This is a genomic window from Streptomyces sp. NPDC001663, assembly GCF_042893105.1.
Lineage (GTDB): Bacteria > Actinomycetota > Actinomycetes > Streptomycetales > Streptomycetaceae > Streptomyces.
The window spans coordinates 396,440-452,022 of the sequence record NZ_JBIAUR010000010.1; the positions used below are offsets into that span (position 1 = coordinate 396,440).

At 71.0% G+C, this 55,583-nt stretch carries 54 protein-coding genes and 1 pseudogene (2 of these 55 running past the window's edge); 28 read left to right on the forward strand and 27 right to left on the reverse strand.

Translation table 11 applies throughout. The features are described 5' to 3' along the window. Positions 1–81 carry the 3' end of a peptidoglycan-binding protein gene (locus ACFY1L_RS31950; RefSeq protein WP_388831755.1) on the forward strand. Its footprint begins 582 nt before the window's first position, so 81 of the gene's 663 nt are visible here — the last part of the coding sequence; its start codon lies off the left edge, out of view; it ends in the stop codon at positions 79–81. A 277-nt stretch (positions 82–358) separates the two neighbouring features. On the opposite strand, the gene ACFY1L_RS31955 is transcribed toward ACFY1L_RS31950, so the two are convergent. From ACFY1L_RS31955 to ACFY1L_RS31985, 7 genes are all read right to left on the reverse strand, one after another. Next, on the reverse strand, positions 359–2,650 hold the full coding sequence (locus ACFY1L_RS31955; RefSeq protein WP_388831898.1) for a SpoIIE family protein phosphatase: 2,292 nt from the start codon (positions 2,648–2,650) through the stop codon (positions 359–361). A gap of 201 nt (positions 2,651–2,851) precedes the next feature. Beyond that, entirely contained in the window at positions 2,852–3,418 is a 567-nt protein-coding gene (locus ACFY1L_RS31960) for an antibiotic biosynthesis monooxygenase (protein ID WP_388831757.1), read from the reverse strand. A gap of 60 nt (positions 3,419–3,478) precedes the next feature. Further along, complete coding sequence (locus ACFY1L_RS31965; protein ID WP_388831759.1) at positions 3,479–3,856, reverse strand: hypothetical protein; 378 nt, start codon at positions 3,854–3,856, stop codon at positions 3,479–3,481. Positions 3,857–4,134: 278 nt separating this feature from the next. Further along, complete coding sequence (locus ACFY1L_RS31970) at positions 4,135–5,058, reverse strand: MurR/RpiR family transcriptional regulator (protein ID WP_388831761.1); 924 nt, start codon at positions 5,056–5,058, stop codon at positions 4,135–4,137. 124 nt (positions 5,059–5,182) lie between these two features. After that, positions 5,183–6,934: an ArnT family glycosyltransferase gene (locus tag ACFY1L_RS31975; RefSeq protein ID WP_388831763.1), complete on the reverse strand. Its 1,752-nt coding sequence runs from the start codon at positions 6,932–6,934 to the stop codon at positions 5,183–5,185. Positions 6,935–6,971: 37 nt separating this feature from the next. Further along, positions 6,972–8,906 (reverse strand): phosphatase PAP2 family protein, encoded by a 1,935-nt coding sequence (locus ACFY1L_RS31980; protein ID WP_388831765.1) that lies wholly within the window; start codon positions 8,904–8,906, stop codon positions 6,972–6,974. 199 nt (positions 8,907–9,105) lie between these two features. Beyond that, positions 9,106–10,005 carry an N-acetylglucosamine kinase gene (locus tag ACFY1L_RS31985; RefSeq protein ID WP_388831767.1) on the reverse strand — a complete coding sequence of 300 codons (900 nt, stop codon included), beginning with the start codon at positions 10,003–10,005 and terminating at the stop codon, positions 9,106–9,108. Positions 10,006–10,311: 306 nt separating this feature from the next. Between ACFY1L_RS31985 and ACFY1L_RS31990 the strand changes: the two genes are divergently transcribed. The 6 genes from ACFY1L_RS31990 (at position 10,312) to ACFY1L_RS32015 (ending at position 18,602) form a co-directional block, all read left to right on the forward strand. Continuing rightward, positions 10,312–11,445, forward strand: a complete 1,134-nt coding sequence (locus tag ACFY1L_RS31990; RefSeq protein ID WP_388831769.1) for an ROK family transcriptional regulator — start codon at positions 10,312–10,314, stop codon at positions 11,443–11,445. A 274-nt stretch (positions 11,446–11,719) separates the two neighbouring features. Further along, positions 11,720–13,042, forward strand: a complete 1,323-nt coding sequence (locus ACFY1L_RS31995) for an ABC transporter substrate-binding protein (RefSeq protein ID WP_388831771.1) — start codon at positions 11,720–11,722, stop codon at positions 13,040–13,042. 124 nt (positions 13,043–13,166) lie between these two features. Continuing rightward, complete coding sequence (locus ACFY1L_RS32000) at positions 13,167–14,078, forward strand: carbohydrate ABC transporter permease (RefSeq protein WP_388831773.1); 912 nt, start codon at positions 13,167–13,169, stop codon at positions 14,076–14,078. Continuing rightward, the gene (locus ACFY1L_RS32005) at positions 14,075–14,977 is read left to right on the forward strand and encodes a carbohydrate ABC transporter permease (protein ID WP_388831775.1); all 903 of its coding nucleotides are present in this window, start codon (positions 14,075–14,077) and stop codon (positions 14,975–14,977) included. Before ACFY1L_RS32000 ends, ACFY1L_RS32005 begins: the two co-directional genes overlap by 4 nt. 2 nt (positions 14,978–14,979) lie before the next feature. Then, on the forward strand, positions 14,980–16,698 hold the full coding sequence (locus tag ACFY1L_RS32010; RefSeq protein WP_388831777.1) for a hypothetical protein: 1,719 nt from the start codon (positions 14,980–14,982) through the stop codon (positions 16,696–16,698). Between the two features lie 71 nt (positions 16,699–16,769). Beyond that, positions 16,770–18,602 (forward strand): hypothetical protein, encoded by a 1,833-nt coding sequence (locus ACFY1L_RS32015; RefSeq protein ID WP_388831900.1) that lies wholly within the window; start codon positions 16,770–16,772, stop codon positions 18,600–18,602. On the opposite strand, the gene ACFY1L_RS32020 is transcribed toward ACFY1L_RS32015, so the two are convergent. Then, positions 18,592–19,263 (reverse strand): nucleoside/nucleotide kinase family protein, encoded by a 672-nt coding sequence (locus tag ACFY1L_RS32020; protein ID WP_388831779.1) that lies wholly within the window; start codon positions 19,261–19,263, stop codon positions 18,592–18,594. The two genes, ACFY1L_RS32015 and ACFY1L_RS32020, sit on opposite strands and share 11 nt — an antisense overlap. Positions 19,264–19,365: 102 nt before the next feature. Between ACFY1L_RS32020 and ACFY1L_RS32025 the strand changes: the two genes are divergently transcribed. The 5 genes from ACFY1L_RS32025 (at position 19,366) to prcB (ending at position 25,401) form a co-directional block, all read left to right on the forward strand. Then, on the forward strand, positions 19,366–19,761 hold the full coding sequence (locus tag ACFY1L_RS32025; RefSeq protein WP_388831781.1) for a YybH family protein: 396 nt from the start codon (positions 19,366–19,368) through the stop codon (positions 19,759–19,761). Positions 19,762–19,828: 67 nt separating this feature from the next. Further along, a complete protein-coding gene (locus ACFY1L_RS32030; protein WP_388831783.1) occupies positions 19,829–20,572 on the forward strand; it encodes an HAD family hydrolase in 744 nt (247 codons plus the stop codon). Next, the gene (locus ACFY1L_RS32035) at positions 20,569–22,905 is read left to right on the forward strand and encodes a glycoside hydrolase family 65 protein (RefSeq protein WP_388831785.1); all 2,337 of its coding nucleotides are present in this window, start codon (positions 20,569–20,571) and stop codon (positions 22,903–22,905) included. Before ACFY1L_RS32030 ends, ACFY1L_RS32035 begins: the two co-directional genes overlap by 4 nt. A gap of 89 nt (positions 22,906–22,994) precedes the next feature. Continuing rightward, on the forward strand, positions 22,995–24,467 hold the full coding sequence (locus ACFY1L_RS32040; RefSeq protein ID WP_388831901.1) for a hypothetical protein: 1,473 nt from the start codon (positions 22,995–22,997) through the stop codon (positions 24,465–24,467). Between the two features lie 79 nt (positions 24,468–24,546). Continuing rightward, positions 24,547–25,401, forward strand: a complete 855-nt coding sequence (gene prcB / locus ACFY1L_RS32045) for a proteasome subunit beta (protein WP_388831787.1) — start codon at positions 24,547–24,549, stop codon at positions 25,399–25,401. Between the two features lie 29 nt (positions 25,402–25,430). Here the strand turns inward: prcB and ACFY1L_RS32050 are convergent, their stop codons facing one another. Continuing rightward, positions 25,431–26,390: a hypothetical protein gene (locus ACFY1L_RS32050; RefSeq protein ID WP_388831789.1), complete on the reverse strand. Its 960-nt coding sequence runs from the start codon at positions 26,388–26,390 to the stop codon at positions 25,431–25,433. 11 nt (positions 26,391–26,401) lie between these two features. After that, complete coding sequence (locus ACFY1L_RS32055; RefSeq protein WP_388831791.1) at positions 26,402–27,874, reverse strand: APC family permease; 1,473 nt, start codon at positions 27,872–27,874, stop codon at positions 26,402–26,404. A 270-nt stretch (positions 27,875–28,144) separates the two neighbouring features. Here ACFY1L_RS32055 and ACFY1L_RS32060 point away from each other — a divergent pair, with 270 nt between their 5' ends. After that, the gene (locus tag ACFY1L_RS32060) at positions 28,145–28,498 is read left to right on the forward strand and encodes a hypothetical protein (protein ID WP_388831793.1); all 354 of its coding nucleotides are present in this window, start codon (positions 28,145–28,147) and stop codon (positions 28,496–28,498) included. Between the two features lie 9 nt (positions 28,499–28,507). On the opposite strand, the gene sthA is transcribed toward ACFY1L_RS32060, so the two are convergent. Then, positions 28,508–29,911, reverse strand: coding sequence for a Si-specific NAD(P)(+) transhydrogenase (sthA, locus tag ACFY1L_RS32065; protein WP_388831795.1), 1,404 nt, complete (start codon positions 29,909–29,911; stop codon positions 28,508–28,510). A 142-nt stretch (positions 29,912–30,053) separates the two neighbouring features. Between sthA and ACFY1L_RS32070 the strand changes: the two genes are divergently transcribed. Further along, entirely contained in the window at positions 30,054–31,184 is a 1,131-nt protein-coding gene (locus ACFY1L_RS32070) for a sulfite oxidase (protein ID WP_388831797.1), read from the forward strand. 35 nt (positions 31,185–31,219) lie between these two features. On the opposite strand, the gene ACFY1L_RS32075 is transcribed toward ACFY1L_RS32070, so the two are convergent. Then, complete coding sequence (locus ACFY1L_RS32075; protein ID WP_388831798.1) at positions 31,220–31,426, reverse strand: hypothetical protein; 207 nt, start codon at positions 31,424–31,426, stop codon at positions 31,220–31,222. Positions 31,427–31,639: 213 nt separating this feature from the next. Between ACFY1L_RS32075 and ACFY1L_RS32080 the strand changes: the two genes are divergently transcribed. Then, positions 31,640–33,901: an MMPL family transporter gene (locus ACFY1L_RS32080; protein WP_388831800.1), complete on the forward strand. Its 2,262-nt coding sequence runs from the start codon at positions 31,640–31,642 to the stop codon at positions 33,899–33,901. Here ACFY1L_RS32080 and ACFY1L_RS32085 read toward each other — a convergent pair. Further along, positions 33,873–34,982, reverse strand: coding sequence for a PP2C family protein-serine/threonine phosphatase (locus ACFY1L_RS32085; protein WP_388831802.1), 1,110 nt, complete (start codon positions 34,980–34,982; stop codon positions 33,873–33,875). The two genes, ACFY1L_RS32080 and ACFY1L_RS32085, sit on opposite strands and share 29 nt — an antisense overlap. Positions 34,983–35,213: 231 nt before the next feature. Here ACFY1L_RS32085 and ACFY1L_RS32090 point away from each other — a divergent pair, with 231 nt between their 5' ends. Together ACFY1L_RS32090 and ACFY1L_RS32095 are read left to right on the forward strand one after the other, a co-directional pair. Next, positions 35,214–36,110, forward strand: a complete 897-nt coding sequence (locus tag ACFY1L_RS32090; protein WP_388831804.1) for a GNAT family N-acetyltransferase — start codon at positions 35,214–35,216, stop codon at positions 36,108–36,110. Between the two features lie 83 nt (positions 36,111–36,193). Further along, positions 36,194–36,523 carry a hypothetical protein gene (locus tag ACFY1L_RS32095; protein ID WP_388831806.1) on the forward strand — a complete coding sequence of 110 codons (330 nt, stop codon included), beginning with the start codon at positions 36,194–36,196 and terminating at the stop codon, positions 36,521–36,523. On the opposite strand, the gene ACFY1L_RS32100 is transcribed toward ACFY1L_RS32095, so the two are convergent. Continuing rightward, a complete protein-coding gene (locus tag ACFY1L_RS32100) occupies positions 36,517–37,437 on the reverse strand; it encodes a Gfo/Idh/MocA family protein (RefSeq protein WP_388831808.1) in 921 nt (306 codons plus the stop codon). The genes ACFY1L_RS32095 and ACFY1L_RS32100 overlap by 7 nt on opposite strands. A 217-nt stretch (positions 37,438–37,654) precedes the next feature. On the opposite strand from ACFY1L_RS32100, the gene ACFY1L_RS32105 reads away from it, so the two are divergent. Further along, a complete protein-coding gene (locus tag ACFY1L_RS32105; protein WP_388831810.1) occupies positions 37,655–38,512 on the forward strand; it encodes an aldo/keto reductase in 858 nt (285 codons plus the stop codon). A gap of 46 nt (positions 38,513–38,558) precedes the next feature. On the opposite strand, the gene ACFY1L_RS32110 is transcribed toward ACFY1L_RS32105, so the two are convergent. Further along, positions 38,559–38,912 (reverse strand): hypothetical protein, encoded by a 354-nt coding sequence (locus ACFY1L_RS32110; protein WP_388831812.1) that lies wholly within the window; start codon positions 38,910–38,912, stop codon positions 38,559–38,561. A gap of 171 nt (positions 38,913–39,083) precedes the next feature. Here ACFY1L_RS32110 and ACFY1L_RS32115 point away from each other — a divergent pair, with 171 nt between their 5' ends. Continuing rightward, the gene (locus tag ACFY1L_RS32115) at positions 39,084–39,323 is read left to right on the forward strand and encodes a DUF5133 domain-containing protein (protein ID WP_388831814.1); all 240 of its coding nucleotides are present in this window, start codon (positions 39,084–39,086) and stop codon (positions 39,321–39,323) included. A gap of 84 nt (positions 39,324–39,407) precedes the next feature. On the opposite strand, the gene ACFY1L_RS32120 is transcribed toward ACFY1L_RS32115, so the two are convergent. Further along, positions 39,408–40,376, reverse strand: coding sequence for a GlxA family transcriptional regulator (locus ACFY1L_RS32120; protein WP_388831816.1), 969 nt, complete (start codon positions 40,374–40,376; stop codon positions 39,408–39,410). A 179-nt stretch (positions 40,377–40,555) separates the two neighbouring features. On the opposite strand from ACFY1L_RS32120, the gene ACFY1L_RS32125 reads away from it, so the two are divergent. Both ACFY1L_RS32125 and ACFY1L_RS32130 read left to right on the forward strand, forming a co-directional pair. Further along, positions 40,556–41,026 (forward strand): hypothetical protein, encoded by a 471-nt coding sequence (locus ACFY1L_RS32125; RefSeq protein ID WP_388831818.1) that lies wholly within the window; start codon positions 40,556–40,558, stop codon positions 41,024–41,026. A gap of 125 nt (positions 41,027–41,151) precedes the next feature. After that, positions 41,152–41,370, forward strand: coding sequence for a hypothetical protein (locus ACFY1L_RS32130; protein ID WP_361261822.1), 219 nt, complete (start codon positions 41,152–41,154; stop codon positions 41,368–41,370). Positions 41,371–41,377: 7 nt separating this feature from the next. On the opposite strand, the gene tgmB is transcribed toward ACFY1L_RS32130, so the two are convergent. The 3 genes from tgmB to ACFY1L_RS32145 all read right to left on the reverse strand — a co-directional run bounded on the left by tgmB (position 41,378) and on the right by ACFY1L_RS32145 (position 43,003). Further along, positions 41,378–42,361, reverse strand: a complete 984-nt coding sequence (tgmB, locus tag ACFY1L_RS32135) for an ATP-grasp ribosomal peptide maturase (protein ID WP_388831820.1) — start codon at positions 42,359–42,361, stop codon at positions 41,378–41,380. 17 nt (positions 42,362–42,378) lie between these two features. Next, positions 42,379–42,570, reverse strand: coding sequence for a putative ATP-grasp-modified RiPP (gene tgmA, locus ACFY1L_RS32140; protein ID WP_388831822.1), 192 nt, complete (start codon positions 42,568–42,570; stop codon positions 42,379–42,381). A gap of 118 nt (positions 42,571–42,688) precedes the next feature. After that, positions 42,689–43,003 carry a YkvA family protein gene (locus ACFY1L_RS32145; RefSeq protein WP_388831824.1) on the reverse strand — a complete coding sequence of 105 codons (315 nt, stop codon included), beginning with the start codon at positions 43,001–43,003 and terminating at the stop codon, positions 42,689–42,691. 240 nt (positions 43,004–43,243) lie between these two features. On the opposite strand from ACFY1L_RS32145, the gene ACFY1L_RS32150 reads away from it, so the two are divergent. Beyond that, positions 43,244–44,308 carry a hypothetical protein gene (locus ACFY1L_RS32150; protein ID WP_388831826.1) on the forward strand — a complete coding sequence of 355 codons (1,065 nt, stop codon included), beginning with the start codon at positions 43,244–43,246 and terminating at the stop codon, positions 44,306–44,308. A gap of 10 nt (positions 44,309–44,318) precedes the next feature. Here ACFY1L_RS32150 and ACFY1L_RS32155 read toward each other — a convergent pair. Next, positions 44,319–44,550 (reverse strand): annotated as a pseudogene (locus ACFY1L_RS32155) (molybdopterin cofactor-binding domain-containing protein); the annotation flags it as partial. A gap of 11 nt (positions 44,551–44,561) precedes the next feature. Continuing rightward, positions 44,562–45,737 carry a hypothetical protein gene (locus ACFY1L_RS32160; RefSeq protein ID WP_388831828.1) on the reverse strand — a complete coding sequence of 392 codons (1,176 nt, stop codon included), beginning with the start codon at positions 45,735–45,737 and terminating at the stop codon, positions 44,562–44,564. 267 nt (positions 45,738–46,004) lie between these two features. Here ACFY1L_RS32160 and ACFY1L_RS32165 point away from each other — a divergent pair, with 267 nt between their 5' ends. The 3 genes from ACFY1L_RS32165 (at position 46,005) to ACFY1L_RS32175 (ending at position 47,986) form a co-directional block, all read left to right on the forward strand. Beyond that, entirely contained in the window at positions 46,005–46,505 is a 501-nt protein-coding gene (locus ACFY1L_RS32165) for a hypothetical protein (protein ID WP_388831830.1), read from the forward strand. 102 nt (positions 46,506–46,607) lie between these two features. Further along, positions 46,608–46,988, forward strand: coding sequence for a PadR family transcriptional regulator (locus ACFY1L_RS32170; RefSeq protein WP_388831903.1), 381 nt, complete (start codon positions 46,608–46,610; stop codon positions 46,986–46,988). Further along, on the forward strand, positions 46,985–47,986 hold the full coding sequence (locus ACFY1L_RS32175) for a hypothetical protein (RefSeq protein WP_388831832.1): 1,002 nt from the start codon (positions 46,985–46,987) through the stop codon (positions 47,984–47,986). The genes ACFY1L_RS32170 and ACFY1L_RS32175 overlap by 4 nt, the downstream gene beginning before the upstream one ends. A gap of 9 nt (positions 47,987–47,995) precedes the next feature. Here the strand turns inward: ACFY1L_RS32175 and ACFY1L_RS32180 are convergent, their stop codons facing one another. Together ACFY1L_RS32180 and ACFY1L_RS32185 are read right to left on the reverse strand one after the other, a co-directional pair. Next, positions 47,996–48,493, reverse strand: coding sequence for a lamin tail domain-containing protein (locus ACFY1L_RS32180; RefSeq protein ID WP_388831834.1), 498 nt, complete (start codon positions 48,491–48,493; stop codon positions 47,996–47,998). Positions 48,494–48,615: 122 nt separating this feature from the next. Then, on the reverse strand, positions 48,616–49,779 hold the full coding sequence (locus ACFY1L_RS32185) for an FAD-dependent oxidoreductase (protein WP_388831836.1): 1,164 nt from the start codon (positions 49,777–49,779) through the stop codon (positions 48,616–48,618). Between the two features lie 134 nt (positions 49,780–49,913). On the opposite strand from ACFY1L_RS32185, the gene ACFY1L_RS32190 reads away from it, so the two are divergent. Beyond that, positions 49,914–50,477, forward strand: a complete 564-nt coding sequence (locus ACFY1L_RS32190; RefSeq protein WP_388831838.1) for a CGNR zinc finger domain-containing protein — start codon at positions 49,914–49,916, stop codon at positions 50,475–50,477. On the opposite strand, the gene ACFY1L_RS32195 is transcribed toward ACFY1L_RS32190, so the two are convergent. Further along, the gene (locus tag ACFY1L_RS32195; RefSeq protein ID WP_388831840.1) at positions 50,471–51,505 is read right to left on the reverse strand and encodes an alpha/beta fold hydrolase; all 1,035 of its coding nucleotides are present in this window, start codon (positions 51,503–51,505) and stop codon (positions 50,471–50,473) included. The two genes, ACFY1L_RS32190 and ACFY1L_RS32195, sit on opposite strands and share 7 nt — an antisense overlap. A gap of 185 nt (positions 51,506–51,690) precedes the next feature. Here ACFY1L_RS32195 and ACFY1L_RS32200 point away from each other — a divergent pair, with 185 nt between their 5' ends. Then, entirely contained in the window at positions 51,691–51,873 is a 183-nt protein-coding gene (locus tag ACFY1L_RS32200; protein ID WP_388831842.1) for a hypothetical protein, read from the forward strand. A gap of 75 nt (positions 51,874–51,948) precedes the next feature. Here the strand turns inward: ACFY1L_RS32200 and ACFY1L_RS32205 are convergent, their stop codons facing one another. After that, positions 51,949–53,313, reverse strand: coding sequence for an FAD-dependent oxidoreductase (locus ACFY1L_RS32205; protein WP_388831844.1), 1,365 nt, complete (start codon positions 53,311–53,313; stop codon positions 51,949–51,951). A 171-nt stretch (positions 53,314–53,484) separates the two neighbouring features. Here ACFY1L_RS32205 and ACFY1L_RS32210 point away from each other — a divergent pair, with 171 nt between their 5' ends. Further along, the gene (locus ACFY1L_RS32210) at positions 53,485–54,186 is read left to right on the forward strand and encodes a hypothetical protein (RefSeq protein WP_388831846.1); all 702 of its coding nucleotides are present in this window, start codon (positions 53,485–53,487) and stop codon (positions 54,184–54,186) included. Positions 54,187–54,247: 61 nt separating this feature from the next. Here ACFY1L_RS32210 and ACFY1L_RS32215 read toward each other — a convergent pair whose 3' ends face one another. Continuing rightward, positions 54,248–55,087: a chitosanase gene (locus ACFY1L_RS32215; RefSeq protein WP_388831848.1), complete on the reverse strand. Its 840-nt coding sequence runs from the start codon at positions 55,085–55,087 to the stop codon at positions 54,248–54,250. Positions 55,088–55,244: 157 nt separating this feature from the next. After that, positions 55,245–55,583, reverse strand: the final stretch of a protein-coding gene (locus tag ACFY1L_RS32220) for a SpoIIE family protein phosphatase (protein ID WP_388831850.1). The gene runs 2,466 nt beyond the window's last position; 339 of the gene's 2,805 nt are visible here — the last part of the coding sequence; its start codon lies off the right edge, out of view; the stop codon is at positions 55,245–55,247.

The window sequence follows — 55,583 nt, forward strand, 5'->3', positions numbered from 1 at the left end:
ATCAGGGGCGACGAGACCGGCGTCTACGGCAACGACACCCGGCAATCGCTGGAGTCCCGGACCGGTTCCGGCACCGGCTGACGCGCGGGCCTGCACGGAGGCTCGAACACCGTGCAACGGGTGGGAAAAGACCTGGTGGAGGGCCTGGACAAGGGACTGTCACGCGTCACCATATGGGCACAGGGCCGACGTACGTGGCGTCCCGCCCGTCCCGACCCGAAAGCCATGACCGATGACCGGCTCCCGCATCCCGGGCCTGGTGCTGCCCGCCGTGTTCCTGCTGGCTCTTGTCGTGGGCGCGTTCTGGTACTGGCGGCATCGCGGCGACGACTGACACACCCCCCGGCCGCGCCGCCGCCTACTCCTGGTCCCGCGGAACCCTGATGTCCAGCACGCAGACGTCGTCGCGCCGCTCACCCTCCAACAACGCGGCGAGCAGCGGCCGCAGGGAGCCGGGCTCGTCGGTGTGGTGGGTCGTGACGGCCTCGGCGAGCCGCTTCAGCCCCCGGTCGAGTCCCTCCCCGGGCCGCTCGACCAGCCCGTCCGTATAGAGGATGACGCGGTCGCCCGGTCGCAGACGGCACTCCGCCTCCTCGAAAGGCGGCGTGGCACTCGCACCGAGCAGCATGCCGACGGGACGGTCGAGATAGCGCGCCTGGCCGTCGCGCAGCAGCAGCGGCGGCGGATGACCGGCCTGCGCCCAGACCAGACGGCGCTCCGTCGAGTCGTAGCGGGCGAGGACCATCGTCGCGGTGCCGTGGGAGTCGCGGGAGTGCAGCAGCAGCGTGTTGAGCCGGGCCAGCGCGCCGGTCAGCGAGGACCCGGTGATGACCATGCCCTTGGCGGTGAAGCGGAGCTGGGCCATCGTGGCGACCGCGTCGATGCCGTGCCCGGCGACGTCGCCGACCACGAACAGGGCCTTGCCGTCGGGCAGTTCGATGGCGCTGAACCAGTCGCCGCCGACGTGGATGCCCGACTGGGCGGGCAGATAGACGACTTCGACGTGCAGCCCGGTCAGCCGCACGGGCCTGGTGGGCAGCGGAAGCAGGGCGTGCTGCAGCCGGCCGGCCAGCGTCCGCTCGGCGCGCAGGACGTCGTGCTGGGTGAGGATGGCCCGCTCGCTCTCGACGAGGGCGAGCTCCGCGCTGCGCTGCGCGGTGAGGTCCTGTACGACGCCGTGCACCTCGACGGGCGTTCCGTGCGCGTCGGGTACGGCCTCGGCAACGGCTCTCAGATGCCGTAGCCCGCCTGCCGTCCTGATCCGGAACGGGACGTCGAACGGCCCACGCCCGCCCAGGAGTTCGCCGATGCCATGGGCCAGCGCGGGCACGTCCTCGGGCAGCGCGAGATCCGGGAGGTCGGTGAGGCCGACCGGGCCGTCGGCGGGGTCGCGGCCGAGGAGCGCGAAGACGTGCGACGACCAGGTGACCTCGTGCGTGACCAGGTTCCAGGTCGCCCAGCCGAGGCTGCCCAGCCGCTGCACGTCCGCAAGGCGCTGCTCCTGCCGGTCCGAGGAGCCCTGCCGCACCCAGGTCACCACCAGCCCGTCGCCGAGCCGTGCCGCACGCACGGTGTACGTGGACAGCTCCGCGACACCGTCCACGACCTCCTGATGCGCGAACGGCTCACTCTCGTACGGCTTCCCGGTCGCGAGCGCGCTGCGCAGGCCCTGCCACAGCGGCTCGCCCGCCAGGGCCGGGCAGGCCTCCCGGAACCGCCGGCCGACCAGCTCGCGCCCGGCGCGGCCGACCACGTCGTCGGCCTGTGCACTGGCCGCGTCGATGCGGTAGTCCTCGATCCCTCCGGACGCGGCGGGCAGCGGCGTGAGCAGCATGGCGGCGCCGGACAGCGCGTCGAAGACGGCCTGCACGGCGTCCGCGGCGGCGTCGGCGGCGGCCTGCGGACCGGTGTCGAAGGCGCGCAGACGGCCGCCGCAGAGCCGGGCGGCGGCCTGCAGATGGGCCCGCTCGCTCGCGGTGAACCGCCCCTGACGGGTGCGCAGGACGCCGATGCACACGTTCGGCGAGGCGCCGGCCGGCACGGGCAGCCAGGCGCGCGACGACCAGCGGTCGGGCGGATCCCCGATCAGCAGATACCGCTTCCGGTCCGCCGCCACGTCCTCCAGCCAGCGCGGCTCGCCCGCCCGCAGGGCGTCGAGGGCGGCGATCCCGCTCAGCGGCGGGACCTGGTGCCACTGGGCGGCGAGCGTGTCGTCTATGCCGATGTGACCGACCAGTTCGAGTCCTCCGGCGGGCAGCCGCGCGTAGATCATGATCGCGTCGACGCCCACCTCGGGCGCGAGCTGCTCCAGCAGACAGTGGGCGAGATCCTGCGGTGTGGCGACATGGACGAGTTCCGTGGCAAGGGCGCCGAGAACCGCGGAACCCTCGACGGCGGCGTCGTCCCACGCGGGCGGCACGGCGGACTCGGGGGAGGCGGCGGGCCGTGGCGCGGGGGCCGCACCGCCCGGCGGCGGCAGGCTGCCGAGGGTGATCCAGCACTCCTCCAGCACCGAGCGGGCGCCGGCCTCGGCACGCTGCTGCAGCTCCTCCTCCGCGGCACCGGGGGAGCAGCCGGTCAGCGCCATGAGCACACCCTTGGCCTGTTCCAGGACGGCCGACATCGCCGCCAGGTGCCGCAGCCGGTCCATCTCGGCGCGCTGCCTGGCGACGACCTTGGCCAGCGAGGCGGTGTCGGGAGCGGTCCGGGACTCCGCCGGCGTGGCGGGTTCGCTCGTCACGCGTCGAGCATCGCACAAGAAGGGGCGTCTGATCGGGGGCTTGTCCCCTTGGGCTTCACTCGAACGAAGAGGCCGCGGATCGTGCGGTGGACGACGGGCGTGCCGCCGCGGTCAACCGTCGGGCGGCGGGTACAGCCACAACCGGAACAACCGGCTCAGCAGCGGCATGACCAGGTACGTCAGCACGGGCAGCAGCACGATGGGGAACACGGCCGCGCGCAGGGGCAGCGGCCAGGCCGTGGTGCGGGGCGTCACCAGCCACTGGATGAGCAGGGTGCACGGATAGGCGCCGAGGAAGGTGGTCAGCACCATCTTCCAGCGGGGCGGGGACTGCGCGGTGGTGCCGGGCAGACTGAACCAGGTCTCCATGCCGGTCGTCGACTGCCGCTCGTCGTCGACCTCCGAGGCGATCCGCCCGATCCGCGCGTGCCACTCGGCCCGCTCGGCGGATTCCAGCCAGTCCGCCAGCCGACCGGGATCGGACCAGCGCAGCACCGCGTGATAGCGGTGGCCGTCCTCGGGGCGCAGCCATGAGACGCCCTCGTTGCCGGGGAACCGTGTGGCGCAGCGGGTGATCCCGCGGGTCCACTCCTCGAACTCCGCTTCCCGGCCGGGACGCACCTGCCAGGTCAGCACCGTGGTGACCGGATCGCGCCTGCGCAACTGGGTGGTGCTCATGGTCACCACGTGTGCCACGCATGGCACGAATCATGCCCCGCGCAACCGGACTCTCCGGGGTCAGCGTCCGGAGTCGATCAGAGCCTGGGAGACCGCCCGGACGCTGCGTGCGATGTGCTGGAGCTGCAGCACCTCCGCCGCGTACAGCTTGATGGTGTGCTCGATGACCGACTCGGGCATGCCGAGCGCGGGCAGATCGGCGCGCGCGGTCTGCAGCGCGGTGCGTGCCACCCGGATCTCGTGCTGGACCTGGATCTGAGCATGACGAGCCAGCAGCACCGGGTGGCGGATCAGGGCCGGGTAGCTGGCGTAGCGCGCCGGCACCAGCTCACGCAGCCACCTCGCCGCCGAGCGCTCCCAGTCGTAGGAGCCGGGCGCCTTGACCTGGCACGGCCAGTCCGAGGTGATGCGCGTGGTCGTCGTCAGTGTCATGGTCATCGCTTCCGGTGTGCGGCGTCGTGAGGGTGGTCCGACGAGGGCGGGCGGCCCCGGTCTAGGGGATGACCGGGGCCGCCACGGGCGCTCGCGCAGGCGAGGCCCGGCCGGACACCCCGGGCGCCGACGCGGGTAGGAGACGGCGGCTTCGGGTGTCCGGGTGACGCGTGAGCAGTATTTATATATGCCGTCCGCTTTGCAAGACGTATGAAAACATTCATGCGTGATTTGTTGCGAATGATCCCGTTGTGATGCCGTATGGCCGGAGTGGGGTGCGGGACTCAGTCCCGGAGGAAGAACTGGTGCTGGTCGGAGATCTGCTCGTACTCCTCGAGCCGGGCCTGGGTGCGCTCGGGATCGGCGTCCGTCATGGCCTGCAGCAGCGCGGCGGCGATCACGCCCGGCGCCGCATAGGAGTCGAAGACCAGGCGGGAGCCGGTGCCGGTGGCGAACACGACGTCCGCCTCGTCGGCCACCGGCCCGAGCGCCAGGTCGGTGACCAGGGCGATCCGCAACCCGGCGCTGCGCGCGACCCGCACCGCGGTGAGGGTCTCCTGGGCGTGCCGGGGCATCGAGAACGCCAGCACCCACGTGCCCCCCGCCTCACGCGACTGCAACAGCGAGTCGTAGGCGACACTGCCGCCGCGCGTCACCAGCCGCACGTCCGGGTGGATACGGCGTGCGGCGTAGGCGAAATACTCGGCCAACGAGACCGAGATGCGCAGCCCGAGCACGGTCAGGGGCGTCGACGCCGACAGCTTGCGGCCGACGTCGATGAGCTGGTCGGGGTCGGCGAAGTCGCGCCGCAGGTTCTCCAGGTTCTCGATCTCGGCGTCGACCGCCGCCTGCAGTTCGTTGCTGCCGTTCTCCTCGGTCGCGGCGGGGCCGCCGGCCAGGGTGCCGAGGGCGATCGACTGGAGCTTCTCGCGCAGCGCCGGGTAGCCGCTGAAGCCGACCGCCGCGGCGAAACGAGTCACCGACGGCTGGCTCACGCCGACGCGCTCGGCGAGGTCGGTGATCGAGAGGAACGCCGCCTCGGTGATGTGCTCGATCAGGTACTGGGCGATGCGCCGCTGGCCCGGGGAGAGCCGGGGCCGGTCGAAGAGCGTTCGCAGCTGGGAGGCCGGGGCGGCCTCGGCCTCCGGAGCGGTCTTGCCCGAGGTGATCGCGGATGCCTGTGCGCGCGCCTGCTGCGACGATGGCACCGGTGCGCCTCCTTTGTCTCCCACAGTGCTTCAACATAGCTCACACAGCGTTGTGACCAGGGCTTGTACGAGGGCATCCGGCCCCCTGTGGGCGGATCCTCAGGTTGCTCGCCGAGCACTTGTGTCACCGGCGGTAGATCGTGATCGAATGACCGACCTCGTCGACCGGACGACTGCTGTCGATCAGTTCGGCCAGCCGCCCCTGCGCCTTGGCCACCGACGAGTCGGACACGACCAGCAGCCCGTGCACGTCGGAGGCGGGCACCTTGCGCGGGTCGGACGCGTGGATGCCGTAGTACGAGGGCACGCCGCTGCCCTTGTACACCAGCCAGATCCGCTCGCCCCGGTACCGCTCGCGCAGCCGGTCCGCGAGCCGGCCGAGATCCTGGCCCCAGTCCACGTTGGAGTCGTGCAGCCGCAGATGCGTCTTGCCCGGACCGCCGAACGCCTCGTTGGAGTACGGCAGATAGTAGGGAAACGTCCGCAGCGAGCTGACCGCGACGAAGAGCACCAGCGCCCCGGTCACCAGCGGCGCCCACCGCCACCGCACCGTGAGCACACAGCCCGCGGCCACCGCCAGGAACATCGGCACGAACAGCGCGTACCGGGTCCCGAAGTCCCGTGACCCGGTCATGGCCGCCGCCAGCAGCACGCCGACGGGCACGAGCACATACGGTGCGGCCGGCCGCAGCCGCCGTACCGCCACCATCGCGACCGTGCCCGCGGCCCACAGGGCGAGCATGCCGAGCGGCGTCTTCACCAGCAGCGCGGCCGGCAGGTAGTACCAGCGGGACCCGGTGTAGAGATGCCCGAACAGGAAGCCCTGCCACGGGTAGTTCTCGAAGCCGAACTGGATCCGCATGCCGTCGCGGTACGCCTCCGGGAACGGCATCAGCTGCACGAGCAGCCCCTTCAGCCCGTGCACGGACGGCACATGCTCCTCGGGCGACCAGCGCAACCGCGGATCGACGACCAAGTACGCGGCCCATACGACGGCCACGGCGACCGCGGCCGCGACCAACGCCGCGGCGGCTGCGCGCACCAGGGTTCTGCGCCGGTCCGCCGAACCCGCGCGCCACACCGACCAGGCGGCCAGCGCGAGCAGGACCGGGACGACCGGGAGCACGCTCATCTTGGTGGCCAGCGCCGCGCCGAGCGCCAGCCCGGACAGCGGCACGTACAGCCGCGGCCGCAGGCGTGCCCGCCACGCCAGCCATGCCGACGTCAGCACGAAGCCCGCGGCCGGCACGTCGAGCGTGGCCAGCGAGCCGTGGGTGATGACGTCGGGGGAGAAGGCGTACAGCGCCAATGCCGCCAACCCGGCCTTGGCGCCCGCGAGTTCACGGGCGAAGGCGAACACGACCAGCCCGAACAGCAGCGTCAGTACGATCACGGGCAGCCGGGCCCAGAACATCAGCCGCCAGGGGTCGTTCCCGGACTCGTACAGCAGGTGCCGCCCGAAGGCGCCCTGGTCGCCGGTGTACGCCGTGTCCACGTGCGGGTCGGCGACCGCCACCCCGGCGGCGATCACGAGTTTGCCGAGCGGCGGGTGTTCGGGGTTCAGGCGCAGCCGGTGCTCGTGCAGATAGTCGGCGGCCGTGCCGACGTAGACGGGCTCGTCGATGGTCGGGGTCTGCTGCACGGCGGTGGTGACCATGGCGGCGGCCATCTGCGCGAGCAGCACGAACACGAGCAGGGGCAGCAGCCACCGCCTGTGGGGCCGGCCGGGCGGCCGGGTCGCCGTCGCCCGCGGCGGGGGGTGTTCCTCGCCGTCGCGGGCGACGGGATCGAGGACCGAGTGCTGTTCGTGCGCCATGATCCGCCCCGCGGTGACACCGGCCGCGGGGTGGCGGGAGTGATCCTCGGGGCGCCCCATACGCCCACTCTCGCATCAGCTCCCGCCCCCCGGGGCGTCACCGCTTCAGGAGTCGTACCGACAGACCTTCCGTCGTGTAGACGGGTACGGCCCGCAGCGTGTCCGAGTTCAGCTCCACGCGGTCGAACTGGCCGCGCAATCCCTGGGCGGCCAGGACGCGCACCGTGGTGCCCGCGGCCGGCGGCTTGTCGGCGTCGAGCTGCAGCGACAGCACGCTGCCCGATCCCAGCACCGCGCGCCGCGTCACCTCCAGGACGGGGCCGCATCCCGAACGCAGGGTCGCCTCCAGCGCGGACGACTCCTGGGCGTACGTGCCGTGGATCTGCACCGACGACTTGGTCGCCACCCGCAGCGTCCCGCCGGACACCCGGACGTCCCCGTGCCCCAGGGCATGCGCCGAGGCGGCGACCAGCACGCCCTCCTTGAGGACGGTCCCGCCCGTGTAGCTGTTGTGGCCGGTGAGCGTCAGCGTGCCGCTGCCCTTCTTGGTCAGGCCGCCGTCTCCGTCGATGTCGTTGCGCCAGCTGTCGGCCGCATTGAAGCCGCCGGCCGACGCGTCCAGCGTCACGGTCACGTCGGAGTCGAAGGCGCCGTAACCGTCGGCGGCGGCGAACAGGTTGAGCCGCCCCCACTGCTCGAAGCCGTCCAGCAGGACGTACCCCGAGGGCAGCGCGGTCGAGCGCAGCACCTCGCGCCGCTGCGCCGCGTCCAGGTACGGCAGCCGCGTCTCCAGCAGCACCTCCGCACCCTTCGGTACGGCCAGGTCCTCGCTGCGGCCGCGCCGGGTCAGCACGTACGTCAGCCGGGGCTCGACGGCACGCTCGTTGGCGTCCCGGTCGGCGTAGGCGTCGCTCGCGTCGGAGTGCGCGTAGGCGTACAGGGTGTCGGCGGTCGTGCCGGTCTGCGCCTCGAAGTAGGCGAGGGCCTGGGCGCGGGCCGCGGCCTTGAGGTCGGCGTTCGCGGAGTCGGCCAGCGTGGCGGCGGCGAGGGCGGTGGCCATGATGCGGCCGCCGATCACGTCGACCGTGGAGTGCATGCCCGCCATGATCCGGGTGTGGCTGAGCTCGAAGGCCCGCGTCACCAGCTCCTGGAACCGCTCGGGAACGGCGTACGCGTACGCCAGCGCCGCGAGGTGGAAGGCGTTGGTGTGGCCGCTGGGGAAGCCGCCGTCGTCGGTCGCCGACGTGCCGCGCTGGCGCAGCAGCTGGGGCGCGACGACCACCTTCGAGTCGTACACGGGGTAGCCGAGCGCGTCCTTCGCACCGGTGTCGACGACCTCGCTGTCCTCGTTCATACGCCACGGCCGCGGGTACTGGAAGGCGTACTTGGCCGGGTTGCCCGAGGCGTACGGGCCGCGCACCGTGTCGACCAGTTCGGCCACCTTGCCGAGCGCGGAGTCGTGCGAACCGGCACCCAGCGCGGAACCGGCTGGGGCGTCCGCGGGCACGGCGTCGCTGATGGTGGTGGCCGGGGTGCCGTCGGGCGCGCTGGTGATCGACGTGACCGCTTTGGCGCCCGCCTTGTACAGGTCGGCCAGCGGACCCAGACCCGCGATCATCGCGTAACTCTGGTGCTGGCGGTCGTAGAGGAACGCCTCCTTGGCCTGGGCGTCCGTGCGGGCGCCGGTGATCCGGGCGCAGTAGCGCATGTTGGCGCGCAGCACGTCGGGCTGCAGGGGCGCGCCGGTGTTCCAGGCGCCGCCCGTCTTCCATATCTGCGCGAAGCCGCCGAGGACCCGGACGACCGCGTTGGTCTCGGGCGTGAGGTTCGTCAGGACGTTCGTCTTGTAGTCGTCGACGAACGCGGCGGCGCTCGTGGCCGCCTTGGCGTCCGCGGTGCCCAGCCACGACACGAAGGTCGGCGCGGCCAGCACACCGGCCGAGGCGCCCAGGGACGACTTGAGGAACCCCCGCCGGCCGACGGCGAGTCGACCGGCCGACGAGGGGGAGCGGTGCCCGGCAGATGACGGCATGCGTGTGCCTCTCTCGAGTTGTTCGGCCGTACGGCCGGGAAGAGATCGTGCGATCAGAGATGCGCTGTGGGACGCGTGTGGTGTGCGATTCCGGTGTGTCCCGTGAAGCTTTGAGCGAAGATCTACGGCCGGGTCCTGACCCGTCGGCGAGTGCCCGGCGACGGAGACGTGTCGCGCAGGTGAACGAGCGCCGGCAGGGTCACAGGATCGAGCGCGCCAACGCCACCGCGCCCTCCACCGGCGGCTCCCGCAGTCGCTGCGCGCGGGCTCCGGGCGCGGTTGTGGCGAGCGAGGACGCGAACGCGTCGTACAGAGCGGGCTGGTTGAGGATCGTGCCGCCCGCGACCACCACGTCGTCCACGGCGACCCCGCGCGCGGCGAGCCGCTCCACGAGTGCGGCAAGGGACCGTCCGGCCTCGGTGATCACGGTGCGCGCGAGCACGGAGCCGGCCTCGGCGGCCGCGAACACGACCGGCGCGTGCCGGCCCCATTCCGCGGAGACGTCCTCGGCGCTCTCCAACGCGTCCCCGAGCGCGGGCACTTCGGCGACGCCGAACGCGGAGACGAGACCGAGAGCGAGCTCGTCGGGCTGCTCACCGCGGTCGTGGGCCGACCATGCGGCCCGTGCGGCCTCGCGGACGAGACCGGCCGCGCCGCCCTCGTCGCCGAGCACCGCACCCCACCCGCCGACCTGGACGAGCGTGCCGTCGGCCAGGCGGCCCACGGCAACGGATCCGGTGCCGGCCACCAGGCCGACCCCCTTGTCCAGTCCGGCGGCGGGAGCGAGCAGCTCGGCGTCGCCCACGACCAGCGCGGGCGCGTCGAAGTGCAGTTGCAGAGCGGTGCGAATCTGTGCGCACTGGCGGGGCGTCTCGCAGGCGTGCCCGCCGAGGGCCAGTGCGGACGGGCGGGCGCCCGCCGGGAGGGCCTCGGCGACGAGTGCGGCCAGCCAGCCGGCGGCGGCCACGGGGTCGTGCGGCCGCCAGCCACTGCTGGACCGGACGTGATCGGCGACGGGGTCGTGCCCCGCGTAGGCGCGCAGATGTGTCTTGGTGCCACCTACGTCGATGCCGACCACGAGGGGCGTGAAGTCCTGCACGGAACCTCTTTCGTCGTTGCGCTGTGCTGCGACGGCGGGCGAACCGTGCCTGGAAACAAGCAGGTTGAGAACTCGGGAAGCCCCGGGACGGGCTTCTTGGCGGAACACGGCAGGCGAGTACCGTGAAGTTCGTTAGGAAGTTAACTAACGAAGTACAGTGCGTCAAGAGGCATCGCGCACCCGACCAACGGAGCGGTCCCGGACCGGGGCGGGAACGCGCGATGCCGGGCATCCCATCGCCGCCTCCCGCAGCCACGCACGACGCGGGAGCGGCCCGTGATCTGTGGGAGAACTGTGGAATACGACGTGGCGGAAGCCCCGCGCCTGACCGAGAGCGCCAGCGCGGTCTTCGCCGTGCTGGCCCGGGCGGGCAGCGCGACCCGGCCGCAGCTGGCGAGCCTGGCGGGCCTGTCCAAACCGACGGTGTCCTCGGCGGTCGCGGAACTGGAGAGCGCCCGGCTCGCCGCCCACTCCGGCACCGCCTCCAGCGGCACCGGCCGCAATGCCGCCGTCTACCGGCTCGGACCGGCCGCCGGCACCGTCCTCGCCGTCGACCTCGGCCCCGCCCTCACCCGGGTGCGCGGCTGTGCCCTGGACGGCACCTTGCTCGCCGAGGCCACCGAGTCCCGGGCCCGGGCCGCCGACGCCGTGCGCGAGGCCCTGGACGCGCTGCCCGACGGCGCCCCCCTGCGCGCCATCGTGGTGGCCGTCGGTGACGTCACCGCCCGGGACCGGGAGGGCAGCGCCGAACGCCCCGCGACCGCCAAGGCCGGGCCGGTCTTCGACGCCGTGACCGTCGCGCTGCCCGCGGGCGTGCCCGTCCACCTCGAGAACAACGTCAACTGCGCCGCCCTCGCCGAGCTGCACGAGGGCGCGGCACGGGGCCGGCGGACCTTCGGCTACCTGCGCATAGGCGTCGGCATCGGCCTCGGCGTCGTCATCGGCGGGCAGGTGCTGCGCGGGGCCAACGGCGCCGCCGGTGAGGTGGCCCGGCTGCCCTACCCCTGGGACGACGGGCGCGAGCCGCGCCACGAGGCCTTGGAGGAGCACGTGGGCGCCCGCTCACTGCTGCGCCGGGCCACCGAGGCCTGGCAGGACGGCGACGGGCCCTGCCCGCGCACCACCGAGCGGCTCTTCGCACTCGCGCAGGAGGGCCGAGCCCCGGCCTGTGCCGTGGTCGGCCGGCACGCCGCCGACATCGGCCGGCTCGCCGCCGCCGTGACCGCGGTCCTGGACCCGGGACTGATCGTGCTGGGTGGCAGTACCGGCGCGTATCCGCAGCTCCTGCCCGGTGTCCGGGCCGAACTGGAGCGGCTGAGCTGGCCCACCGAGGTGGTCAGCAGCACGCTCGGCGATCTGGGCACCGTGGTGGGTGCCGCGCGGCTCGCGGTTGCCCGGGGAGTCCAAACCGTGACCGAGGCCGCGGGGGCGAAGGATTGACGGCCTCCGACTCGATCTGCCAATGTCCGGACAAGCGCTTTCTAAGCCGGACGGGACGCCGGCTTTGGGTGAGCATCCCGCCCGTACGCGAAGTACGGCAGCCGCACGAGGGCGTGCTTGTGCGACGACGGCCCTCATGGCCGGGGACTCCACCCGTCAAGGCGACGCGGCCGGGCGAGGCCGTGCCCCCGGAAAGTGAAATTTCCTGCAAAATGCACCCGTGCCGCATCGGTCGGCGCCGTGCTCCGTCCCCTAGAACGAAATGGGATCGAAGATGATCAGTGTGGGTGTGCGGCGCTCCCGCCGACTCGGCCGCGGCGGTATACGCCGGGTGGTTCCCCTCGCTGCCGTGGCCACGGCAGGTGCCCTTCTGCTCTCCGCCTGCGGGTCGGGATCCGACTCGGGCGGGAACGCCAAGTCGCTGACGTTCTGGATCTCCACGGTTCCGGGGCAGGACGCAGGCTGGAAGAAGCTGGTGGCGCAGTACAAGAAGGAAGCCGGCGTCAAGGTCAAGCTCGTCAACATCCCCTACGACGGCTACACGACGAAGTTGCACAACGCCGCGCAGGCGAACTCCCTGCCCGACGTGGCGGCCGTGCCGGCGCTGGACCCGATCTGGTCGAGCAAGCTGATCGACCTCAGCTCCATCGCCAACAACAAGACCAACAACATCAACGCCAACTTCCTTGCCAAGGACTCGTCCGGGAAGGTGCTGGCCATCCCCTCGGACGTCACCGCGTCCGGCCTGTTCATCAACAAGACGCTGTTCAAGAAGGCCGGCGTCTCCGTCCCGACCTCGCCCGAGAAGACCTGGACCTGGACCGAGTTCATCAAGGCGGCGGACAAGGTCCGGGAGAAGACCGGCGCCAAGTACTCCCTGACGTTCGACCAGTCGCCGTCCCGGCTGCGCGCCATGGTGTACGAGCTCGGCGGGAAGTACGTCCACGCGGACTCCTCCGGCAAGTTCTCGGCCGACGCCGCGACCAAGAAGGCCGTGAAGTACTTCGTCGGACTGAACGACGACAAGACCATGCCGAAGTCGGTGTGGACCAGTGGCGCCGACCCGGCCGCGATGTTCCAGAGCGGTGACGTGGTCGCCTACTGGTCCGGCGTGTGGCAGGTCGCCGCCTTCTCGGAGAGCATCAAGAAGTTCGACTGGGCGAGCGTCCCGACTCCCGCCGAGCCGGTCCAGGCCAGCGACGTCAACAGCGGCGGCCTGATGGTGGGATTCAACAACAACGGCGCCGCGGCCACCGCCGCGAAGAAGTTCATGTCCTGGGTGTACGAACCGAAGCAGTACACCGAGCTGGTCGAGTCCTCCGGGTTCCTCCCGGTCGAGAGCGGTCTGAACCCGAAGTACCCCTTCACTTCCGAGGCGGCGCAGGCTGCGTTCAAGCTCTACAACGAGGAGATCCCGCTCTACGCCCCGATCTCCGGCTACTTCAACGGCGCGCAGACGAACTGGGTGCTGAAGGGCAAGAGCCTCACCGAGGACCCGACCAAGACGGAGCTCGGCAAGGCGATCAACGGTCAGCAGTCGGCGGACAAGGCCCTGCAGAACATCGTGGACGGCTACAACCAGCAGGTCGGCGGCTGATCGTAGGCCACAGGGCCCGGGCGGCGGGGTCGAGACACCGCCGCCCGGGCCCGGGCGCACATGTGATGCCGGGCTCCTGGCGTGAGCCCACAGCAATCCAATCCACCAGCACGGAGTCAGGAAGATGACAAAACGCGCCTCGGACGTGTCCGTGAGCCCGCCCAGGAGACGCAGTCGCTACACCATTGCGCCACTCGTCCTCATCGCGGCCAATGTCGTGCTCTTCGCGCTGTTCTTCGTGTGGCCGGCGGTGATCGGGCTCGTCTACTCGTTCACGAACTACACGGGCGTGGGGGCGTTCCAGTTCATCGGACTGGACAACTACCACAACCTGTTCGGGGACTCCACCTTCTACGACGCGCTGACCCGGACGCTGCTGTACGCCGTGCTCTTCGTGCCGCTGAACTTTGCGCTCTCGCTGCTCGCCGCCAACCTGGTGGTGAACAAGCACGCCAAGGGCGCGTCGGTCGCCCGCGTCGTCTTCTTCATCCCATGGCTTCTGTCGCCCATTGTCGTGGGTGTCCTGTGGCGGTGGCTGTTCGGTGAGAACTTCGGACTGGTCAACTACGTCATCGAGAAGCTCGGCGGAAGTGCCGTTCCGTGGCAGTCGAACGCGGACCTGTCGCTGCTGGTGGTGGTGTTCGCGGCATCCTGGGCCTGGACGGGCTTCACGATGCTGCTGTTCATCGCGGCGATCAAGAACGTGCCGGTGTCGTACTACGAGGCGGCCTCGCTCGACGGCGCCGGCCCCTGGCGGCAGTTCATCAGCATCACGCTGCCGAGCATCGCGCCCACCTCGTTCATCGTCATCCTGCTCAACACGATCAACGCGATGAAGGAATACCCGGTGTTCGTCGCCCTCAACAACGGCGGACCTGGAACGTCGAACAACCTGCTCGTCCAGTACATCTATGAGACCGGCTTCAAACGGGGCCAGATCGGCTACGCGAGCGCCGCGTCATTCGTGCTCATGCTCATCCTGATGGCCGTCGCGATCATCCAGCTGATCGTCAACCGGCGGGTGGAGAACCGATGACAACCACAGACATGCCGCGCAAGGTCGACGCCGGTCCCGGACGGGCCGTCTCCAGGAAGCGGCCCCGCGGCGCGGCCAGTGGTGGGCTCCGGCGGGCGGTGCCCGCGACGACACTGCTGTGGATCCTGGCGTGCCTGTACGGGTTGCCGGTGCTGTGGTTCATCCTCAGCTCCCTCAAGCCGGCCAGCGACCTGTTCTCCTATCCGCTGACGCTGGTTCCGCACAACCCCACCCTGTCGGGTTACCTGACCGCGTGGCGCAGTGCCAACTTCTCCCAGTACTTCATCAACACGACCATCGTGTGCGTGATCACGACGATCCTCACGGTGGGAGTCAGCTGCTGCACCGGATACGCGCTGGCCAAGTACGACAACAAGTGGCTCAAGGTCTTCTTCATCTGCATTCTGGCCACCACGATGCTGCCGTCCGAGGTGATGCTCGCCCCCGAGTTCCTGGTGGTCCGCAACCTCGGCCTCTACAACTCGTTCGCCGGCATCATCCTCCCGGCCGTGCTCACCGCGACCGGATGCTTCATGTTCCGCCAGTTCTTCCTGACGGTTCCCGACGAACTCGTGGAAGCCGCGCGCATCGACGGTGCCCGCGAACTGGCGATCTTCCTGCGGATCATGGTGCCGCTCTCCCGGCCCATCATGCTGACCCTCGCCATCCTGTCCTTCCAGTGGCGGTGGAACGACTACATCTGGCCCCTGCTGATGCTCAACGACCCCAACAAGTTCACCGTGCAGATCGGCATCCAGAGCATCGTCGGCGCGCAGAACATCAACTGGTCGGTACTGCTCGGCGCATCGGTCATCTCCATGATCCCCCTGATCGTGATCTTCCTGGTCTTCCAGCGCTACGTCATGAGCGCCGACATCAATGCCGGACTGAAGGACTGACCTTGCCCACCCCGCTCGACCACGAGTTCGTCCGGTCGGCGGCCCGTGCCGCCGACCGGACGGCCGCCCCGCTGGCGGCCCGCCCCGACGAGGAACCCGCCGGTGTGACCCACCGCGATCTGGCACGCCGGGTGAAGACTCTGGTCGCGGCGTACCGTTCCCCGGACTCGGCACTGCACGGCAGCGGGCAGGTCATCGCCGCCGCGATGACCCACCTCCGCGCCCTGCGGGCCGCGCAGACCGCCACCGGCCTCTTCGCCGGTGGCGACAACGTGCAGTCACCGCCGGACTCCGCGTTCACCGTCAACGACGTGTGCGACGCGCACGTCCTCGCCGTCGGCGCGGGGCTGGAACTGAGCGACGTCACGGCCGCGCTCGCCGAGATCGCCGGCGCCGCCACCGACAGTCTCCTGGCCGGCGGGGTGCACACCCCCAACCACCGCTGGGAGCTGTGCGCGGCGCTGGCCCGGCTGCACCGGTCCTTCCCGGACGACCGGCTGCTCGACCGCATCGAGGAGTGGCTCGCCGAGGGCGTCGACATCGACGCGGAGGGCCTGTACTCGGAACGGAGCGCCGTCTACGCGGCCCACGTGTCCAACCCCTCGCTGCTGCTCCTGGCCGACGTGCTCGGCCGCGCCGACCTGCTGGACGCCGTCGAACGCAATCTCGCCACGACCCTGGACCTCATCAGGCCTGACGGCACGGTGGAGACCGTCCACTCGCGACGGCAGGACCAGAACCACCCGTTCCCGCTGGCGCTCTACCTGCCGCACTACCGGCTGCTCGCGATCCGCACCGGCCGGGGCGACTTCAGCCGGGCGGCGCGGCTGGCGGCCGCCGGCGGCATCGACGACCCCGACCTGCTCGCCCAGACCCTCCTCACCCCCGACCTGTGCCGCGCGCTGCCGGCACCGGCGCCGGAACCTCTTCCCCGCAACCGGTACCTCACCACCGCACGCCTCGCCGCACATGCCTCGGCCACCGCGCACACGGCGGTGTACGGCGGCTCCGACGTGCCCGAGCACCGGCGCATCCGCTCGGGCCTCGCCTGCAACCCCACCTTCCTGCGCCTGTTCGCCGGCGACGCCGTCCTCGACGCGGTCCGCCTCTCGCGGGGGTTCTTCGACCTGGGCCCGTTCCGCGCCGCCGGCATGCAACAGCTCGCCGACAACCGGTACCGGCTCACCGAAACCCTCACGGCCGCCTACTACCAGCCGCTCCCGAAGGACGAGAGGCGGGACGACGGCCGCTACCGGCTGGTGGACGAGGGACGCTTCTCGGCCGCGATGGCCTTCCCGGACCGGCCTCGGGACGAGGTCTCACACACGACCCGCGTCGAGGTGGACCTCAGGGAGGACGGTGCCGACCTGCGGATCGACATCAGCGGACCACGGGTGCCCTGGGCCCTCGAACTGACCTTCCGACCCGGCGGCGTGCCAGAGGGCGCCGTACCGATCGGCGACGGGCGCTGGTGCCTGACGACCGGGCCGATGACCTACCGGGTCGGTGACGACGAGATCCGGATCGAGGCCGACGTCGAGGCAGGCGAACCGCTCGCCGGGCCGGACCGCAGCGACGTACTGCGGTACGACCCGGGTCAGGACTACACCGTGGTGGGTGGCACCGACGCGACGACCGGGAACCGTGTCTACATCGGCGGACTCGGCCTGCACACACTGACCGTCGCACTGCGCGCCCACAGGCCCGCACCTATCGTGTGACCCCCGAAGACCCACGCCATGGCCACCTCAGGCATGAAGGGCTGATCCCCGTGCACCTCGCACCCCCTCCCGTGCACCTCACGCACCAGCGCGGCCCGCTCCACGACCTGCCCGACACTCCCGAGGCGTACGACGCCGTCCTCGCCGACGTAGTCGAGCAGGCCCTGGTCCGGCTCACGCCGGAGGGCAACCTCGAACACCCCGACTGCGTCGACGACATCGGCGACACCTCCCTCGGGATCACGTCCCTGCTGGCGCTCGCCTGGCAGCGGACCAAGGACCCGCGCCTGCCGGAGGCGGTGCACCGCAGCCTCGCCTTCCATCTGAGCGAGCGGGTCTACGTCGAGGACAACCCCGGCTACCCGAACCTGAAGCTGCGCAACTCCCGCTTCCCGTACGCCCGTTACGTACTCGAAGCGGGCGCGCACCCGATCGGCGACTGGCCGAGCACGGCGTGGGCGCTGCTCCAGGCCGTCAACCTCCTCGACCTGACCGACGGGCTCGTGGATGACGAACAGCGGGTGGAACTGCTCGAGTTGGCGCAGGGCTACTGGCGCTGGCTCACCGAGGCGACCTTCTTCAACCCGCAGGAGGCGGGCAACCAGGCGATCGGGTGCGTGGTCGGCGGTCTGATGCTGGCGCGTCATCTGCCGGACGCCGAGGGCGGGTTGATGCGCGCACGGGCACTGGAGCTGTACAGCGACGAGATCCGCGCCCACCGCGTCGGCGACCGCGGCGCCCTGCTGCCCCCCGAGCACGGCGGCGCCTACGACAACAACTACGGCCCGATCTCCCTGTCCTTCCTCGCCCAGGCCCACCGGATAAGCGGGGAGCCGGTCTTCGCCGAGGACGGCGACGCGCTGGCCCGCTACATCGACGCCCGCCTGACGAACGGCGGCTTCGACAACGGCGGCCCGCGCTACAGCGAGCAGCACTCCGCCTTCGAATCGGTCCTGGGACTGCGGTACTTCGGCGCCCGTATCGGCTCCGACCTGGGCCGCTACCGGGCCGACAGCCGCTGGGCCCGGCACGCATGCAAGCCGGACGGCGGGGTCGACGGCCACTTCGCGTGGATGCTGGTCTGGCAGATCCAGGACACCACGCGCTGGCACCGCGAGCCGTCGACCGTGCCCGCACGCCACCAACTCCGGGCGGGTACCGTCTCGGTGGCCTTCGACGACCGTATGACCCCGTCGCTCGTCGAGGCGGGCGGCACCTACTACCTGCCGGCGGCCGTGAACCGGCAGCACGGCTTCGGCCCCGCGCTGGACGGATTCGTGTTCTGCCGTCCCATGGGCGAGGTCCGCGTCCGCGACGTCCGGGCCGACGGCCTGACCGCCAAGCTGGTCACCAAGCCGGTCGTCGGCCGCGACCACGTCCTGCGGCACGTGCGGTCCCTGTACGTCACCGACGGCGCGACCCTGTGGACGACGGTCGCCGTCGAACGGCTCGACGGGGCGCCGTACTTGCTGGCCGGGATGCCGTACGCCGAGGACGACGGCGACCGGGTGCGGCGCATCGCCGCAGGTCCGGTCTCCTCGGCGGGCGCCCTGCGGCTGACCCACCCGCAAGGTACCGGCGCCGAGCACTTCGACGCGCGCTCCGAACTCGCCCAGGAGCAGGCCGCGTTCGCTCTCGCCGCCGACCCACGCGGCTACGGCAACCCGGACGAGGGCTGGAAGCACCTGGTCAGCTCGACGGCGCTGGAGGCGGACCCGATCCCCGACTCGCCGGACGACCTCCACGTGTTCGCGGTCCGGTACGGCTCGCAACAGCCGATCACCGTCTCGGCCGAGTGGACCGAGGACGGACTGGCCATCCGGACGGACGCCTTCACCGCGGTGATCGGGCCGGAAGACAAGCAGGGGGAGCCGACGCTGACGCTGAGTGCCGTCAGCCGTTGAGGCCCGTACGGGACGGGCGGCGCAGTGCGGCCACCGGCACCACCAGGTCCGCCCGGTCCCGGGTGGCGGCGACCAGCTCGGCATTGCGCTGGTCGCTGCGCATCACCCACGCCACCGCCTCCTGGTGCCCCTTGCCGAACTCCTCGTGCCGGGCGATGAGCCGCCGCAGCCGCTCCTCCTCGTCGAGTTCGCAGAACCACACCTCGTCCAGCTGCCGCCGTACCCGGGGCCAGGCGCCGCTCTCCAGCAGCAGGTAGTTGCCCTCGGTCACCACCAGCCGAGCCGTCGGCGGCACGGGTACGGCCCCGGCGATCGGCTGCTCCAGGACGCGTTCGAAACCGGGCGCGTACACCACCTCGCCGTCCCTCTCCTCGCGCAGCCGTCGCAGCAGGGCCGCGTACCCGCCCGCGTCGAAGGTGTCCGGCGCCCCCTTGCGGTCCCGGCGGCCGAGCCGGTCCAGTTCCACGTCGGCCAGATGGAAGCCGTCCATGGGGACGTGCGCGACCCATGGCTCCCCGGTGCCGTTCAGCTCCCGTACGAGGTTCTCGGCGAGCGTCGTCTTGCCGGCGCCGGGGCTGCCGGTGATGCCGAGGACCGCGCGCCGGCCGGGGCGGACGAGGGCACGGGCGCGGGTGAGGAGGTCGTCGAAAGTCAGCGGCACACAGCAGAGTGTGTCACCCGGCCGGCGGCGATGATTTCCGGCCGAGCGGGGAGTCGTATCCATACAGGTCGATGCAGGTCCGTACGAGAAGGGAGCGGTGCTGTGGGCGACGACGCGGCGCAGATCCGCACACTGATCGAGAAGTGGACCGAGGCCGTGCACCGGGGCGATCTCGAGGGCGTTCTCGCGGACCACACCGAGGACCTCGTCATGTACGACGTCCCACCGCCGCACGAGGGCCTCCACGGCCTGGCCGCCTACCGCGCGACCTGGCCGCCGTTCTTCGAGTGGCAGGCGCAGGGAGCCTGCTTCGACATCGACTCCCTCGACGTCACCGCCGGCGCCGATGTCGCCTACGCGCACGCCTTGCTGCGCTGCGGCACACCGGAGGAACTCACCGAACGCCCCACGCTCCGGCTGCGATTGACGCTCGGCCTGCGCAAGGAGCGCGGGCGCTGGCGGGTCGCGCACGAGCACCACTCGTTCCCGCACGACTGACCCACCGCCTGCCCGGTGTGGCCTGCGCCACCCGCTGGAAGCGGTCCTCCGGGGGAACCGGTCCTGTATGACGCAGCAGCTCGGACTTCCCGAAACCATCCTGGCCTGCCTCTTCGACCTCGACGGGGTCGTGACCCGGACCGCCGTGGTGCACGCGGCCGCCTGGAAGGAGACGTTCGACGCGTTCCTGCGCGAGCGCGAGGGCGAGCACTTCCGGCCGTTCGACCCCGTGAACGACTACGACGAGTACGTCGACGGCCGCCCGCGCGCGGACGGCGTGCGCACCTTCCTCGCCTCCCGCGGCATCGAACTGCCCGAAGGCAAACCCGACGACCCACCGGACGCGCCGACCGTCAACGGCGTCGGCAACCGCAAGAACGCCAGGCTCCTCGAGAAGATCCGCACCCAGGGCGTCGAGCCGTACGAGGGCACCCTGCGCTACATCGAGGCCGTGCGCGCCCACGGCCTGCACACCGCGATCGTCTCCTCCAGCGCCAACACCCTCGACGTACTGCGCTCGATCGACGCCGAGCACCTCTTCGACGTGCGCATCGACGGAGTGGTGGCGGCCGAGCGCGGACTGCCCGGCAAGCCGCACCCCGACACCTTCCTGGCCGCCGCCCGGGACCTGGGCGTCGAGCCGTCCCGGGCCGCCGTCTTCGAGGACGCCTTGGCGGGGATGGACGCCGGGCGCTCCGGCCACTTCGGATACGTCGTCGGGGTCGACCGGGTCGGGCAGACCGACGCGCTGTTCGCGCACGGAGCGGACATCGTGGTCAAGGACCTCGCGGAGCTGGGAGGCGGGGCGTGATCAGCCACCGGTCGTACGCCGTCGAGCCGTGGTGCGTGCGCGAGACGGAGCTCAACCTCGACGTCCTGGCGCAGAGCGAGTCCGTCTTCGCGCTGTCCAACGGCCACGTCGGCTGGCGCGGCAACCTCGACGAGGGCGAACCGCACGGCCTGCCCGGCTCCTACCTGGGCGGCGTGCACGAACTGCACCCGCTGCCCTACGCGGAGGCCGGATACGGCTACCCGGAGTCCGGCCAGACCGTCATCAACGTCACCAACGGCAAGGTCCTGCGACTGCTGGTCGACGACGAGCCCTTCGACCTGCGCTACGGCCGCCTCGTCTCCCACGAGCGCACCCTCGACCTGCGCAGGGGAGTGCTGGAACGGGTCTGCGAGTGGGTGTCCCCGGCCGGTACGGCGGTCCGCGTGCGCTCCACCCGGCTCGTCTCCCTCACTCAGCGGGCGATCGCCGCCGTGGCCTACGAAGTGGAGCCCGTCGACACGCGCGCGCGTGTCGTCATCCAGTCCGAACTCGTCACCAACGAGCAGTTGCCCGAGACGAAGGATGACCCACGGGCCGCCGTCGCCCTCCAGTCGCCCTTGGAGCCGGAGGAGGACTTCGCCGACGGGCCCCGGCTGCGGCTCGTGCACCGCACCCGGCGCAGCGGCCTGCGCGTGGCGGTGGGTGCGGACCACGTGGTCTCGGGCCCGGAGGCGACCACCACCGGTAGCGAGAGCAACGAGGACGTCGCCCGGCTCACCGTCACTTCCGTCCTCGAACCGGGCGAGCGTCTGCGCGTGGAGAAGCTGGTCGCCCACGGCTGGTCCGGCACCCGATCCAAACCGGCGATGAGCGACCAGGTCGACGCGGCCCTGGCGGCCGCCGCGGTCGGCGGCTGGGCCGGGCTGGCCGAGGAACAGTGCGCGAGCCTCGACGACTTCTGGGCCCGTGCAGACGTCGAGGTCGACGGCGACGAGGAGATCCAGCAGGCCGTCCGGTTCGCCCTTTTCCACGTCCTGCAGGCCGGCGCCCGTGCCGAACAGCGGGCGATACCCGCGAAGGGCCTGACCGGTTCCGGCTACGACGGCCATGCCTTCTGGGACACCGAGGTCTTCGTCCTGCCCCTGCTCACCTACACCGCGCCCGATGCTGTGGCCGAGGCGCTGCGCTGGCGGCACAGCACCCTGGACGCCGCCCGGGAGCGCGCGGCCCAACTCGGCCTGGACGGCGCCGCGTTCCCCTGGCGCACCATAGAGGGCTCGGAAGGCTCGGCGTACTGGCCGGCCGGCACGGCGGCCTTCCATGTGAACGCCGCCGTCGCCGACGCGGCCGTACGGTACGCGGCGGCGACCGGCGACGAGCGGTTCGAGCGGGACGCCGGGGTCGAGCTGCTGGTGGAGACGGCCCGGCTGTGGCGTTCGCTCGGCCACCACGACGACCGGGGCGCCTTCCACATCGACGGCGTCACCGGCCCCGACGAGTACAGCGCCATCGCCGACGACAACACGTACACCAACCTCATGGCCCGTGCGAACCTGCTGGACGCCGCGGACGCCTGCAAGCGGCACCCGGAGCGGGCCGCGCGGCTCGGCGTCGACGACGAGGAGAGCGCTTCCTGGCGCGACGCCGCCGAGGCCATGCACATCCCGTACAACCACGAACTCGGCGTGCACGAACAGCACGCCGGCTTCACCCGCTACCAGCACTGGGACTTCGCGGGCACCCGCCCGGACCAGTACCCGCTGATGCTGCACTTCCCGTACTTCGACCTCTACCGCAAACAGGTCGTCAAACAGGCCGACCTGGTGCTGGCGATGTACATGTGCGGCAGCCACTTCGACGAAGAGCACATCGCCCGCAACTTCGCCTACTACGAGCCGCTGACCGTCCGCGATTCCTCGCTGTCGGCCTGCGTCCAGGCCGTGATCGCCGCCCAGGCGGGCCATCTGGACCTCGCCTACGCCTACACGGCCGAGGCCGCGCTGATGGATCTGGCGGACCTGGAGCACAACACCCGCGACGGTTTGCACATCGCGTCGCTGGCCGGCACCTGGACGGCCCTGGTCGCCGGCTTCGGCGGACTGCGCCGCGACGGCGACAGTCTGCGCTTCGCGCCCCGCCTGCCCGAGCGGTTCAGCCGCCTGGCCTTCACCCTCCAGCTCCTCGGCCGCCGCCTGCGCGTGGAGATCGGCCCCGGCAAGGCCACGTACACACTGCTGTCCGGCCCGCCCCTGACCATCCGCCACCACGAGGCCTCGCTGACCCTGAGCGACGACGGCCCGGTCGCCCGCCCGGTCCCGCAGCCCCCGGCCCACCCGGCCCCGGAACAGCCGCCGCACCGCAGTCCCCACTAGGCCCGTCAGGCATTTGGCCGTATTCCATACGACATGTCTGCCCTGCTCGTTCTAGTTTGTCCATTACGTGCAGGATCAAGAGGTGGATGATGGCCGACGGCGCGCACGCCGCACTCGCTGGAGCGAGGCGTGACGCGCCGTCGACCGCCCCAGCCCCTCCGCGCCGCGTCCGCGGCGACCTCCTGCTCGCGGCGGTGGCCACGTGTTTCACGCTGGCCCAGCTCCTCTTCGTCCGCCCCGGCCTGGGACTCGGCTGGGACGAGGTGGTGTACGTCAGCCAGGTCGCCCCCGACACCCCGGCAGCCTTCTTCAGCGCACCCCGCGCCCGCGGCGTCCCGCTGCTCGTGGCGCCCGTCGCACTGTGGTCGTCGTCCACCCCGCTGCTGCGGGTGTACCTGGCCCTGCTGTCCGGCCTCGGCCTCTACCTGGCCCTGCGCGTCTGGCGCCCGCTGTTCCCGGCCCGCGTCCTGGCCGCGGCCGGCGCTCTGTTCGCCTCCCTGTGGGTGACCGTCTTCTACGGCCCGCAGGCCATGCCCAACCTCTGGGTCGCGATCGGTGCGTCGGCGGGCGTCGGCTGCTTCCTGCGGGCCCGCGCGGACCGACGGGACCGGGCGGCGCTGTGGGGTCTCGTCGCGAGCGTTGCGCTCATGGCGTGGATGCGGCCGATGGACGCGGTCTGGGTGGTGCTGCCGCTGCTGGTCCTCGCATGCCGCCGTCCGAGGCTCATGCTCGCGGTGCTCGCCGGGCTCGTGGCGGGCGCGGGCGAGTGGGTGGTCGAGGCCCACGTGGGCTACGGCGGCCTGGGGCAACGGCTCGCCGACGCCTCCCGCATCCAGGGCGGCCTCGGCTGGCACCCGGCGGTCGTCGACCAGCTGCGCAGCCTGGCCGGACGCACTTTGTGCCGTCCGTGCACGGGAGGGATGCCCGCACCGCCGGTCATGATCTGGTGGTTCGCACTGCCGCTGCTCGCGCTCCTCGGCCTGGCGGTCGCCGTCCGGGCCAGGCGCACCGTACCCACCCTGCTCCCGCTGGCCTGCGCCACGACGGCTGCCCTCCCCTACCTGTTCCTCATCGGATACGCGGCGCCCCGCTTCCTGCTCCCCGCCTACGCGCTGCTCGCCGTCCCGGTCGCCGACGCCCTGTTCCACCTGGTCACCGCGCCGGGCGGAAGGCTGCGGCCGGCGGTCACGGGGGTCGTGGCGCTCGGGCTGGCCGGGCACGCGGCGATCCAGTACGCGGTCCTGGAGCACACCGTCGACGGATCCCTGGCCAACCGCCACGCATGGACCCGCACCGCTGCCGAACTGCACCGCCTGGGCGTCCGTCCGCCCTGTCTGCTCACCGGCCACGAGGCCATCCCCATCGCCTACTACACCGGCTGCGCCTCGGCCGACACCAGCGGAAACAACGCCAACACGACGCCGGCGGCCGTCCTGCGGACCGCCCGGCGCATTCCCGTCGCAGCCGTCACCGAACCGGGCGGCTCCCCACCCGCGTACGCACGCGACTGGACCGCCCACCGCGTCGGCAGCATGCACCTGTATGTGGCCCCGGCGACCTGAGCGCCGGGCGGCCGGGCGTTTCCCGGCGGTCCGGTTCAGGTAGGACTCGGTTGTCCGGCCGACAAGAAGGGGGAGTGGCATGACAGCCAGCGACACCGGGGGCCAGCTGGGGGAGGAGTTCTTCACTCCGGGAACCGCGTCCTTCGCCGAGTTCCTGGCGGCGCACCGCCCCGAACTACTGCCCACCCGCCGCCCGTTCCCCGACGGCGTCCGCGCCGAGCCCGGGCAGTTCCCGCACGGCACGACCGTCCTGGCCCTCGCGTACCGCGACGGCGTGATGATCGCCGGCGACCGCCGCGCCACCATGGGCAACCTCATTGCCCAGCGCGACCTGGAGAAGGTGCACCCCGCGGACGACTACACCGCCGTGGCCTTCGCCGGTTCGGTCGGGCTCGCCCTGGACATGGTGAAGCTGTACCAGGTCGAGCTGACGCACTTCGAGAAGATCGAGGGCATCCCGATGACCCTCAACGGCAAGGCCAGGCGCCTGGCCGGCATGATCCGGCAGAACATCGGCCAGGCCATGCAGGGCCTCGCCGTCGTACCGCTCCTCACCGGCTACGACGAGACGGCCCCGGACGGCGAGAAGGGCCGCATCTTCAGCTTCGACGTCGCCGGCGGCCTGTACGAGAAGACGGACTTCCACGCCGAGGGCTCCGGATCGCCGTACGCCCGGGGCGCGTTGAAGAAGCTGTTCCGCAAGGGCATGGACCGGCGCGAGGCCGCCCTGGCCGCTCTCCAGGCGCTCTTCGACGCCGCCGACGACGACTCCGCGACCGGCGGCCCGGACATCAACCGCCGTATCTTCCCCATCGTTTCGATCATCACCGAGGACGGCTTCGAGCGGCTGTCCGAGCCGGAGACGGAGGCGCTGAGCCGCGAGATGGTCGAGCAGCGCCGCCACCGCCCGGACGGACCGAACGTCACCCCGTGACGCCCGTCCGCCCCGGCCCGGACCTCCGTTCAGCCGCGCAGTTTCAGCTCCCTGCGCCACTTGAGGAGCTGCTGCTCCGCATCTCCCGTGTAGGACCAGGGAGTTCGCGTCGCCCGTGGGCCCAGCATGCGCAGCAGCGCGGTGGCGACCTCCCTGTCGCCCGAGTTGCAGGCCGCGTGCGCAAGGTAGTTGAGGTCGCGCAGCTCGCCCGGAGCGATGCCGCTGTCGGGGCGGCCCATGATCCAGCGCTGCCAGGTGCGGCGTACGTCGCTGAGGGCGCCGTCGTTGCTCCAGTGCTGCCCGAGACCCACGGCGCTCTGCCCGGTGTGGCCGGCGTCGATGGCGTAGCGGTACTCCTCCACGCGCGCGTACTGCACCAGCACCGGCAGCGCGCAGCCCGTGGGTGCCACTCCTGCCGCGTCGCGGGCGAAGTCGTACATCAGGCCGTGCGAGCCGTGCCAGCGCGCCGAGTAGTAGTGCAGGACCTGCAGATGGCCCTCCACGCTGTACGGGTCGCGCTGGTGCAACTCGTCCCACCAGCGTGCCAGTTCCTGCCGACGCACCCCCGCCGGGTAGAGGCGTGCCACGGAGATGAGGGAGATCCACGGCGTCGGGTCGTCCAGGTAGGCGTCCGCGGCCTGCAGGCACGCCGTCACCGCGGTGTCGATGCGGTGCTGGTCGATCGGCGCGCCCCGGCCCGCACTGATGGCCAGGTTGAACGCCCGGGCCGTCTCCGTCGCCGCCCGCAGCACCAGCGCGTCGGCGCTGCGGGGCTCGGCCGCCAGCCATGTCTCCGTCGTCGAACTGCCCGCGCAGGCCTGCGCGAGCAGCCGGACCCGGTGGCCGCGGGCGAGCCAGTCGGCGCCGGTGGTCCGCAGCAGGTCCCTGGGGCCCTGCCAGCGGCCGATGACGATGTCCTGGCAGGCGTTGGTGAGGGCCGCATCCCCACAGTCGGGATCGAAGTCGGGAGCGAATCGGTCTCGCGCCATCGGGGTCTCCCTCAGAAGTCGGTCGGGAGACCCTCGTAGGTACGGGCGTTCGCGATCTCGTGGCCGTCGGGCACGTACTCCGCCTCGACCGTGCGGGTGGCGTCGAGCCGGGCGGGCCGGTAGTAGTCGCTGCCCTGCCGCCAGTACCAGAACATCGGGATCAGCCCGACGGCGAGACCGCCGATGCCGATCGCGATCGCCGCGGTGTCCAGCTCGCTCAGCGACTCGACGAAGATCCAGAACATGAACAGGGCGCCGAACAGCGGCCACAGCCCGCCGAGCAGGAAGTTGGCGGGCGACTTCAGCAGCATCTTGCGGTACGCCACGACCACCGCGAGGCCCGCGAGCCCGTAGTACACGGCGATCTGCAGGCCGATCGCCGAGATGGCGTCGGAGAGGATCTCGCCCACCGAGCCGAGGGCGTTGGAGGCGATGAACATCGCCAGCGACACGCCTCCGACCACGGCGATCGCCACCCACGGGGTGTTCCAGGTGCGGTGCACCCGGCCGAGCGCGGACGGCATCGTACGGTCGCGGCCCATCGCGAACAGGGAGCGCGTGACCTGGATGAGCGTGGTCTCCAGGGTGGCGATGGTCGACAGCATCACGGCGACGATGAGCAGTTTGCCGCCGAGGCCGGGCCAGATCTCCTCGCCGAGCGCGCCCAGCACGTTCGCGTCGTTGTCCTCGATCTGCTTCGACGTCAGGATCACGTTGACCGCGATGGTGAACACCTCGAACAGCAGGAAGACGATGCCCACCCCGATCAGGCCCGCGAGTCCCGTCGTACGGCGGCTGTTGCGGGTCTCCTCGCTGAGGTTGCTGGTGACGTCCCAGCCCCAGTAGTAGAAGGCGGCGACGAGCGCGCCCGAGGCGAAGCCGGCCATGCCGTCGAAGTGGGAGAAGCCGAGCCAGGACCAGTCGAAGGCGCGGGCGTTGCCCGTGTGGAACAGGGCGAGCACCGCGAACAGCGCCAGTATGGCGAGCTCGATGCCCGACATGACGAGCTGGGCGCGGACGGTGAGGCGGGCGCCGCCGAGCACCACGAGCAGCATCACGACGAACCAGGCCGCGCCCACCACCGTCGACAGGGCGGTGTTGTCGGCGAGATCGGGGTCGAACAGCGCGAGGGTCATCGAACCGGCCGGCAGCGAGCCGGCCACCATGAAGATCGTCGCCGAGATCACCAGCGCCCAGCCGCTGATGAACCCGAGGAACGGATGGAGCGTGCGCCCCACCCAGGAGTAACTGGCGCCGGCGTTCACGTCGATGCGGCTGAGGTAGCTGAAGGCCAGCGCGATGCCCAGCATGGGTATCGCGCAGTACAGCAGTGCGGCCGGGCTGGCCATCCCCACTGCCCCGACGAGGACCGCGGTGGTCGCGGCGATCGAGTACGCCGGAGCACTGCCCGCGACGGCCATCACCACGGTGTCGAACGTACCGAGGGCATTGGCCTGCAGCCCTCTGCCCCTGCTGATGCTCATGTTGCGCTGCTTTCCGTCTTGCACGACGCAAGGGCGACCTGGCCCCGGCGACGTAGGGGAAGGTGGGGGGTTACGAACCCGCCCCGGATCACCGAGGGTTGGCCTCGGGTCGGATCAAGGGCAGCGAAAAACAAAGGGGGTGGTGGAGAGCGCACGACTGCCTGCGTTGCCGTTCGGTCACGCCGTGTGTGCGAGTGATGATAGCCCTACTCTTTGACCTTTCAAGATTGACCAAGGGGTAACCTGCTGCGCCGCCGGGGACGGCCGTCGATGGCCGACGACACCCACCAGCCCACGGCGACGAACGAGGAGCAGCAGGACTCGGCGCCGCTCGACCTGCAGGACGCCGTCGACGAACGGACCTACGACGACATCCTCGACGAGGGCTACTCCCCACCGGAGAAGCCGCTCGGCGTCACCAAACACGGCACGACGGCAGCCGAGCAGCACACCGGCGAGAGTCTTGACGAACGGCTCGCCGAGGAAGTTCCCGACGTGGCCGCGCCCGTCGGCGACGAGGTCGGCGACCTGCCCGGAGGCGAGGGCGAGCCGGTCGACCCCGAGGCCGCCGTCCATGTCGTCGAGGACGAGACGCAGCTGCCCGACGCCGAGCAGGGCCGCTGACGTCCCGCGTCAGTCGCCGATCCGGGCGATCTGCCGCAGCTTGTTGGTGGCGTCCAGGGCGGCGACCTTGTAGGACTCCGCCAGCGTCGGGTAGTTGAACACCGCGTCGACCAGATAGTCGACGGTGCCGCCGCAGCCCATCACGGACTGCCCGATGTGGATCAGCTCGGTGGCGCCGGTGCCGAAGCAGTGCACGCCCAGCAGTTTGCGGGTCTCGGGGGAGACCAGCAGCTTCAGCATGCCGTGCGAGTCGCCGATGATCTGGCCGCGGGCCAGTTCGCGGTAGCGGGAGATGCCGACCTCGAACGGCACGCAGTCCTCGGTCAGTTGGTCCTCGGTCCGCCCGACGAAGCTGATCTCCGGGATGGTGTAGATGCCGATGGGCTGCAGGTTGTGCATCTGCCCGACCGGTTCGCCGCAGGCGTGGTAGGCCGCCGACCGGCCCTGCTCCATCGACGTCGCGGCCAGCGCGGGGAAGCCGATCACGTCGCCGACGGCGTAGATGTGCGGCACCTCGGTGCGGTAGTGCTCGTCGACCGTGATCCGGCCGCGCCTGTCCGCGGACAACCCGGCCTTGTCCAGGTCGAGTTCGTCGGTCAGGCCCTGCCGTCCGGCCGAGTACATCACCGCATCGGCCGGTATCTTCTTGCCGCTCTCCAGGATCGTGAGCGTGCCCCGGGGATGGCGCTCGACCGCGGCGACGGTCTCCCCGAACCGGAACGTCACCGCGAGGTCGCGCAGGTGGTACTTGAGCGACTCGATGACCTCGACGTCGCACATGTCGAGCATCCCGGCCCGCTTCTCGACCACCGTCACCTTGCTGCCCAGCGCGGCGAACATGGAGGCGTACTCCATGCCGATCACCCCGGCGCCGACGATGACCATGGAGCGCGGGACGCGTTCGAGTTCGAGGACGTTGTCGGAGTCCATGATCGTACGGCCGTCGAACTCGACGGTGTCCGGCCGTGCGGGGCGGGTCCCGGTGGCGATGATGATGTTCTCCGCGCTGATCAGCCGTTCGTGACCGGTCACCTCGCGCAGCGCCACAGTGTGCGGGTCGACGAAGCGGCCGGTGCCGGCGAACAGCGAGACGTGGTTGCGGGAGAGCTGGTTGCGGATGACATCGACCTCACGGCTGACCACGTGCTGCGTGCGCGAGGTCAGATCGGTGACGGTGATGTCCTCCTTCAGCCGGTAGCTCTGGCCGTACAGATCGCGCTGGGTGAGACCGGTCAGGTACAGCACCGCCTCGCGCAGGGTCTTGGAGGGGATGGTTCCGGTGTGGATGGAGACCCCGCCGACCATGTCGGGGCGGTCGACGACGGCGACCCGGCGGCCGAGCTTGGCCGCGGCGATGGCGGCCTTCTGGCCGCCCGGGCCGGATCCGATGACGAGCATGTCGAAGTCGGGCACCCTCAGGAGTCTGTCAGCCCGAAGGCCCTCTTCGAAAGGGTGAACGGGCAACGAGCGATCTCAACTCCGCTTGATCGCCGCTCGGTTGCCTCGCCCGGGCCGCCGGCTCTCCCTTCCGGCCGTCCGGCGCGATAATGCACCCATGGGCCAACGACTCGCCGACGCGAGCACACCCGCCCGGCTGGCCGCCCCCGACGAGGGCATCGGCCGGGACGAACTGGCGCTCGCCACCCGCAACCACGGCCTCCCGCTCGAGGCACTCCGCTACGACGTCACTCCGCCGGGCCTGCACTACGTACTGACGCACTACGACATCCCGTACGTCCCCGACGACACCCCCTGGCCGCTGGCCGTCGCAGGCCGCGTCGCCCGTCCGCTGCACCTGGACCTGGCCGATCTGCGGGCGTTCCCCGCGGTCACCACCCGCGTCACGCTGGAGTGCGCGGGCAACGGGCGCGCCCTGCTGACGCCCCGCCCGGTCAGCCAGCCCTGGCTCGTCGAGGCGGTCGGCACCGCCGAGTGGACGGGTGTGCCGCTGCGGCTGCTGCTCGCCGAGGCCGGAGTGGAACCGGACGCCGTCGACGTGCTGTTCACCGGCGCCGACCACGGCGTGGAACGCGGCGTCGAGCAGGACTACCAGCGGTCCCTGCCGGCGGACGTGGCCATGGGCACCGAGCCCGAGGTGCTGGTGGCGTACGCGATGAACGGCGCCCCGCTGCCGCCCCAGCACGGCCGCCCGCTGCGCCTGGTCGTGCCCGGCTGGTACGGCATGGCGCACGTGAAGTGGCTGCGCGAGATCGCCGTCACCGACGTACCGTTCACGGGTTTCCAGCAGAGCGTCGCCTACCGGCTGCGCCAGGAGTCCGGCGAGAAGGGCGAGCCGGTCACCCGGATCGCGCCGCGCGCCCTGCTTCTCCCGCCCGGCTTCCCGGACTTCATGTCGCGGACCCGGGTGGTGCGGCCGGGCCCGGTGCCGCTCGAGGGGCGTGCCTGGTCGGGACAGGGGCCTTTGGCCGGCGTCGAGGTGAGCACGGACGCGGGGCGCACCTGGCACGAGGCAGAGCTGGAGCCCGACGGCGGGTGGCGGTGGGCGTGGCGCCGCTGGCACTACGACTGGACGGCGACCCCGGGCGAGCACGAGCTCAGCGCGCGGGCCACCGACGCCGAAGGCCGCACTCAGCCGCTGGAACAGCCCTGGAACCGCGGCGGCTTCGTCAACAACCTCGTCCAGCGGGTGCCGGTGCTGTGCCTGGAGCCCGGCGAGGAGGGCTGAACCGGCGCCGGTCTCCAGGCGGGTGCCCGCGGACGCTACGGCAGCAGTTTCTCGAGGGCGGCGGGACCCTCCGTCTCGAGCTTGCGCCTGGCCCACTCGAGGTTGCGCGGGGTGATGTCCCTGCCCGTGACAAGGACGAGGTCCTCCGGCGACACATCGGTGCCGGTGCTGGTGTGGAGAAGGTCGTCCGGGGTGACGCGGTCCTCGGACGACCTGGACGCGTCGGGCTGTGACGTCGGCATGGTCTCGGCTCCTCATGTCCGGATCGCTTCTGCTATCACCATTCACCGCCGAGGCGCGGCGTGCATCCGGAAGGGATAGGGAAGGGGCCCGAGATGCCGGAGTGATCGGGCGGGCGTCTAATGAGAGACGACGCACGCTTCGGCCGACGGAGACGCGACGGAGAAGATCGCGGAGACGGCCGGCTCAGACCATCGGCAGAGAAGACCGAGGCCATGTCACCGACCCGCACCACCGCGGGGGGAACGGGGCCCGTCGCCAAAGGGGTACTGCGACGGCAGGGAGAGTGGTGCGCCCGGCACTTCGTGATCGTCATCATTGCCTGGCTCGTCGCGCTGGTGGCACTGCAGACCCTGAACCGGTCGTTCGGCGGGGAGTACTCCGACAACTTCTCGCTGCCCGACTCGCAGTCCCAGAAGGGCCTGGACGTCCTCCAGGAGCATGACCCCGCGGCGGGCGGCTACAGCAGCCAGATCGTCCTGCACGACGGACAGAAGTCCGTGACCACGCTGAGCTCGCAGATGTCCACCACGGTGGGCGACCTGCAGAAGCTTCCGCACGTCCTGTCCGCCCAGAACCCGCTGTCCGCCCCCGCCTCGAAGGTCGGTCCCCTGTCCACCGACGGGAAGACGGCCTACATCACCGTCCGCTTCGACGTCCAGCCCTCGACGTTGGGCGACAGCTACCTCAACGGCGTCGACAAGGCGGTGCAGCCGCTGCGCTCGGCCGGCGCTCAGGTCGAGTACGGCGGACCGCTCGGCGAACTGGCCCGGCCCGCCGCCGACGACCGGGTCAGCGAACTCATCGGCTTCGGGGTCGCGATCGTCGTCCTGCTGATCGGCTTCGGCAGTGTGATCGCCGCCGGCCTGCCCCTGCTGAGCGCACTGGTCGCCGCGGTCGGCGGGCTCGCGATCCTCGGGCTGGTCGCCGCGGCCTTCACCTTCGCCACCGTCTCGCCGACCCTGGCCACGATGATCGGCCTCGGCGTCGGCATCGACTACTCCCTCTTCCTGATCACGCGGCACCGGCAGAACCTCATGGACGGCGCCGACCCGGTGCACTCGGCCGGCCACGCGACCGCCACCAGCGGGCGGGCGGTCCTGGTCTCGGGCTGCACCGTGATCATCGCCCTCGCCGGGCTGTACGCGTCCGGAGTGAGCTTCATCGGCAAACTCGGCCTGGCGGCCGCCATGACGGTCGTCTCGGCGGTCATCGGCGCGCTGACGCTGGTCCCGGCCCTGCTCGGGCTCATCGGCAGACACATCGACCGCTACCACGTCCGCCGTCCCGTCGCCGAGACGGACGCGGAGCCGGGCGCCACCCCCACCGGCACCTGGCATCGCTACGCACAGCGCGTCGAGAGGCGGCCGTGGCAGTTCCTGGCCGCCGGTGTCACGACCGTCGTGATCCTCGCCATCCCGTTGTTCTCCATCCAGCTCGGCCACATCGGCGACGGCGCCGACCCCACCTCCTTCACCGACCGGCGGGCGTACGACCTCATGACCGACGCGTTCGGCCCGGGCTCCAACGGTCCGCTCACCGTCGTCATCGACCAGAGCTCCGTACCGTCCGACCAGCGCTCCTCCCTGTCCGCGCAGGCGCAGAAGACCCTCAACGGCGTGGCGGGCGCCGCCACGGTCACTCAGCTGACGCCCACCAAGGACGGGGACGTCCTGATCGGCACGGTCTACTCGAAGCAGTCCCCGCAGAGCGCCACCACCACGGACCTGACCAACCGCCTGGTCGACCACACCCTCCCGGACGCGGTCTCCGGCACCGACGCCAAGGGATACGTCACCGGTACGACCGCGGCCCAGGTCGACTTCCGCGACATCGTCGCCAGCCGGCTCGCCCTGATCATCGGCGTGGTCGTCGCGCTGGCCTTCCTGATCATCCTCGCCGTCTTCCGCGGCCTGCTCGTCGCAGTCAAGGCGGCGGTCCTCAACGTCCTCTCCATCGGGGCCTCGTACGGCGTCGTGGTGGCCGTCTTCCAGTGGGGCTGGGGCGGGCCCGCGCTGGGCGTCAACGGCAAGGTGCCCATCGAGAGCTATGTGCCGATGATGATGTTCGCGATCATCTTCGGCCTGAGCATGGACTACGAGATCTTCCTGCTCTCCCGCGTCCACGAGGCCTGGCTGCGCACCGGGGACGCCAAGGCGTCGGTCGCCCACGCGCTGGAGATCACCGCGCGGGTCATCACCTGCGCTGCACTGATCATGATGAGCGTCTTCGCCGCCTTCATCGTCAGCGACAACATCGTCGTCAAGATGCTCGGTCTGGGCCTCGCCGTGAGCGTGCTGATCGACGCCTCCGTCGTGCGGCTGCTCATGGTGCCGGCGGTGATGACGCTGCTGGGGCCGCACGCCTGGTGGACGCCCCGCTGGCTGGACCGGATCCTGCCGCACATCGACGCCGAGGGCGACCAGGAACAGAGCGCCGAGCACGACGTCAGCGAGCGTCCGGTGACGCGGGCGTGAGCACCAGCATCGTCACGTCGTCGACGACGGCCGGGCAGTACCGTACGAGATCCGTCCAGACCCGGTCGGCGAGCACGGCAGGGTCGGTGTCGGCCAGCGCGGACAGGCGGTCGGTCAGCGGATAGAAGGTGCCGGAGGTGTCCCGGGCCTCGCTCACACCGTCCGAGGCAAGGAACAGGCTCTGGCCGGGCTCCAGCCGAAGCGTGAGCCCGGCCTGCGGACCGCCGTCGGACAGGCCGAGACCCAGTGGAGTCCACGCCGCGAGCTCGATCTCGGTGGCCCGCGAGCCGCGCAGGAGCATCGGTGCCGGATGCCCGCAGGACACCATCCGCACCGTCCGGGCGTCGGGCGAGAACTCCAGTAGTACGGCGGTCGCGAACAGCTCGGCGTACCGGGACGACGCCGAGTCCACCACCAGCCTGCGGTCCAGCCGGGCGGCGATCGATTCCAGGTCCGGCTGCTCGAGCACCGCCTCCCGGAAGGCCCCCAGCAGCGAGGCGACCGTCGCGACCGCCGACAGTCCGTGGCCCTGGACGTCGCCCATCACCGCGCGCACGCCGTGCGGGCCCTCACGCACGTCGAAGAAGTCGCCGCCGACCAGCGTGCCGCGTTGCGCCGCCCGGTACAGACCGACGCAGCGGACCGGGCCGACCCGCTCGGGCAGCGGCGGGACGATGGCCCGCTGTGCGGCCTCGGCGACCGTGCGCTCCAGGTCCAGCTGGGCGTCGCGGCGGCTTCGGACGTAGGACACGAACACGCTCAGCACGGCGACGAAGGAGATGGTCAACAGGTCCGTGTTGCCGGGGCGGTTGAGATGGAACGTCGGAACGTTGAGTACGGCGACCACGAGACCGCCGAGCACCGCGGTCGCCCAGGGTCCGTACGTCAGCACGGCCAGCGGTGGGATGGCTCCGAGCAGGAATCCGATGTCGAGGGGGTCGGGACTGATCAGCGTCGCCGCGCACACGCCCGCGATCAGGGCGACCGGCAGGGCCTTCACCCAGCGCGGCGGCGGCGCACCCCGCAGCCAGCCCTGCCGGGCACGTTCCCGGCGCGACGACAGGACGCGCACCTTTCCCACACCACCACGCTCCTACGCCGGGCGGCCTCCCGCATGCCGGAGTGCTTGCCCGAAAAGCGATGGACGTGGTCACGACAGGCCCGTAACGTGTGACGCCACGCCCCGAGACGGACGGAAGGAGGCGAGTGCCGTGCAGACCACACCGAACCAGCGCTCCCTTTCCGTTGCCCCGGCGTGCTTCGTCTGACCTGACCCGGGAGCGCTCCACGCAGTACGCATCCCGGAGGATCCATGACCGACCTGGTCATCCGCGCGCTCGACGAGAGCGACGCCCATCTCTTCGACACCCTGCAGGACCCGCTGGACGCCCGTGCGGCGCACCGGCTGACCCGGCACCGCGCCGACTGGAAGCGGGTCGCCCTGCGCGATGGCGAGGTCGTCGCGCGCGCCGCCTGGTGGGGCGGCCCCGACGACACGGAACCCGTCAACGTCAACTGGTTCGACGTGGCTGAGGGGGAGGAGGACGCGGGGGCCGAGCTCCTGCGCACCGCCCCCTGGCAGGTCGAGCTCGAGCTGAACCTGCCGGCCGACTGGCGGGAGGACGCGCGGCTGCGCGCTGCGGCCGAGGCGCGCTTCTCCGCCGCCCGAGCCGCCGGACACGAGCTCCTGGTGGAGCGTTACCTGTACCGGTGGACGCCGGACCGCGGGCTGCCGCAGCGCCCCGGACGGCTCGACTTCCGCGCCGAACCGGACGACGCGGTGTTCTTCGAGGCACTGCGCCGCATCCACTCCGTCACCCTGGACGCGCACTCCCTCAAGGCCATCCAGGAGGGAGGCCTCGACCGGGCCGCCCAGGAGGAGCTCGACTTCTTCCGCTGGTGCCCGTCGCCGCGGGAGTGGTGGCAGACCGCGTACACGACCGCGGGGGACCTGGCGGGCATCCACATCCCCGTACACAATCCCGCGGGTCCGTGCGTCGGCTTCATCGGCGTGGTGCCCGAGCAACGCGGACACGGTTACGCCTACGACCTGCTCGCCGAGTGCACCCACTTCCTGGTCGAGCGGGGCGCGGAGTTCGTCACCGCGGCGACGGACCACGGCAACTTCCCCATGGCCGCGAACTTCACGAAGGCCCGCTATCCCGTCGTACGTGAACGCATCAACTTCGCACCCGCGCGGCGTGAATAGCCCTGCTGTGTGACCGGACCGGCTGTCAGTGCCGCGTGCCATGCTGGTCCGTGTCCTGATCAACGCGTGTTGGGGGAGGCGCAGTGGGAATCGTGGGCGAGGTCTGGCGGGTGGGCAGTGGCGACCGGGCGGTCGGGGAGATCCTGATCGACGACGCCGACTTTCCGTGGCTGTCCGGCCGCTTCACCGCCGGTGAGGCGTACGGCACCGTCCGGGAACTGTTCGCCCGCGAACTCGCCCTGGCCGAGCGGGACGACGACCGGGAGGAGTGGGAGTCGGCGTACGACGAGATCAGACGCCGGGTGTCCCTCTCCTCACCGGACGGACCGGTCCCCGAGTTCCTGCTGCACATCGAGGGGGACCGGGCCTGGTTCCGGTGGAGCGACGAGCCGTTCGAGGATTCGGATCAGTAGCGGCGCGATGGCGTGGGCGATGTGCCGATGCCACCCTCCAGCAGGGCCTCGGCCTCGGTGAGGATCTCCGTGACGCGCAGTGCGAACGCCGCGTCGCAGGCGTGGGGCTGTCCGGTGTCGGCGGCGGCGATCAGTGCGTCTGCGGCATGGACGAGTGCCGTGACCGCTCCCTCGGAGCTCTCCGGAAGTACCGACACGCCCGCCCCGCCTCGGAGTTCGACGGCCGCTCCCGCCGCCGCGGGCGGGGCCGACAGGCTGAGCGTGACGGTGCTCGACGCGCCGCTCACATGGTCGAGGACCAGGTGGACCGTGTCCCCGGGACCGGGCACCGCGGCCGCCACGCGCCGGGCGTCGCCGAGAACCGGCAGCAGCACGGACAGGGCATGCGGGCCCACGTCCCACAGGGCTCCCTTCTCGCGCCGCCACGGCGAGTTCGCGAACGGGCTGTCGCTGTCGCCGCCGAACAACGCCCCGAGCCACTGCGCGTGCGCCGTGAACCAGCCGCCCGCGGCCGCCTGTTCGGTGATCCAGGCCGTGGTCTCGGAGACGAAGCGGCTGGTGAAGAAGACGACCGACGCGACACCGGTCTCCTGCACGGCCTCGACCACGGCCCGACCCTCGGCGACCGTCGTGGCGAGCGGCTTGTCCAGCAGCAGATGGCACCCCGCCCGCGCCGCACGCACCGCGAGCGCCGCCTGTACACCCGGCGGCAGGGCGACCGCGACCGCGTCCACCTCGGCGAACAGCGCGTCCACGTCGTCGTAGGCGCGCGTGCCGTACTGGTCCGCGAGTTCCTTCGCGGCGTCCGGGCGCCGGCCCCACACGCCGGCGAAGTCCAGTCCGGTGTGCTGGTGCAGGGCCGGAGCGTGAGCCATCCCCGCCCAGGGGCCGGTACCGAGCAGTCCTATGCGCATGCCGCCGCCTCTCCACTGCGCCGCACGTCCGCGGCGTCCGGTCGGGAGCGAGCGTGGCACACCGACCGCCCGACCACGCAACCCGGTTCACGGCAGGACGCCGTGATTCAGTTGACCGGCTGCTGAATGCGTTCTCTTTCCTCTATTGGACCTCCGGCCACGGGCGAGACAGGCTGGAGACCGTTCCGGCACCGAGAGTCGAAAGAGGTCAGAGCACATGCACACCCGCCGCATCGGTGACGTCGAAGTCAGCGCCATCGGCCTGGGCGCGATGCCCATGTCGATCGAGGGACGGCCGGACGAGGCACGCTCCCTCGCCACGATCCACGCCGCGCTCGACGCCGGTGTGACACTGATCGACACCGCGGACGCCTACCACCGCGACGCCCACGAAGTCGGCCACAACGAGACCCTGATCGCCAAGGCCCTCGCCTCCCACGACCGCGGCCGGGACGTCCTGGTCGCCACCAAGGGCGGACATCTGCGCCCCGGCGACGGCAGCTGGACCCTCGACGGCAGCCCCCGGCACCTCAAGGCGGCCTGCGAGGCGTCCCTGCGCCGGCTCGGCGTGGAGGCCATCGGGCTCTACCAGTTCCACCGCCCCGACCCGAAGGTGCCGTACGCCGAATCCGTCGGCGCGATCCGGGATCTCCTTGACGAGGGCAAGATCCGGCTGGCGGGCATCTCCAACGCGAATCCCGACCAGATCCGGCAGGCGCAGGAGATCCTCGGCGGGCGCCTGGTCTCCGTGCAGAACCAGTTCTCCCCGGCCTTCCGATCCAGCGAGCCGGAGCTCGACCTGTGCGACGAACTCGGCATCGCCTTCCTGCCCTGGAGTCCGCTCGGCGGAATCTCCCGCGCCGGTGAACTGGGCTCCACGTACGCACCGTTCGCACGCGTCGCCAAGGCCCACGGAGTGAGCCCGCAGCGGGTGTGTCTGGCCTGGATGCTGGCCAAGTCGCCGGTGGTCGTCCCCATCCCGGGCGCCAGCCGCCCGGAGACGATTCTCGACTCCCTCGCCGCGACGGACCTCGCCCTGACCGCCGAGGAACTCGCCGAACTGGACGCCGTCTGAAAACAGCCCTGCGAGACGCGCCGCCCGAGGCCGGTCGACCACCGCCTCAGGCGGCGCTGCTGCGTCGGCTTCGGTGTCGGCAGACCAGGTCGTGGTCGGTGCCGAGACTCGTCCACCAGCGCTCGCAGCACGCGGCATCCAGTTCCTCGCGGATGAGCGCGTCCTCGCGGGTGACCGCGTCCGCCGCCGGGTGCTCGGGGAGCTGCGGAGCCACGGCCGCCCGGATCAGGTCGGCGATCAGGGTCTCGCGTACGACGGCGATGACCGGGACCAGGCTCGCGGCGGCGAACAGGAACGCGGCCCACCGGGGGCCGTGGCGGAATTCGAGGACCGTGGTCCAGGCGAGCCCGCCGCTGGTGGCGAGATAGAGGGCACTGAGGAGGCGACCGGAGCGGTTCATGGGTATTCACCGTTCGTGGTGGGAGAGTTACCCTCTGTTCAACGCCTCGCGGGGCGCGGGGAATCGGGTCGAGCGGCGATATTGCGTCACATACGGCCCTGGGCACGGAAGAAGTGGTTGGTCCGGCCCGGCCCGGGCATGGGAGGCGAACAACCGAGAGAGGGGCGCTTCGTGCTCGTTCCGGACCCGAAGGTCGTCAGAACGTTGCTCACCAGGTACGCGTCGCTGCGCATCGCGCAGGCGGAGCGGGAGAAGCCGCAGGCGGCACGGGAGCTGGCCGAGGTCAGCCGCGCGCTGTGCACCCTGACCGGCGCCGGGAGCATCCACGAGGCGATCGCGAAGGCGGACGCCCTGCTGCTCGCCCCGCGGCGGACGACGGACGAGGAGGACGGCCTCTCACTGGCCGTCTGAAACCGTACGGCCGTCTGAAACCGTACGGCCGTCTGAAACCGTACGGCCGTCTGAAACCGTACGGCCGCCTGAAGCCGTACGGCTTCAGGAGTGCGCGGCCAGGAGCCGCGCCTTGCCGTGGAACGCGGAGCGGTACGACTGCGGTGTGGTGCCCACGACCCGGCGGAACCGCTCACGGAACGCCGTCGGCGACCCGAACCCCGCCTGCTGCGCGATCCGTTCGATCGGACGGTCGCTGTTCTCCAGCAGGTACTGGGCCCGCCGTACCCGCGCCCGCAGCAGCCACTGCAGCGGCGTCGTCCCGGTCTGTTCCCGGAAGCGACGGCTGAAGGTGCGCTCGCTCATGCCCGAGCGGGCCGCCATCGCGCCCAGGGTGATCTCGCCGGCCAGATTGTCCTCGATCCACTCCAGGATCGGTTCGAGGGTCGAGCCCCGTGGCACGGGCGGCTGCTCGTGCACGATGAACTGTGCCTGCCCGCCCTCCCGTTCGAGGGGCATGACGCACATCCGCGCGGCGTCCGCGGCGACGGCCGAGCCCAGATCCCGCCGGATCATGTGCAGGCACATGTCCAGCGCCGCGGCCGCACCGGCCGAGGTGAGGATCTGCCCGTTGTCGACGTACAGCACGTCCGGCTCGACGGTGACGTGCGGATAGCGCTGCGCCAGCTGGTCGGCGGCCACCCAGTGCGTGGTCGCGCGCAGCCCGTCCAGCAGTCCCGCCTCCGCCAGCACGAAGGCGCCCACGCACACGGACGCGATCCGGGTGCCCGCCTCGGCCGCCCGCCGCAGGGCCGCCAGCACCGGCTCGGACGTGGGGCCGGAACCCGGCGCGCAGCCCGGCACGATCACCGTGTCGGCGTCCTCCAGCGCCTCGAGCCCCCGGTCCACCCGCAGGGCGAGACCGTCCCCGCGCACCTCGGGCGACTCGGCGCACACCCGTACGCGGTAGGGCCGACGGCCGTCGGGCAGCCGCGCCCAGTCGAACACCTGCAGCGGTGCCGCCAGGTCGAACGGCACGACGTCTTCGAGCGCGAGGATCGCCACTGAGTGCATGATCCCCACGATAGGCGGATTCCCGCCAGGGGGGAGAGCTGGGTGTCTGCACCGGAACAGCCGACTGCAGCGTTGGCGAGAACTCGTTGGTTCCTGTCATTTCAGCCGCTGTGCGGTCGTCTCGAAGATCCCTAGCGTGGGCCGGGCACACGGCTGACCGCACCATGGAAAGGCGCTCGATGACCAAGCTCCTGCTCTCCCTCCACGTCCTGGCCGCCATCGTCGCCGTCGGCCCGGTGACGGTCGCGGCCAGCATGGTTCCGCCGGTGGTGCGCCGCGCCCAGGCCGGCGACGGGGGAGTGGACGCGGGGGCCGTGGGCACGGTCCGGCTGCTGCACCGCATCTGCCGGGTCTACGCCCGCATCGGACTGGCGGTACCCGCCTTCGGGTTCGCCACCGCGGCCGCGATGGGCGTCCTGGGCAGCGGCTGGCTCATCACGTCCATCACCCTGACCGCCGTGGCCGCCGGCATCCTGATCGCGTTCGTCCTGCCCCGCCAGGACGAACTCCTCGGACAACTGGACGCGCGGCAGCCCGTGGAGCGGGCGAGCACCGTGCAACTCGCCATGTTCACGGGCCTGTTCAACCTGCTGTGGGCGACGGTCACGGTCCTGATGATCGTCCGTCCCGGCTCGACGACGGGGGCCTGACCGGCCACGCACGGGTGCCGCGTCGACGTCAAGTGCTCCTGGGGAATTCACACCCCGGTGTCCTGGTCCGCATAGACTCGTCAACCGTGCCCATGCGCATGGGCCACCACACGAAAGGCGCGTCCGTGTTCCAGGACTCCCCCATCTACGACCGACTCGTCGCCGAGCGCGGCGACGTCCCCACCCAGGCACGCCGGGAGGCCGAGCGCGTCAGCCGGGAACTGGAGTACGTCATGCGACCGCTGCAGTCGTCCCTCGGCCCCGGCCTGTCCCCCGAGCGCCCCGCCTCCCCGGGCGCGGGCTGGCAACGGAGCGCGCTGCTGCCCGGCTCGCTCCCGCACTGACCCTCCCTCAACAGACCGTCGTATTGGAGCCGTTGACGCGTGTCTGCGGTTCCGGACCGGAATGGGCGAGCCATTCCGCGATGGTCCGGGCGATCGGCTGACCCGTCTCCACCTCGACGAAGCCGAACTGTCCCGACTGATTGCACTCCAGGAACCACCAGGTCCCGTCGGCGTCCTCGGCGAAGTCGAAGGCGCCGTAAGCAAGTTCGGCCGCTTTGAGGTACGAGCGGACGGCGGCGGCGACGCGTGGCGGGACGTCGGTGGGGCGCCACGGTATGTCGCCCTTGGCGAACCGCACGTCCACGTCGTCGGGATCCGCGTCCGGGGCGGTCGCCTTACGGGCCGCCAGCAGCCGCTCGCCCACCGCGGTCAGCCGGATGTCGGCCCTCTTCGCGACGCGCCGCTGCAGCAGCGTCGGCCCGTACGCCACCGCGGTGAAGTCCGTGTCCGGCGCGACCCGGCTGGTCGGCACGGCCCGCGGCGGATCCTGCGGATGTGCCCCGGAGACCGGCTTGACCACCAGATCCGGATAGCGCTCGGCGAACTCGCGGGCGGCCTGCGGGAACGTAGTGATCAGCGTGGCCGGCACGGGCAACCCGGAGCGCTGGGCGACCCGCAGCTGCCAGGGCTTGTGGCGGGCCCGGCGGGCCGCGTCCGGGTGGTTCATCCAGCGGGCGTCCGAGCCGCGCAGCATGCCGTAGAGCGCCTGGGAGGACTCCTCGGTCAGCCACGCGGAGGGCTCGGCCGTCCGCGTCGCGACGGCGCCCGGCCTGCGCACCCAGACGGAGCGCAGCCCGGCCAGGCTCACCAGGCGGCCCGCGGACTGCAGATGGCCACGGAAGGCCCCGTGCACGTACTCACCGGACAGCGCGACGCCGCCGGGGAGGTCGGCGGGGTCGAGGCGGACCACAGGGACCCCGGACGCGTTCAGGTGCACGACCACCATGTCGGCGGTCACATCCTCTTCACAGGTCAGGATCAGCACGGTCATGGTCGGCGGTTCCGCGTTCAGTCGTCGAAGTGGGTCTTGGAGCCCGCGGTGGATGTCGTCGTCCCCGACTCTCTGAGCAGAGCCAGGTCGCGGGCTGCGACCCGGCCGTCGAAGAGCACGTTCAACTGCAGCCCGGAGTCGTAGGCGTACGGAGTTGTGGCTTCCAACTTCACCGCCGGACGTGCGTAGTTGAGCGCGAACGGTTGCATCGTGTCTCCCTCGTCGGTCTGCGCCGCCCGAGCGGTCCTCGCCCTGCGGCGCCGCCCGGGCCGCCGACTGCCTTGCCCTTCCGCTTACTTATACGAATCGAACGGGTGATTGGTTTCCTTACTCTCTGTAATCAAGAGGAGGAGGAAGGGACGATTCGTGATCATTCGCCCTGCCGACCGAGCTGTGAAGGGTGCGCAGAGCGAGGAGAAGGACGCCGATGTCATCCAGGTACACCGGATCGGGCAACAGATCGGCCGGTAGGACGAAATAGAGGACGGCACCCCAGAAAACCCAGCGCGGACCGGTCGGAAGGCCCGCCCGCCTCAGGTCGCGCCGGGCCCGCACCAGCCGCACCAGGAGGGTCACGGCCACCGCGAGGACGAGCGCCGCGAGGGCTGCGGCGACGACGATCACCGTTGTGGTGGAATTCACGGTCCTCCTCCGTCCGGCGTGCCGAACGGCCCGCCTTCTTCACGGATTCCCGGATCGGGCGGTCATACGTATCCGGGTGTCGGCCGGTGGTGTGCGCTGCTCATGCCCGTGGCCCACCCGAGTGGCAGGTGGGGGAAGCAGCGCTTACTAATGGCACCGTGACGCCGCGTGAGGCATGTCCGGGGCGCGAGAGTTGACCAACTCTTCCATCACATCGATGGAACAGAGCAGGAGGAGAGCATGGACACCCGCTCTTCAACATCCCATTCCAACAAACCCTCCATAGCCGCCGCGGGCGATCCGCTCAGCGCCCTGCTGCACGCCGCCGTCGCCGACCGGCCGCTGGAGGAGGTCGCCAACCTGATCACCTTGCTGGAGCAGTCCCCGCAGTACGCGCAGGCCACGGTCGACGCGCTGCGCGCGGTCGGCACGGACCGCTCAGTGGAGGACGTGAGCCGGCTGGTCACCCTTTTGACCAAACCGCCGCGAGACCCCGCGAGCGCGGACGAGGCCATCCGAGCGGCGGCCGAGAGCCGGCCGGTGGAGGACGTGTCACGGCTGATGGCACTGCTGCACCGCCCGCCGGTGGAGCCCCACTGCGGACAGGCGGCGGCCCGCGCGGCCGCCACCGGACGGCCCGTCGAGGAACTCGTGGAACTCATCGGCCGGCTGAGCGAGGGACGTGACACCCATGCCGCCGTGCCGCTGCCGCAGCCACTGCCGGCGTGGCGACCGCACGGCGAGCAGCACCAGACCCGGGACTTCGTCCTCCCTCCGCCCGTTCCCGTCGCCCCACCCTCAATCGGTGTCGAAGGCATGGCGCGACGGCCCGTCCCTGCGCCCAAGCGCCGTACGGCGCAGCCGACGTGGCCGGGCCTGCTCGCCGCGGCCGGACTCCTGCTGTGCGCGATGCTCTGGTTCCCGCTGTACCGGTACGACGCGTCCCTGCAGTCCTACGGCATCGCCCTCGGCGCGTCGGTGCTGTGCGCGGCGCTGGCCGGGCTGCTGACCCTGCGGCCGGTGGTGCCCGCCCTCGTGGTCGCGGTCGTGGTGCCGGCGCTGCTCGCCACCGCCCAGTTGTACGAGGGCCGGTTCCAGAACCCCTGGCTGTCGCGGGCGCTGGACCTCACGCTCGCTCCGGGCTCGGTCGCGGGCCTGGCCGCAGTGGTCGCGGCGCTGGTGGCGCTGACGGCCCTGATCGTCCGCTTCGCCTCGCACGCGCCGGCCGCGAAGGCGGCATCGCGGCCGCCCCGGGCACCGAGGCCGCCGCGGCGCCTGGCCACGGCGAGCCGCCGGCCCGACTGATCCGGCTGACGCCGTCCGCGGCCGCGGTTCCGACGATGCCGATCTCGCCGATCCCCTTGCTGCCCATGGGGTTGAGGTGCGGGTCGGCCTCGTCGATCGGTCGGCGCCATGCCCAGGCCCAGGGTCATGGCGCCGACGAACTGGGAGCGCGCGGTACGGGAGTTGACGATGCGTCCGGCTGCGTAGCCGCCCAGCAGCCGGCGCACCAGCGTTTCACCGGTCACCGTGTCGACGGCCACCTCATCGGCTCACGTCAGTCGCCGGACGAGTCCGATCGGTCAGAGGTGTCGTCCGCCTTGCGCCCGCCGTCCGCGGCAGGCGTGGGCCGCAGCGCTTTGGCGGTGTCCTTCAGACGTTCCAGTCTGCGCGTCAGCTGCTGGAACGGGGAGCCCGTGGGCGCGACGGGCGGCTGCGACTGCGCGGGGATTTCGGTGCCGGACTCGCGGTAGACGGCCAGCGCCTCGTGGGCGCGCTCGGCGGCCTCGCGGTACAGGTCCCGGGACTTCGTCATCGCCTCGAGTGCCTCGGTGTACATGGCGACGAGGCTGCGCTGCCGGGCGAGTTCCTCATCGAGGGTCAGCAGCTTCCAGTCCTCCCGCAGCGCGGTGACAGCCTCCTCGGCACCGTCCGGCAGCGGAAGCGGCAGCGCGGCGAAGCGGGCCACGGTGTCGATGAGCTCCGTCGGCCGCGATCCGTCGAGGAAGACGGTGCGTACGGCGAAGTCGTCCCCGTCGAAGCCTTCCGGGGCCGGCGTCGTGGGCAGCACGACGGCGCCGCCGCGCGGGATCTGCACGCCGAACTCGCGCAGCACCCGGTTCACGATGCGCAGCTGGTCGGGGGCGGCCCGGTGCTCCACCACGCGGTCGCGCAGGCTGGGCGGAAGGAACGGGCCGAGCGGCCGGCGGCCGCGCTCGTCGGGTGTCATCGCCTCGTGCACGACGAGGTTGATGCCCCAGCCGCCGCGCACGGAGGCCCGCAGCAGGCGCCGGATGTCCTTGTCGTCCTCGGGCAGGCGGCTGACCTCCCGGAAGCGCAGCCCCGTGGCGGGCTCGTGGTCCCAGGTGGCGTCCGGTTTGTCGGGCCAGAACATGGTGGCGGGGGAGGGCCACTCCTGCTGCCACGGACGTTCCGCCTCGGCCGCCAGCACCCACTCCCGGCCGTCTTCCGACGCGCGTGCGAGCGTCAGCCGGGCGCGCACGGTCACCGTCCCGGCGATCCTCCAACGCGCCTCGAAGACGAGCTTCTCGGCACTTTCGGAGTCCTCGGACCCCGACGGATCCGGATCCGAGTGGTCGTCGATGACCCCGGCGGCCTTGAGCCGTTGCAGGGTCCGGTGTACGACGTCTTCCGCATCGGGCCCGGTATGGCGGCCTCGGGCCAGCCACAGCGTGGGGGAGGGCGTCGGGCGGGCGGTGGCGGAGGTGCGCATGAGTCCATCTAAAAGCGGGGGCACGTGCGTACCCCAGTATCGTCGGTGCGGGTCGGCGGAGATCACCCGGGGGGGTGGTGCGCACGGGATGTGCGGCCCGCACTCGGGGTGCGAGCGGTCCACTCCAGGCCGCGGCACTTCACCCATGTCCCCCTACGCACGCGTGCCGCCATAATGACGCCCCGAACAGGGCCCGCCCACCATCCGCTTCGGGGCGGGTCCTGTTCGGGTGCTCCCGTCCGCGGCGGCTCCCTCTACACTCCGCCCATGCGATGGGGGAGAGCGGCAGCGGCCGCCGGGCTCGTGTTCCTGCTGACGTCCTGCGGCGCCGAGTTCAATCCGCTCTACGTCGAAGGCGCCGCAGCCGAACCCGTCATCGGCTGGCGGGACTGCCCGCGCGCCGACTCCGACGGCATCGACGAGGTCGGCCTGTACACATGGGACAAGTCGAGCACGGTCGACGAGCCCGGCGAGCTGCTGTGGCGCATCAAGTCCGACCACGGCGCCCTGCTGCACCGTCTCCGCCTGGGCAGCACCCCCAAGGGCTTCACCACCCTGCACGCACTGACCACCACCCTCGAACCCGGCACCACCTACGCCCTGCGCACCAACATGAAGTCGGAAGACCTGGTCTCCGGCTTCCTCACCTTCCGCCCCGGCCAGCTGCGGGCGGGCTCCGGCCGCATCGTCTTCGGCAGCGGCAAGGCGGAATCCCGCAAGCAGTACGACGCCCGGGACGACGAGGACTTCGGCTGCTTCAACGACTGACAGGCCGAGGCACCGCCTGGGCAAGCCCCGACACGCCACGTGACTCGCCCAGTCGCTATATATCGGAAGCCGAGATATCATGGCCGTATGGCATCGAAGAACATGACTCAGGCGGCGTTCTTCGTCCTCACCGCCCTGGCCGACCAGCCCCGGCACGGCTACGGGATTCTGCGTGAGGTCGAGGAACTGTCCGACGGCTCCGTCCAGTTGCGCGTCGGCACCCTGTACGGCGTGCTGGACCGGCTGACCGCGGACGGGCTGATCGTCCTGGACCGCGAGGAGGTGCACGACGGGCGGCTGCGGCGCTACTACCGCCTCACCGACGAGGGCATGCAGGCCCTGGACGCGGAGGCGGAGCGCATGGCGGCCGGAGCCAGCGCCGCCAAGCGGCGGATCGCCGAAGGGCGCGAGGCCCCCGGGCCCGCCGTGAAGCCGGTCACCAACCCGTCCGCAGGACCCGGACTCGCGGGAGGTCTCGCATGACGACGCTGCTCGAGGCGCGCTACCGCACCGTGCTGCGCCTGCTTCCCGCCTACTACCGGCGCGCCCGGGAGGAGGAGATGGTCGAGGTGTACCTGTGGGACCTCGACCGCGACACCCAGGACCAGAGCAGGCCCACGCTGGGCGAGGTGGCGAGCGTCGCCGCCCTCGCTGTGCGCAGCAGGTTGGCCGCGGGTGGAGCGCCCCGGCCGTACGCCCTGCTCGGGGCGGCCGTCCGCCACTTCGCACTGTTCGCCGTCCTGCTGCAGGCGGCCGCCGCGGTCGTCGATCGGGTGCTGACCCTGACCTGGTCCTCGACCCACGGCCCGCGCGACTGGGACATGTTCGTGTCGGGATTCGCCGGCCGCGGAGTGCTGCTCGGCGTCGTCGAGGGAGCAACGTGGGCGCTGCCGCTGCTGTGGACGGTCGCCTTCTTCGCCCTCCTGCACGACCGCCGGCGCCTTGCCCGGGCGTCCGTGCTGCTCGCCGCGCTGCCCACGCTGTGGCCGTTCATCGGGCCGATGGTGAGTGAACTGACGCCTTCGGACCCCTGGTTCGCCACCTCCACCGCGCTGCTCGCCTGGCTGCCGGCGCTCGCCCTGTGTGCCGCCTACCACCGCGACGCCCCGGCGGCGGAACTGCCCGTCGGCTCGCCCGGCCTCGCCTTCGCGGCCTGCAGTGTGGTGATGGGTGCGTCCCTCGTGGTGCTGCCGGCCATGGCGGACGCGGCCTGGGCACCGGCCACGAGCTTCGTCGTCGGCGCCCTCGGCTGGCTCCTGCTGCGCAGGCACCGTACGGACCGGAGCGCCGCCTGCGCCGCCCTCGCCCTGGCCGCGCTTGGCCTGCTGCTCCTGGTGGTGCGGGTCGCCGCGCTGTATCCCTGGCTCGGCGTCCCCCTCCCCGCCGTCTACCTCGGCGGGGCGCTCGGCCAGACGGCCGCGCTCGCGCTGCTGACGGTGGTGCTGGCGGTCGTGGCCAGGCGCGACCTCGCCGCGCGCTGACCTGCCCCGTTACCCGTGGAACGTGATGTAGCCGTTCTTGTCGGGGTCATTGGCCGTCTTGGTGTACGCGTGCGAGTCGGCGCCGCTGCCGGACGGCTTGTACACGTAGATCGTGTCCTTGTCGTTGTTCCACATGAAGTTGCAGTTGTTGCGGTAGACGACGTTGTTTCTGTCGGAGTCGGTGCCGCGGCCGCCACGGAGTTTCACGTAGTCCCCGGGCTGCAGATAGTGGTTGTGGCTGAAGGTGAACTTGTTGCCGGCCTTGTCCTTCACGACATAGCCCTTGAGGTTCACGGTCGTGCCGGACGAGTAGTTCTTGATCGTCAGGTACTCGGCGCGCGTGTTTCCGGTCGTGCAGTTGTTGGAGTCGCGGCCGGGCGCGTCGTACTGAATGCCCTTGATCTTCAGCGCGGACTGGTACTCGGTGGCGTGGGCCGGGACGGCGGTGGCGAGCACGGCGAGAGTGCCGGCGGCGGTCGCGGTGACGGCGACAGAGCGTATACGCATGTAAATCCCCCCTGTTGTGGATTTCCGGCGAAGGATCTGGAGCGTATACAACCGGGGGGATTTGGGGGTTGATTTCGCTGAAAAGGCCACGCATCGCCCGGCGTTGCCGGTCGGCAGACCAATTACCCCTTCTGTTCCTGTCGTACGGTCCGGACGTCGGCCTCCCACTCGAGGAGCCGGACGAGCTCGTCCTCCCCGGGGCGGGGCGCAGCCGCACCCCGGGTCGAGGGGCCGCCGCGGGAGATGTTGCCGCTGACGGTGATGTTGTGTTCCACGCGCGGGCGGCGCAGCTCCTCGTACAGGGACAGCGCGGTCTGCGTGTCCGGTGCGTCGCGCAGGGACTTGGCGAGGACGACGGCGTCCTCCAGCGCCATCGACGCACCCTGCCCGGTCGCGGGCGAGGCCGCGTGGGCCGCGTCGCCGATGAGCAGGGTTCGCCCGGAGCGCCAAGGGGAGCCGGTGGGTATCTCGGTGGCGTTGGTGACCATGACGTCGTCGCCGGTGGCCGCGACGATGTCCGCGGCGGGCGTGGCGTCCTTGCGCAGCAGCGGCACGAGCAGATCGCGCCAGGCGGCGGGAGTGCCGTCCGCGAGTTCGTCGGCGGGCAGCGGCTCGCCTGCCACGCGCGCGAACCAGTACGTCTCACCTTCCGGTGAGACGGCGTAGCCGAAGGCGGCCGTGCTGCCGCGCACCATCGTGATGCGCGCCTCCGGTTCGGACAGGGGCGCGGCGCCGGTGTAGCCGTAGAAGACCCTCTGGCCGGCGTAGAGCGGCTGTACGTCGGGGGCGAGCAGCCGGCGGACCGTGGAGTTCAGGCCGTCGGCGCCCATGAGCAGGTCGCCGGTTGCGGTGGTGCCGTCGGTGAAGTGGGCGGTGACGCCGCCGGGTTCGTCCTCGACGGAGGCGAGTCGGGTGCCGTGCCGGATGCCGATGCCCCGGCGTGCGCCCTCCGCCTGCAGGGCGGCGTTCAGGTCTCCGCGGCGCAGGCAGCGGTACCGCAGGCCCGGGTCGGCGGCCTCGCCCAGGGGGACCTGTGCCAGCTCGGCGCCCCTGTCGTCCAGGACGCGCATCGAGGTCAGCGGGAAGCCGAGCGCGGTCACGGCGGGGGAGGCGTCGAGCTGCGCCAGGGCGCGCATGCCGTTGCTCGCGAGGGTGAGGAACGCGCCCAGATCCTCGGCCGAGTCGGGATGCGCCTCGTACACCTCGACGTCGAACCCCGCCTTGCGCAGGGCCAGAGCCGTCGCCGTGCCGGCGATTCCGCCGCCGATGACCAGTACTCGCGCCACGCCCCACCCCGCTCGCCTCCGTGCGGCCCCCGCGGCCGTACACCCAAAGAGAGGAACGCCCGAGTGGCGGCGGGGGTTCCATGCAGGCTTGAGGATCCTTGCCGGACGTCCGCGTCACCTGTCAGGATGGTGATGTGAACCTGGATCATGTCTTCCTGTGCGGAAATCCCGCCCTCGACTTCGCCGCGACCCTTCGCGCCCGGCGGTCGACGCGGTTCGAGATGTTCGCCTCGCCGGACCGGCTGGACGCCTGGTACCTGGAGTCCGGGATCGTCGACGCCGTCACGCCGAGCCGGGAAGCGGATGTCGAGCAGGCGATCGCCGTGCGGGAAGCGGTCTACGAACTGGTCACCGCTCGCCTGGTCGGGGAGACCTACGACAAGACCGCGCTCGCGGTGATGAACAACGCGGCCCGCAAGCCTCCCGTGACCCCCCAACTCACCCCGACGGGGCGGTGGTCCGACGCCACACCCGAGCAGGCGCTCTCCACGGTTGCCCGCCACGCCGTCGAGCTGCTCAGCGGACCGGACGTGCCGTTGATGAAGGAGTGCGGCAACCCCGAGTGCACCCGCGTCTACATCGACCGTTCGCGCGGCATGCGCCGGCAGTGGTGCGGCATGGAGTCCTGCGGTAACCGCCTGAAGGCGGCCGCCTATCGTGCGCGGAGGAAGCAGGCGCAGGAGCCCGCTGCTCACTGAGCGGTGCGCGATGCTGTGAATCCGTCGGCCTCGATCACGGCGTCGGCGAAGGCCTCCGGCTCCTCCTGGGGCACGTTGTGGCCGATGCCCTTCAAGGTGCGGTGGGCGTAGGGGCCGGTGAACTTGTCCCGGTACATCGCGCCGTCCCCGGCAGGGGTGAAGGGATCGCGCTCCCCGTCGAGGGTGATGGTGGGGACGGTGATGACGGGCGCCTGGGAGAGGCGCTGCTCAAGGGCGTCGTAGCGCGGCTCGCCCGCCGCGAGGCCCAGTCGCCAGCGGTAGTTGTGGATCACGATGTCGACGTAGTCAGGGTTCTCGAACGCGGTGGCGGTGCGCTCGAAGGTCGCGTCGTCGAAGTCCCACGTCGGCGAGTTGAACTTCCAGACCAGCCTGGCCAGATCGCGCCGGTACTCGCTCTTCTCCAGCCCGAGCCGGCCGCGCTCCGTGGCGAAGTAGTACTGGTACCACCAGGCCCACTCGGCCGCCGGGGGCAACGGCTGCTTGTTCGCGGCACGGTTGGTGATCACGTACCCGGTCACGGAGACCAGTGCCTTGCAGCGTTCCGGCCAGAGCGCCGCGATGATGTCGGCCGTACGTGAGCCCCAGTCGTACCCCGCCAGGACGGCCTTCTCGATCCCGAGTGCGTCCATCAGGGCGATGACGTCCAGGGCGACCGCGGACTGCTGGGCATTGCGGACCGTCCGCTCGGACAGGAAACGCGTCGTGCCGTGGCCGCGCAGGTACGGGACGACGACCCGGTAGCCCTCCGCGGCCAGGAGGGGAGCGACGTCGACGTAGCTGTGGATGTCGTACGGCCAGCCGTGCAGAAGGATCACGACGGGGCCGTGCGCGGGTCCGGCCTCGGCGTATCCGACGTTCAGAACGCCGGCCCTGACCTGCTTCAGCGGGGCGAAGGACGTGTGCGACGTGGCCGGCGAGGCCACGGCCGAAGGCGTGGACCATCCGGTCAGCGAGGCCGCGACCGCTCCCGCGCCGGTCAACTTGCCGAAGCTGCGCCTGTCGAACATGTGAAGTCCCCTCTGCCGACCCGGTGTTGCGGTTTCGGGCATGACTGTTGCACGAGGTGCGTCACCTCTCAAAGAGGTGACGATTCTCGATGGGTGTCACTCCCACTTGACTGCTGGTGACCTTGCTGCCACTATCGTCACCAGTTGAACCAGTGACACCGAACTCGGCAAGGAAGAGGATCCTCATGGCTGTCACAAACGCGGGCGTGGCGAAGGAAGCCGCCGAGGTCGTGCGGCGGGCCCGGTTCGGGAAGTTGCCGGAGCGGGTTCGGCTCGAGGACACCGTCGAGGAGCGGCCCGCCACGGTGCCGGATCCGGCGAGGGACACCTACAACTCCGACGAGTGGCTCGTTCGTACGTATCTGTGAGTTGCGTGTCTGTGAGTGGCAAACGAAAACGCCGGTCGTGCCCCGTGGCACGACCGGCGTTCGTTTTTGGTTTCGTCAGGCGCCGCTCTCCCTGAGCATGTCCTCGCGCTCGACGAGCTTCACGCGCTCGCGGCCCTGCGGCTCGCCCAGCGCCTTCTCCGCCGCGTCCAGCTTGTACCAGCCCTCCCAGGTGGTGAAGCGGACGTCGCGCTCGGCGAGGAACGCGTCCACCGCCTCGGGCTCGGGCGAACCCGGCGTCTGCAGACGGCCGTTGGTGTAGTCGTCCAGCAGGTTGGCCACCGTCTCGTTGGCGTCGCCCTTGGTGTGGCCGATCAGGCCCACCGGGCCGCGTCGGATCCAGCCGGTGACGTACGTCGACTGCAGGTGCTCGCCGGACTCCTGGACGACGCGGCCGCCCTCGTCGGGGACCGTGCCGGAGTCGATGTCCCAGGGGAGCTTGGGGAGCTTGTCGGAGAGGTAGCCGACCGCGCGGTAGATCGCGGTGACGTCCCAGTCCTTGAACTCGCCGGTGCCCTTGACGTTGCCGGTGCCGTCGAGGGCGGTGCGCTCGGTGCGCAGGCCGACGACCTTGCCGTCCTCGCCGATGACCTCGGACGGCGACTCGAAGAAGTGCAGGAACAGCTTGTGCGGGCGGTTGCCGACGTCGCGGATCGCCCAGTTCTCCAGCGTCTTGGCGACCATGTCGGCCTGCTTGTTGCCGCGCCGGGTCTCGATCGAGCCCTCGTCGTAGTCGATGTCCTCGGGGTCGACGATGACCTCGATGTTGGGGGAGTGGTCCAGCTCCCGCAGCTCCATCGGGGAGAACTTCGCCTGCGCCGGGCCGCGGCGGCCGAACACGTGGACCTCCAGCGCCTTGTTGGCCTTCAGGCCGTCGTAGACGTTCGGCGGGATCTCCGTCGGCAGCAGCTCGTCCGCCGTCTTGGCGAGGATGCGGGCCACGTCGAGCGCGACGTTGCCGACGCCGAGGACGGCGACCTTCTCCGCCTCCAGCGGCCAGGTGCGGGGCACGTCCGGGTGGCCGTCGTACCAGGAGACGAAGTCGGCGGCGCCGTAGGAGCCGTCGAGGTCGATGCCGGGTATGCGCAGCTCGCGGTCTGCCGTCGCGCCCGTCGAGAAGATCACGGCGTCGTAGAACGCGCGCAGATCGTCCAGGCTGATGTCGTTCGGGTAGTCCACGTTGCCGAAGAGGCGGATCTGCGGCTTGTCGAGCACCTGGTGCAGGGCCGTGATGATGCCTTTGATGCGCGGGTGGTCGGGGGCGACGCCGTAGCGGATCAGGCCGAACGGTGCGGGCATCCGCTCGAAGAGGTCGATGGACACGCCGGGTTCGGCGGCCACCTCGGACTTGAGCAGGGCGTCGGCGGCGTAGATCCCGGCGGGGCCGGCTCCGACGATGGCTACCCGCAGGGGGCGCGGCATGATCAGGTTCCCTTCGAGCGATGACAAGCGACTCGATCGGGAAGCCTAAGCTAAGGCAAGCCTAAGTCGGTACGCGGGTCCGGTCTATGAGCTCATAAATCAATTTTATGAGCAAGGTGGCTGCTGCTGATCGCCTGGGATGATCTCACGAGGAGACCGAGGAGGCCGATCGTGGATGACGACGCCCGCTCTCGCCCGCTGTCCCGGCGGCTGATGCTCCGGGCCGCCGTCGCCGGGACGGCCGCGGCGGCGGTCGTGGGCGGCATCGTCGTCGCCACGCGGCCCGACGGGGACACGGACACCCCGCGGACGACCGCCCTGAGCGCGGCCCAGCTGCTGCACAGGGCCGCTGAGAGGTCCCGGGCCGAGAGTGCCGGCATGCCGGTTCCGCGCAACGACCAGTACGTGTACACGAAGACGTACACCACCAGGACCTACGTGAACGGCAGCAGGACCAGGACCTGGTCGGACGAGAGCTGGCTCTCGGTCGACGGCGTCCGGCCGTCGACCGAGTACGCCGAACTGGGGGCCGACAAGGAAGCGTTCATGAAGGCCTGCCGGTTCTTCGTGGTGCCGTGGGTCATGCCGCCCGGTCCGGAGGCCGCCGTCTTCGAGGCCGTCGCGAGGATTCCCGGCATGAGGGTCGACCACCAGGCGGTGGACGCTCTGGGCCGCCGCGGGGTCGCGGTCTCGTACCCGAAGATCGGCTCCGCGCTCGTCTTCGATCCGAAGACGTACGCCTACCTGGGCATGCGCTCCGAGGGGAGCACCGCGGACTGGGTCGGCGGCGAGTGGGACCACCACGGCGGCTACCACGAGGTGCTCGCCCTGGAGGGGACGGGCGTCGTCGACCGCATCGGCCAACGCCCCTGAGGCCGTGGGCAGCCGTACCGCGCGCTCGCGGTAGGGCTGCCCACGGCACGGACGGGAGCGGTCAGCCGATGTGGTAACTGTCCCCGTACACCTTCCAGTTGAGCGGCGTGTTCAGACACAGGTTGCCGTTGCGCAGGAAGACCCGCTGCTCTGTGTCGACCCGGCTGGTGTCGCTGTGCGCCTCCTCCTGCTTCATGGCCCACACGCGCGCGTCGAGGAAGGCGTTCAGGTACGCCACCTCGTCGCCGCCCTGCGCCGGCGGCTTCGCCTTGTTCAGGGCACGCTTGCGTATGTTGCGGAAGCTGGTCGGGTCGTCGCCGTCGCCGTGCATGACGATGGCGTCGTAGTACGCGAACTGGCCCAGCGTCCCCAGCCGGTCCGTCTTGCCCTGCGCCACGGCCGGGTTGAAGTACACACGGTCCCGTTCGTCGTTCTGCGCCTGCTGGAACGCGGTGTCCTGGGCCGCCTTGCGCCAGTCCTTGGGGAAGTTGGGGTCGAGCCCCTCGTGCGAGTCGGAGCCGTTCACCCGGCGCAGGGCCGGCAGGTATTTGGCAAGTACGTTGCCGGGCTTGCGGTCGGTGTAGAGCTGGACGAGGTCGAGCATGTCGCCGGTGCCCGAGCAGAAGCCGATGATCCCGGCCGTGTAGCCGCGGCCGTCGCCGATGTCCTCGATGTACTTGTACTGCGCCTTCCAGTCGAGCGAGGAGTTCTCCGCGCTCGACACCAGCTGCATGGCGATCTCCTTCTTCGCCGGGTCGTCGAGTCCGGCGCAGTTCGCCGCCGCCGAGGCGTGCGCGGGGCGCAGGAGGGGTGCCGCGGTCAGGGTCGCGCCGAGCAGGACGAGGAGGGTGCGGCGCGAGGTGTGGGCAGGCTGCGTCGCGTCGTGCGAGGGGTGCCTCACGGGGGCTCCAAAGGGTGGTGGGGGGTGGGGAGTTGACCGTGCGTCACTGCGTTAGGAAGGTTTCCTAACTTTGATTGGAAGGTTTCCTATCAGATACCTATGACGCCGGACACCCTTCGCGCGGCAAATTTGTAGGGACGAACGAAACGACGCCCGTTCAGGGCAGCGGCTGCTCCGCCCAGATGACCTTGCCCTTCGGGGTGTAGCGGGTGCCCCAGCGCTCGGCGAGCTGGGCCACGAGGAACAGCCCACGGCCGCCCTCGTCCGTCATCGCCGCGTACCGCAGATGCGGTGAGGTACTGCTGCTGTCGAAGACCTCGCAGATCAGGGTGCGGTCGAACAGCACGCGTACGTGGATGGGATCGGCGCCGTAGCGGATCGCGTTGGTCACCAGCTCGCTCAGGACGAGCTCCGTGGCGAACTCCAGCTCCTCCAGCCCCCAGCGGGCGAGCTGTCGGGTGACGGCGGCGCGCACCTCAGCAACGGCTGCCGGGTC

What these genes read in the sequence shown, in the direction of transcription:
- ACFY1L_RS32000 (WP_388831773.1), top strand. Translation starts at nt 13,167, where the DNA reads ATGACAAAACGCGCCTCGGACGTGTCCGTGAGCCCGCCCAGGAGACGC.
- ACFY1L_RS32080 (WP_388831800.1), top strand. Translation starts at nt 31,640, where the DNA reads ATGTCACCGACCCGCACCACCGCGGGGGGAACGGGGCCCGTCGCCAAA.
- ACFY1L_RS32075 (WP_388831798.1), bottom strand. Translation starts at nt 31,426, where the DNA reads ATGCCGACGTCACAGCCCGACGCGTCCAGGTCGTCCGAGGACCGCGTC.
- ACFY1L_RS32120 (WP_388831816.1), bottom strand. Translation starts at nt 40,376, where the DNA reads ATGCACTCAGTGGCGATCCTCGCGCTCGAAGACGTCGTGCCGTTCGAC.
- ACFY1L_RS32205 (WP_388831844.1), bottom strand. Translation starts at nt 53,313, where the DNA reads ATGCCGCGCCCCCTGCGGGTAGCCATCGTCGGAGCCGGCCCCGCCGGG.
- ACFY1L_RS32005 (WP_388831775.1), top strand. Translation starts at nt 14,075, where the DNA reads ATGACAACCACAGACATGCCGCGCAAGGTCGACGCCGGTCCCGGACGG.
- ACFY1L_RS31975 (WP_388831763.1), bottom strand. Translation starts at nt 6,934, where the DNA reads ATGGGGCGCCCCGAGGATCACTCCCGCCACCCCGCGGCCGGTGTCACC.
- ACFY1L_RS32175 (WP_388831832.1), top strand. Translation starts at nt 46,985, where the DNA reads ATGACGACGCTGCTCGAGGCGCGCTACCGCACCGTGCTGCGCCTGCTT.
- ACFY1L_RS32100 (WP_388831808.1), bottom strand. Translation starts at nt 37,437, where the DNA reads ATGCGCATAGGACTGCTCGGTACCGGCCCCTGGGCGGGGATGGCTCAC.
- ACFY1L_RS31995 (WP_388831771.1), top strand. Translation starts at nt 11,720, where the DNA reads ATGATCAGTGTGGGTGTGCGGCGCTCCCGCCGACTCGGCCGCGGCGGT.
- ACFY1L_RS32070 (WP_388831797.1), top strand. Translation starts at nt 30,054, where the DNA reads ATGGGCCAACGACTCGCCGACGCGAGCACACCCGCCCGGCTGGCCGCC.
- ACFY1L_RS32105 (WP_388831810.1), top strand. Translation starts at nt 37,655, where the DNA reads ATGCACACCCGCCGCATCGGTGACGTCGAAGTCAGCGCCATCGGCCTG.
- ACFY1L_RS32090 (WP_388831804.1), top strand. Translation starts at nt 35,214, where the DNA reads ATGACCGACCTGGTCATCCGCGCGCTCGACGAGAGCGACGCCCATCTC.
- ACFY1L_RS31980 (WP_388831765.1), bottom strand. Translation starts at nt 8,906, where the DNA reads ATGCCGTCATCTGCCGGGCACCGCTCCCCCTCGTCGGCCGGTCGACTC.
- ACFY1L_RS32165 (WP_388831830.1), top strand. Translation starts at nt 46,005, where the DNA reads ATGCGATGGGGGAGAGCGGCAGCGGCCGCCGGGCTCGTGTTCCTGCTG.
- ACFY1L_RS32030 (WP_388831783.1), top strand. Translation starts at nt 19,829, where the DNA reads ATGACGCAGCAGCTCGGACTTCCCGAAACCATCCTGGCCTGCCTCTTC.
- tgmB (WP_388831820.1), bottom strand. Translation starts at nt 42,361, where the DNA reads ATGACCGTGCTGATCCTGACCTGTGAAGAGGATGTGACCGCCGACATG.
- ACFY1L_RS32060 (WP_388831793.1), top strand. Translation starts at nt 28,145, where the DNA reads ATGGCCGACGACACCCACCAGCCCACGGCGACGAACGAGGAGCAGCAG.
- ACFY1L_RS32110 (WP_388831812.1), bottom strand. Translation starts at nt 38,912, where the DNA reads ATGAACCGCTCCGGTCGCCTCCTCAGTGCCCTCTATCTCGCCACCAGC.
- ACFY1L_RS31965 (WP_388831759.1), bottom strand. Translation starts at nt 3,856, where the DNA reads ATGACCATGACACTGACGACGACCACGCGCATCACCTCGGACTGGCCG.
- ACFY1L_RS31960 (WP_388831757.1), bottom strand. Translation starts at nt 3,418, where the DNA reads ATGAGCACCACCCAGTTGCGCAGGCGCGATCCGGTCACCACGGTGCTG.
- ACFY1L_RS32125 (WP_388831818.1), top strand. Translation starts at nt 40,556, where the DNA reads ATGACCAAGCTCCTGCTCTCCCTCCACGTCCTGGCCGCCATCGTCGCC.
- ACFY1L_RS32170 (WP_388831903.1), top strand. Translation starts at nt 46,608, where the DNA reads ATGACTCAGGCGGCGTTCTTCGTCCTCACCGCCCTGGCCGACCAGCCC.
- prcB (WP_388831787.1), top strand. Translation starts at nt 24,547, where the DNA reads ATGACAGCCAGCGACACCGGGGGCCAGCTGGGGGAGGAGTTCTTCACT.
- ACFY1L_RS32050 (WP_388831789.1), bottom strand. Translation starts at nt 26,390, where the DNA reads ATGGCGCGAGACCGATTCGCTCCCGACTTCGATCCCGACTGTGGGGAT.
- ACFY1L_RS32160 (WP_388831828.1), bottom strand. Translation starts at nt 45,737, where the DNA reads ATGCGCACCTCCGCCACCGCCCGCCCGACGCCCTCCCCCACGCTGTGG.
- ACFY1L_RS31955 (WP_388831898.1), bottom strand. Translation starts at nt 2,650, where the DNA reads ATGGACCGGCTGCGGCACCTGGCGGCGATGTCGGCCGTCCTGGAACAG.
- ACFY1L_RS32040 (WP_388831901.1), top strand. Translation starts at nt 22,995, where the DNA reads ATGGCCGACGGCGCGCACGCCGCACTCGCTGGAGCGAGGCGTGACGCG.
- tgmA (WP_388831822.1), bottom strand. Translation starts at nt 42,570, where the DNA reads ATGCAACCGTTCGCGCTCAACTACGCACGTCCGGCGGTGAAGTTGGAA.
- ACFY1L_RS32150 (WP_388831826.1), top strand. Translation starts at nt 43,244, where the DNA reads ATGGACACCCGCTCTTCAACATCCCATTCCAACAAACCCTCCATAGCC.
- ACFY1L_RS32195 (WP_388831840.1), bottom strand. Translation starts at nt 51,505, where the DNA reads ATGTTCGACAGGCGCAGCTTCGGCAAGTTGACCGGCGCGGGAGCGGTC.
- ACFY1L_RS32200 (WP_388831842.1), top strand. Translation starts at nt 51,691, where the DNA reads ATGGCTGTCACAAACGCGGGCGTGGCGAAGGAAGCCGCCGAGGTCGTG.
- ACFY1L_RS32180 (WP_388831834.1), bottom strand. Translation starts at nt 48,493, where the DNA reads ATGCGTATACGCTCTGTCGCCGTCACCGCGACCGCCGCCGGCACTCTC.
- ACFY1L_RS32055 (WP_388831791.1), bottom strand. Translation starts at nt 27,874, where the DNA reads ATGAGCATCAGCAGGGGCAGAGGGCTGCAGGCCAATGCCCTCGGTACG.